At 45.7% G+C, this 57671-nt stretch carries 47 protein-coding genes, 1 tRNA gene, 3 rRNA genes and 1 pseudogene (1 of these 52 only partly in view); 22 read left to right on the top strand and 30 right to left on the bottom strand.

All coding sequences use genetic code 11. The features are described from left to right. The 5 genes from CA267_RS09805 to CA267_RS09785 form a co-directional block, all read left to right on the top strand. Positions 1–791, top strand: the 3' portion of a protein-coding gene (locus CA267_RS09805; protein ID WP_075607653.1) for a hypothetical protein. 271 nt of this gene lie to the left of the window's left edge; the window shows 791 of its 1062 coding nt (coding positions 272–1062); the start codon falls outside the window, past its left edge; it ends in the stop codon at positions 789–791. Positions 792–794: 3 nt separating this feature from the next. Further along, positions 795–1703 (top strand): hypothetical protein, encoded by a 909-nt coding sequence (locus tag CA267_RS09800; protein WP_075607654.1) that lies wholly within the window; start codon positions 795–797, stop codon positions 1701–1703. An 810-nt stretch (positions 1704–2513) separates the two neighbouring features. Then, positions 2514–3098, top strand: coding sequence for a hypothetical protein (locus CA267_RS09795; protein ID WP_097349104.1), 585 nt, complete (start codon positions 2514–2516; stop codon positions 3096–3098). Between the two features lie 14 nt (positions 3099–3112). After that, positions 3113–3259, top strand: a complete 147-nt coding sequence (locus tag CA267_RS09790; protein ID WP_170669046.1) for a hypothetical protein — start codon at positions 3113–3115, stop codon at positions 3257–3259. Beyond that, a complete protein-coding gene (locus CA267_RS09785; RefSeq protein ID WP_075607657.1) occupies positions 3252–3932 on the top strand; it encodes an ankyrin repeat domain-containing protein in 681 nt (226 codons plus the stop codon). The genes CA267_RS09790 and CA267_RS09785 overlap by 8 nt, the downstream gene beginning before the upstream one ends. 695 nt (positions 3933–4627) lie before the next feature. Here the strand turns inward: CA267_RS09785 and CA267_RS09780 are convergent. Next, positions 4628–5617 (bottom strand): site-specific integrase, encoded by a 990-nt coding sequence (locus tag CA267_RS09780; protein WP_075607658.1) that lies wholly within the window; start codon positions 5615–5617, stop codon positions 4628–4630. A 222-nt stretch (positions 5618–5839) separates the two neighbouring features. Continuing rightward, a tRNA-Arg gene (locus tag CA267_RS09775) sits at positions 5840–5916 on the bottom strand. Positions 5917–6461: 545 nt separating this feature from the next. Here CA267_RS09775 and CA267_RS09770 point away from each other — a divergent pair. Next, positions 6462–6869 (top strand): c-type cytochrome, encoded by a 408-nt coding sequence (locus CA267_RS09770; protein ID WP_075607659.1) that lies wholly within the window; start codon positions 6462–6464, stop codon positions 6867–6869. A gap of 106 nt (positions 6870–6975) precedes the next feature. Then, the gene (locus CA267_RS09765; protein ID WP_075607660.1) at positions 6976–9576 is read left to right on the top strand and encodes a sensor domain-containing diguanylate cyclase; all 2601 of its coding nucleotides are present in this window, start codon (positions 6976–6978) and stop codon (positions 9574–9576) included. Between the two features lie 13 nt (positions 9577–9589). On the opposite strand, the gene rep is transcribed toward CA267_RS09765, so the two are convergent. Beyond that, positions 9590–11605 carry a DNA helicase Rep gene (gene rep / locus CA267_RS09760; RefSeq protein ID WP_075607661.1) on the bottom strand — a complete coding sequence of 672 codons (2016 nt, stop codon included), beginning with the start codon at positions 11603–11605 and terminating at the stop codon, positions 9590–9592. 112 nt (positions 11606–11717) lie between these two features. Here rep and ubiK point away from each other — a divergent pair, with 112 nt between their 5' ends. Beyond that, complete coding sequence (gene ubiK, locus CA267_RS09755) at positions 11718–11987, top strand: ubiquinone biosynthesis accessory factor UbiK (protein ID WP_075607662.1); 270 nt, start codon at positions 11718–11720, stop codon at positions 11985–11987. Positions 11988–11993: 6 nt separating this feature from the next. Here ubiK and ubiA read toward each other — a convergent pair whose 3' ends face one another. Both ubiA and CA267_RS09745 read right to left on the bottom strand, forming a co-directional pair. Continuing rightward, entirely contained in the window at positions 11994–12872 is an 879-nt protein-coding gene (ubiA, locus tag CA267_RS09750) for a 4-hydroxybenzoate octaprenyltransferase (protein ID WP_075607663.1), read from the bottom strand. Next, positions 12862–13425, bottom strand: coding sequence for a chorismate--pyruvate lyase family protein (locus CA267_RS09745; protein WP_075607664.1), 564 nt, complete (start codon positions 13423–13425; stop codon positions 12862–12864). The genes ubiA and CA267_RS09745 overlap by 11 nt, the downstream gene beginning before the upstream one ends. A gap of 173 nt (positions 13426–13598) precedes the next feature. On the opposite strand from CA267_RS09745, the gene CA267_RS09740 reads away from it, so the two are divergent. Continuing rightward, entirely contained in the window at positions 13599–14015 is a 417-nt protein-coding gene (locus tag CA267_RS09740; protein ID WP_075607665.1) for a flagellar basal body-associated protein FliL, read from the top strand. Positions 14016–14038: 23 nt separating this feature from the next. Here the strand turns inward: CA267_RS09740 and glpG are convergent, their stop codons facing one another. From glpG to CA267_RS09695, 9 genes are all read right to left on the bottom strand, one after another. Beyond that, positions 14039–14905, bottom strand: coding sequence for a rhomboid family intramembrane serine protease GlpG (gene glpG / locus CA267_RS09735; protein ID WP_075607666.1), 867 nt, complete (start codon positions 14903–14905; stop codon positions 14039–14041). Further along, positions 14902–15219, bottom strand: a complete 318-nt coding sequence (gene glpE, locus CA267_RS09730; RefSeq protein WP_075607667.1) for a thiosulfate sulfurtransferase GlpE — start codon at positions 15217–15219, stop codon at positions 14902–14904. The genes glpG and glpE overlap by 4 nt, the downstream gene beginning before the upstream one ends. After that, complete coding sequence (tdh, locus tag CA267_RS09725; protein ID WP_075607668.1) at positions 15219–16247, bottom strand: L-threonine 3-dehydrogenase; 1029 nt, start codon at positions 16245–16247, stop codon at positions 15219–15221. The genes glpE and tdh overlap by 1 nt, the downstream gene beginning before the upstream one ends. Further along, complete coding sequence (gene kbl / locus CA267_RS09720) at positions 16244–17440, bottom strand: glycine C-acetyltransferase (protein WP_075607669.1); 1197 nt, start codon at positions 17438–17440, stop codon at positions 16244–16246. The genes tdh and kbl overlap by 4 nt, the downstream gene beginning before the upstream one ends. A 288-nt stretch (positions 17441–17728) precedes the next feature. Further along, entirely contained in the window at positions 17729–20197 is a 2469-nt protein-coding gene (locus CA267_RS09715) for a putative bifunctional diguanylate cyclase/phosphodiesterase (RefSeq protein ID WP_232367532.1), read from the bottom strand. Between the two features lie 16 nt (positions 20198–20213). Beyond that, positions 20214–21389, bottom strand: coding sequence for a hypothetical protein (locus CA267_RS09710; protein ID WP_075607670.1), 1176 nt, complete (start codon positions 21387–21389; stop codon positions 20214–20216). Beyond that, positions 21386–21856, bottom strand: a complete 471-nt coding sequence (locus tag CA267_RS09705) for a substrate-binding domain-containing protein (protein ID WP_139316213.1) — start codon at positions 21854–21856, stop codon at positions 21386–21388. The genes CA267_RS09710 and CA267_RS09705 overlap by 4 nt, the downstream gene beginning before the upstream one ends. Before the next feature lie 162 nt (positions 21857–22018). Then, positions 22019–23050, bottom strand: coding sequence for a glycosyltransferase family 9 protein (locus CA267_RS09700; RefSeq protein ID WP_075607672.1), 1032 nt, complete (start codon positions 23048–23050; stop codon positions 22019–22021). Positions 23051–23158: 108 nt separating this feature from the next. Next, positions 23159–24151: a glycosyltransferase family 9 protein gene (locus CA267_RS09695; protein WP_075607673.1), complete on the bottom strand. Its 993-nt coding sequence runs from the start codon at positions 24149–24151 to the stop codon at positions 23159–23161. Positions 24152–24377: 226 nt separating this feature from the next. Between CA267_RS09695 and CA267_RS09690 the strand changes: the two genes are divergently transcribed. Together CA267_RS09690 and coaD are read left to right on the top strand one after the other, a co-directional pair. Then, complete coding sequence (locus CA267_RS09690; RefSeq protein ID WP_075607674.1) at positions 24378–25091, top strand: 3-deoxy-D-manno-octulosonic acid kinase; 714 nt, start codon at positions 24378–24380, stop codon at positions 25089–25091. A gap of 73 nt (positions 25092–25164) precedes the next feature. Further along, entirely contained in the window at positions 25165–25653 is a 489-nt protein-coding gene (gene coaD / locus CA267_RS09685; protein ID WP_075607675.1) for a pantetheine-phosphate adenylyltransferase, read from the top strand. 25 nt (positions 25654–25678) lie between these two features. On the opposite strand, the gene mutM is transcribed toward coaD, so the two are convergent. From mutM to radC, 9 genes are all read right to left on the bottom strand, one after another. Beyond that, entirely contained in the window at positions 25679–26488 is an 810-nt protein-coding gene (gene mutM / locus CA267_RS09680; protein ID WP_075607676.1) for a bifunctional DNA-formamidopyrimidine glycosylase/DNA-(apurinic or apyrimidinic site) lyase, read from the bottom strand. Between the two features lie 3 nt (positions 26489–26491). Next, entirely contained in the window at positions 26492–26965 is a 474-nt protein-coding gene (locus CA267_RS09675; protein WP_075607677.1) for a hypothetical protein, read from the bottom strand. Between the two features lie 353 nt (positions 26966–27318). Then, positions 27319–27474 carry a 50S ribosomal protein L33 gene (rpmG, locus tag CA267_RS09670; protein ID WP_013786148.1) on the bottom strand — a complete coding sequence of 52 codons (156 nt, stop codon included), beginning with the start codon at positions 27472–27474 and terminating at the stop codon, positions 27319–27321. Positions 27475–27485: 11 nt separating this feature from the next. Then, a complete protein-coding gene (rpmB, locus tag CA267_RS09665) occupies positions 27486–27722 on the bottom strand; it encodes a 50S ribosomal protein L28 (RefSeq protein ID WP_075607678.1) in 237 nt (78 codons plus the stop codon). A 406-nt stretch (positions 27723–28128) separates the two neighbouring features. After that, positions 28129–30237, bottom strand: coding sequence for a YjbH domain-containing protein (locus CA267_RS09660; protein WP_075607679.1), 2109 nt, complete (start codon positions 30235–30237; stop codon positions 28129–28131). Beyond that, entirely contained in the window at positions 30234–30968 is a 735-nt protein-coding gene (locus tag CA267_RS09655; protein ID WP_075607680.1) for a capsule biosynthesis GfcC family protein, read from the bottom strand. The genes CA267_RS09660 and CA267_RS09655 overlap by 4 nt, the downstream gene beginning before the upstream one ends. Beyond that, a complete protein-coding gene (locus CA267_RS09650) occupies positions 30965–31666 on the bottom strand; it encodes a YjbF family lipoprotein (RefSeq protein WP_083638235.1) in 702 nt (233 codons plus the stop codon). Before CA267_RS09650 ends, CA267_RS09655 begins: the two co-directional genes overlap by 4 nt. A gap of 106 nt (positions 31667–31772) precedes the next feature. Continuing rightward, positions 31773–32123, bottom strand: coding sequence for a hypothetical protein (locus CA267_RS09645; RefSeq protein WP_075607681.1), 351 nt, complete (start codon positions 32121–32123; stop codon positions 31773–31775). Positions 32124–32283: 160 nt separating this feature from the next. Next, positions 32284–32961, bottom strand: a complete 678-nt coding sequence (gene radC / locus CA267_RS09640; protein ID WP_075609915.1) for a RadC family protein — start codon at positions 32959–32961, stop codon at positions 32284–32286. Between the two features lie 156 nt (positions 32962–33117). On the opposite strand from radC, the gene coaBC reads away from it, so the two are divergent. Beyond that, positions 33118–34320, top strand: coding sequence for a bifunctional phosphopantothenoylcysteine decarboxylase/phosphopantothenate--cysteine ligase CoaBC (gene coaBC / locus CA267_RS09635; protein ID WP_075607682.1), 1203 nt, complete (start codon positions 33118–33120; stop codon positions 34318–34320). Positions 34321–34426: 106 nt separating this feature from the next. Next, positions 34427–35014, top strand: coding sequence for a nucleoid occlusion factor SlmA (slmA, locus tag CA267_RS09630; protein WP_075607683.1), 588 nt, complete (start codon positions 34427–34429; stop codon positions 35012–35014). Positions 35015–35085: 71 nt separating this feature from the next. On the opposite strand, the gene CA267_RS09625 is transcribed toward slmA, so the two are convergent. Beyond that, positions 35086–36723: a M28 family metallopeptidase gene (locus tag CA267_RS09625; RefSeq protein ID WP_075607684.1), complete on the bottom strand. Its 1638-nt coding sequence runs from the start codon at positions 36721–36723 to the stop codon at positions 35086–35088. 477 nt (positions 36724–37200) lie between these two features. Between CA267_RS09625 and CA267_RS09620 the strand changes: the two genes are divergently transcribed. The 7 genes from CA267_RS09620 (at position 37201) to CA267_RS09590 (ending at position 46993) form a co-directional block, all read left to right on the top strand. After that, entirely contained in the window at positions 37201–37527 is a 327-nt protein-coding gene (locus tag CA267_RS09620; RefSeq protein ID WP_075607685.1) for a DUF1820 family protein, read from the top strand. Between the two features lie 37 nt (positions 37528–37564). Beyond that, a complete protein-coding gene (locus CA267_RS09615; protein ID WP_075607686.1) occupies positions 37565–39337 on the top strand; it encodes a DUF885 domain-containing protein in 1773 nt (590 codons plus the stop codon). 276 nt (positions 39338–39613) lie between these two features. Next, positions 39614–40306, top strand: a complete 693-nt coding sequence (imuA, locus tag CA267_RS09610) for a translesion DNA synthesis-associated protein ImuA (RefSeq protein ID WP_075607687.1) — start codon at positions 39614–39616, stop codon at positions 40304–40306. A 7-nt stretch (positions 40307–40313) separates the two neighbouring features. Beyond that, entirely contained in the window at positions 40314–41714 is a 1401-nt protein-coding gene (locus tag CA267_RS09605) for a Y-family DNA polymerase (protein ID WP_075607688.1), read from the top strand. Continuing rightward, positions 41714–44779, top strand: a complete 3066-nt coding sequence (locus CA267_RS09600; protein ID WP_075607689.1) for an error-prone DNA polymerase — start codon at positions 41714–41716, stop codon at positions 44777–44779. The genes CA267_RS09605 and CA267_RS09600 overlap by 1 nt, the downstream gene beginning before the upstream one ends. A 173-nt stretch (positions 44780–44952) precedes the next feature. After that, the gene (locus CA267_RS09595; RefSeq protein WP_075607690.1) at positions 44953–45387 is read left to right on the top strand and encodes a DUF2383 domain-containing protein; all 435 of its coding nucleotides are present in this window, start codon (positions 44953–44955) and stop codon (positions 45385–45387) included. Between the two features lie 793 nt (positions 45388–46180). After that, entirely contained in the window at positions 46181–46993 is an 813-nt protein-coding gene (locus CA267_RS09590; RefSeq protein ID WP_083638237.1) for an EF-hand domain-containing protein, read from the top strand. Positions 46994–47171: 178 nt separating this feature from the next. Here the strand turns inward: CA267_RS09590 and CA267_RS09585 are convergent. From CA267_RS09585 to CA267_RS09575, 3 genes and pseudogenes are all read right to left on the bottom strand, one after another. Beyond that, positions 47172–48193: pseudogene (locus CA267_RS09585) on the bottom strand (ISAs1 family transposase). Positions 48194–48645: 452 nt separating this feature from the next. Then, on the bottom strand, positions 48646–49383 hold the full coding sequence (locus CA267_RS09580; protein ID WP_075607693.1) for a DUF892 family protein: 738 nt from the start codon (positions 49381–49383) through the stop codon (positions 48646–48648). 21 nt (positions 49384–49404) lie between these two features. Continuing rightward, the gene (locus CA267_RS09575; RefSeq protein ID WP_075607694.1) at positions 49405–50577 is read right to left on the bottom strand and encodes a hypothetical protein; all 1173 of its coding nucleotides are present in this window, start codon (positions 50575–50577) and stop codon (positions 49405–49407) included. A gap of 771 nt (positions 50578–51348) precedes the next feature. Here CA267_RS09575 and CA267_RS09570 point away from each other — a divergent pair. After that, positions 51349–51489, top strand: coding sequence for a hypothetical protein (locus CA267_RS09570; protein WP_170669045.1), 141 nt, complete (start codon positions 51349–51351; stop codon positions 51487–51489). A 42-nt stretch (positions 51490–51531) separates the two neighbouring features. Here CA267_RS09570 and rrf read toward each other — a convergent pair. The 3 genes from rrf to CA267_RS09555 form a co-directional block, all read right to left on the bottom strand. After that, positions 51532–51647 (bottom strand): 5S ribosomal RNA (gene rrf / locus CA267_RS09565). Between the two features lie 221 nt (positions 51648–51868). Continuing rightward, a 23S ribosomal RNA gene (locus tag CA267_RS09560) occupies positions 51869–54865 on the bottom strand. Between the two features lie 500 nt (positions 54866–55365). Then, a 16S ribosomal RNA gene (locus CA267_RS09555) occupies positions 55366–56915 on the bottom strand. Together the 16S, 23S and 5S rRNA genes form the textbook arrangement of a ribosomal RNA operon. A gap of 246 nt (positions 56916–57161) precedes the next feature. Here CA267_RS09555 and CA267_RS09550 point away from each other — a divergent pair. Then, complete coding sequence (locus tag CA267_RS09550; protein ID WP_139316214.1) at positions 57162–57392, top strand: hypothetical protein; 231 nt, start codon at positions 57162–57164, stop codon at positions 57390–57392. The last annotated feature ends 279 nt before the right edge of the window (positions 57393–57671 follow it).

Below are 57671 nucleotides of genomic sequence, written 5' to 3'. Positions count from 1 at the left end.
TATCACTTAGCGAAAGCCAGTACTCGAAGCTGGAACGGAAATACACTGCTAAACGGGTGCTTGAAGCTTTTATTGAAAAGCTCAAGATGTACGCACTAGCAATAAAGAAAGCATTCCATTTCGAACCTTTAGGATTCGATATCCATCTTGATGAGGGTAGGTTCGAGAACGAAATGCCAAGTATTGGTGACTGCGCAAGCTCGGATAAGAAAAATACTCAAAGTGAAATCGAAACAAAGAAAGGTTCCTTTATCCGCAATATCCATGCACATGTTCAATTTTTAAATTTTTCCTTTTCTACCAAGAAAATGTATGCGCCTTTGCGTCATCTCTATAAGAAAGGTAAAGATGGCAATGGAAAAACTAACCGACTCAATCCTAATTTTGAAAAAATACAGGATATTGCATTCTCGATTTTTAAGAACTGGGGCTTCAAAAGAGGCCAGACAAGAAACATTTACAACAGAAAACACCTTGAGAAAGAAGCCTTCGTTAAGAGGAAACTTACACAGGCAATCCGCCAGACTAATCACATACAAACCCAAAATGAGGAACTGTCAGTCGGTATCGATGAAAAGCAATCTGAAATAGAAAGATTGGAAAAGACTATTTTGAATCTCAAAAACAGAGCACAGTGGGTTAAGAGTCAGGTTATTGAGCTGAAAATTCTTAAGCGAGAAGTTAGCCAAGCAATCATTACTGAATCAGAAATTGCATTGAAAGATATTGTAAACAAGGTCAGTCGAACAGAAGATAACCTAGGCCAAAGTTTGCAGCGAAGACGGAAATAATTTATGGAAGATAACAATCAAATAAAGTTTGCACTATATCTTGAAGATTGGGACTTTGAGACTGGCAATAAAAAAGTCTTGAAAAAAGATGGTATTGAAGTAACTACTACGGAATACACGAAGGACATGAAAGGTCACATTTTCTGTCCTGAATGTAGTGCGGGATTATTTCGATCTCCGGAGGAGAAAGATTATGATACCAATGGCAGAAAAGCGTTTTACGCCCATAGTCGAAAACACCAATCTACATGTAGTTTGAGAGTTAAAAAAGCACCGGGAAAGCGTTACGACTCTGAAGAAATAGCCCAAAAAGCTATAGAGGATGAGGAGCTGGTAGTGGTAAAAGGTTTTATGAAAGAGAAGCCAAAACCACTTAAAATTGTTAATCCGCAGCAATACCAAGGTGAGCCAGTTGAAGACATCGATGGAGACTTAGCAGAAGTTCCTATCGGTAGGCACAATGGCGAAACTTTTAGCTTACCTTCACGGATCACCACTGTAAGAGGACTTTGTCGAAATTTTAATAAAAACCTGTATAAGTATTTTCATCTGCCTGGTAGAAAAAACGCAGTTCAACTTAAAAACCTTCTGATTGATATAAGAAATGTTAAAGAAACTGATGAAGTTCCAAAGTTCTATTTTGCAAAAGTAAGTCGATCATGGAATTGCGGGCCAACCCCACAAAACATCAGGCAAACAATGTTTGAATACCCTAGAGGCAAGTATGTTGATTTTTGCCTTAAAGCTACTGATGAAATTTCAAGAGACCATGGTATTGATGATGATGCCAGAGGCAGAATTGTAATTATGTTTGGTACAGTTACAAAAAGTGGAATTGGATTGTCGATAGAAGATATTGGCTGGGGAGAGTTTGCGGTTCTTCCAGATAAGTACGCTGACCTACTGTATTAAAGTCACATAACAAAGCTGTCAGGAAAGGGCCTGTAACTCGATTGAAGAAAATCGGTTTTACGCTCAAAATTACCGAGCAGATGAAGTGCAGGGCTATATATCAAAACTGCAATATCATTTAAGGTATAGTGGCTCATTTCTGATCTGACACCTTTATTTGCTGGTTTAGATGCCATCTGACAGGCAGCTTCAGACAAAGTGCAGACGTTCATAGTGTGATTCTCGACTTCTCGTGTATGTAAAAAAGATGCCACTTTGCTTCATTTCAAAGGCAGCCGTGTAGATAAAGTTATTTTCCTCAAAGATAAGCTGGAGCTAATAATCGATACGCCTTTTAGTTTTCTTAACGCCTATTCGACAAATCGAAATACTCATCGAGATCTTTTACTACGATCTGCAATAAAAAGTCGGCATCTCTTTCTAAGCCTGCTTTAACGCTTCAACGACACAGTGCGCCATGGCAAACGGATCTTTCCCTGACAAACCCAGTGAAGCGGACCATCAATCAAGGAATTTGGCTTTAAGGGTGCTGATAGTAGAAATAAATTTATCGTTTAGCATAGCGTTACCCCATTGCAACTAATCATTGGTGCGTTTCGATAGAATAATTGTCGCAACTGGTGGGCATTTGGCGAGAGTTTCGTACTTAATACCCATCACCCAAAATTATTGTAATAAGATAGGGCACCCAGACATGCAATTATTATAAAGACCCCTTTCTATTTTTAGAAAATAACTTGATAAATGCCTGGTGGGTCGGTTATATTTCAGTCCTGCAAAGCCAAAGTGGATTAGAATGGAATGAGTAGTGTGATTGATTTGAATAGTCTCGGCCAACAAGATAGCCGTGTCCGAGAAATTATTTTGTTCCTGTTAGAGAAGAACGGAACAGCGACCTTGGATGAAACACACAGACACCTAAACAGTATCGGTGTTCGGATATCCAAAAAAATGCTTCATAAGCTATTTCAGCTGATGGGTGGCTGTCGGGAAGTTAGATACACGGTGGGCCGGAAAGGTCACAAGACCCGCATTTTGTTTGGTCTTTCTTCTCCGGATGCATCTATATCAGCACTACAAAATGTAGTTACAAACCTGAACGAAGAGAGAGCTAGAAAGATTTACAATCAAATTTTCGATTCGGGTGAGTGGGCATATACAGAAGGTAAAACCTTTCAACAACACGTTTGTGACAGATATGCACAAGACTTGGGTATGCAGGAAAAAGAAGCGGTGACCCTTTTCGAAAAGATAGGTGCAGAGAGCCAGAACCCAGATCCACTTGTAGTTCAAACTGGGCGCGCAAATACCTCTCATCAAGGCACGAAAGTGCAAAGCCTAATCAATGAACTGAAATCGCTCACAAATGCACGAAGCGTTATGCTTGTCTATTAATAGGAGAAAATTTTATGGGAAGCTTTGATTCACTTACTACCGGCACCTGTCAGAACATGTTGTGCTCGGATGACATGTACGAGATTTCTGTTGAAGTTCATACGCCCCATGAAAAATGCAGCTGCGGAAGTGAGTTGGTTCCAGATGATGCAGATGACTAAAGTAGAGGAGGCTCTGGCAAGGGCAATATTGTCCTCAAACAGCGAAGGAACCGATGCCGCCAAGGAAATTCTGAAGTCAGGTATAAGTCCCAAACTTCGACTTGGCGGAGTACCCATGGTTACTTTGGCTGCACATGTTGGGTCAATTAACGCGCTGGTGCTACTTTCAGACTATGGCGCCGATCTAAACGCACGGCCAGACCCAAACAGTGAATTCTTTCTGCACTACGAAGGTATGTTAGACCCTCTGAAATTCGCTTTTGAAGAAGATGAAACTGTGATTGGTCTCTGTGCACTGAATGGTATGTCTTGCGAAGAACTTACATTGCTTCTGGGTAGAGGCATCAACCCAAATATTCTAAGCAATGATGGGGTTCCACCCATTTATTGGCCCATGGCCTATGGCTCAGAAGAATCACTGAAAGCCTTTTGTCGATACAATGCTGACATCAACATGCGAGACAACGAAGGATTGACATCAGTGTTGCTTTTGGTGGAAAACGGCCTTTGGATGCCTTATGGGTTTCGCCGGCACAATTTCGACTATTTGAACCACCTCAGAACCTTTGGAGCTGATTTAACGCTCACTGATAATTTAGGTCGTAACATTTATGAAATCGCAACCCCATATCCCGATTTAGCGGAGTGGATTCTAGCCCATACTGAGGAGTAGTACAGAAAAGAAATCACATCAAAAAAGTACTTACTTCGTTATAATGATCTAAAGTGCCACCCCTGCACTTCAGAAGGCTGCAACTCATGTTGAACAAAATGGGTTTCCCTCCAGCCAGCATCCTATTCGATTGCGTGTATTTAGCCGTACCATAATCAGTGTTGATCATAGGTTAGCAAATTCTATCTTGAGACCCAAGCGACCTGTATAACAGAAATAATAAAGTACTGACTGTTAACTTCAAGACGACTGGTACTGCGATTAAAATCATGGCAGTCGCACCTTCAGATGCTGAGCAGCTATTATTGTAAATCAGTTTGATAAGTAAGGTTGGCACATTCAACGTAATCCGTCTGAAGAGACAGGGGCCTGAATCGCCATTACAAATTGCAATACGTGAACGGCAGCGAGAGGTTGGCGGAGACCATCAGGTTACTAACCTCTCAACTGCCGTTACTGCTCGCTCATCACAGCAATTGGTACCTCATAATGTCAATGGCTGCTTCACGTACACAAGAGACTGTCAGATTTGATATAACTCTACCTGTGAAAGTGTCAGGTTAAGTGGCGACTAATCCACTTAAGGGGATACAAATAATTTTCGAGATAACATAGGCTTTAGTGGGTTAAAGCCTATGTTATCCTAAAAGCAATGGCGTTATCTTCTCACAAATAACGCCAGCTTAAAGCTTAAGCTAACCGGCCAGCTTTTTAGCCAGATTGGCTGGACACAGGTGCGTATACCGCTTAAGGGAAGCGAGATCCTTGTGACCAGTGATTGCAGAAACTTCCATCATGGCAAATCCCTTTTCAAAAAAGCGACTGGTAGCTTCATGACGAAGATCGTGAAAACGTAGATCTTTAATTTTTGCCCTTTCAGTCACTCGCCTGAACGCCTGACCAACTGAGTCTCCCCTTATTTGGAAAATCTTACCAGAGAGGTGACGGGGCTGCGACTTAATGACTTCCATTGCGCGTGGAGATAAAGGAACTGTTCTACTTTCGTTATTTTTGGTGTCCGCCAGAAAAACTGTCGAAGCTGTGAGGTCGACACATTCCCATTCTATTCCGATTATTTCACCACGGCGCATGCCTGTCTCGATAGCGAATTGAATAAGGTCGGAAATAGCTCCACCATATTCTTTTGCTGAATGAAGGAGAATTTGTTCCTCCCCTGGCTTTAACCTTCTGTCTCTGGCTTTGCCTTTGGCAGGCAAACTTACATTGTCTACCGGATTTCCTTTTGGCAGGTACATCTCCCACTCTGTCATGGCATGATTGATAAACCCTTTCAACATGTTAAGTTCCTTTCGTACGGTGTCGTTTTTGACTTTGCTTTTTTCCAGCCTGTATGCCTTATACTCTCTGATGGAACTGACAGTCAGATCGATAAGTTTGTATGAGTTAAAAACTTTTCCAAGCCTTTTAGTCATGTATCCGAGACTTTTCGCAGATTTCTTCTCGGAGAGCTTTTCTTCCCAGTATTTATTAAGTCCATCAGCCACCGGAAGCGCTTCTGCTTCTGAAGTACTCATAAAAATGGACGAATCCATTTTTGCTTCAATATCACGAGCCCATTTAATTGCATCTGCTTTTTTAGCAAAAGTTTTGCTTTGTGTGGGAAAACCTTTTCTCCGGCACTTCGCCTGCCACTTCCCGTTATCACGTTTTGTTATCGTTGCCATACATCCTCCTTGCGATAAGTAGAGCCAACGAGAACCATTCTGTGTGGATTGCTGAAAATGGTCAGAGGAAAAAAAGCCTCATTTTTTGCCCTTGACAAACATAAAAAAAATAAAGTTATTTTCGACGGCGGTTTTTTCATAAGAAACCTCGGAAATGAAAATGCAAAAAAGCACTCATAAGACTGAGTGTCCCAATTTTGTCCCAAGGATGATTGGAGAGGATGGCCCACCCGAGAGGATTCGAACCTCTGACCTATGCCTCCGGAGGGCATCGCTCTATCCAGCTGAGCTACGGGTGGCCTGTATTTAAAGGCTTGTAAAGTTACTGACTACTAACACGACTTGTCATTCCAGACATGTAATTAGCTTAACAACAACAAATTTTTCAGCACCCTTTTTGTTCTGACCTCTCCTTCCGGAGGGCAACGCTCTATCCAGCTGAGCTACGGGTGCGTAAATTGTGAACGTGTTTCTGACCCTTCCCTGGTGGGTCATTCCAGTCGCAACGTCCTGTTGCTTACGTTGCGTGCCTCTCGGCGTGACGTTAAGTCACCCCTCGCCGCTTGCGCGGCCGGTACTCACCCAGCTGAGCTACGGGTGCGTAGAGAATGGCGCTAATGCGGTTACTGTTGTTACGTGAGTAGCGCTTTAGCGGGGCGTAATAATACTTAGGGTAGCACTTACCTTCAACACATTTATCAGAAAATATGTGATCCTGGTGGGGGTGTGGGTATTACACCTACTATTTACGGGTATTTATACGTAAAAAGTTGTCGCGGTTTTATTAACCGTTATAATCTGGCAGCTTAACGATATTTTGAGACATTTTTGCCTGGAGACTGATGTGAAATTGAAAACATGGTTTGGTGTAATCGCTGTTGCCTTGACGGTTTTCGCAGTGCAAGCACAAGAAATGACAGATGACGCCATTAAAGAGCGTATAAAACCAGTAGGTTCTGTGCATGTTGCTGGTGCTAACGCAGACGCACAAGCGGCTGAAGGCGGTGGTGGTACCCGTTCCGGTGAGGACGTATTCGGTTCGGCCTGTGTTGCATGTCATGGTTCGGGTGTTCTTGGTGCGCCTAAGGTACATGTTGCCGCAGATTGGCAGCCTCGGGTTGATAAGGGCTTCGATACTCTAATGAATCATGCTCTTAACGGCTTTAATGCCATGCCGCCTCGCGGAACCTGCGGTAACTGTAGCGATGATGAAATTAAAGCCGCTATTGAGTATATGATAGAAGGAATTTAACTTTTTAATCTCTGGTTTGATTGCTGCAAAAAGTAGCGTTTTTTCGGCAAATCGGTTAGCTTAGGCTAATAATAACTAAACACCTGTTTACAATCTGGCTATAGTAATGTCATCAGACTCTACGCAGTATGAGTTGTCGGAGGAAGAGTTACGCGAACTTATTCCTCAGTTACAACAGCTCACAGATAAATACAAACGTGCCGAGCGAGTGCAAAAGGCGCTGTTTGATATTTCTGAGCTAGCCAGTTCTGTAAGTAATTTAAGTCGGCTGTATTCTGCTATACATGAAATTATCGGTGACTTTATGATTGCCGATAATTTCTTTGTCGCGTTTTATGAACGTGACGTCAATCTTGTGAATTTCGCCTATTTCGTCGATGAATTCGATGAGCAAGCCATCAATCAGGTTCCCGCTGAGCAACTTATGGACGGGATCACCGGTTATATTCTACGCACCGGCCATCATGTATTTTTACCCAAAGAGAAAACCGCTACCTTTGAACAGGAAACCGGCGTACGCGTGGTAGGCTCTATCCCTCATCATTTTTTAGGTGTGCCGCTTAAACGAGGTTCGCAGGTTATTGGCGCTATGGTTGTTCAAACCTATGATGAAGACGTCGATTATTCTAATGAAGATTTAGAAGTTTTATTGTTCGTTTCTCAGCATATTGTGACCACGGTAGACCGGGTGAAAAGCCGTGAGTTAACCGAGCGCACCATTCGTGACCGTACTCGTCAGTTACGAAAAATTAATGATGATTTACAGGAAGAGATTCTAGAGCGCCAGAAAGTTGAATCGCTACAACAGGCGCTGTTCGAAATTTCAGAGTTGGCTGCGAATCTGGAAGGCGATATGAGTGCTTTCTACAGTAGCCTGCATGAGATTCTAGCGCGGCTGATAAGCGCCCCGAACTGCTTTATTGCCACTTTGGATGACTCTCGTGAATATCTTGAATTCCCTTATTTTAGTGATGCCGTACATGCTAATGAAGAGCGGCGTCCTTTAGGTTTAGGATTAACCGAATTTGTTCTGCGCACCGGCCAGGCGGAGCTGATTAACCCGTCTCGCGTGTTGGAACTGGCTGAAGCTGGTGAAATAGATGTTACCGTTGCCCAGGGGATGCTGAATAGCGCCAACTCCTGGCTGGGATCGCCGCTGGTGGTAGATGGCGAAATATCCGGTGTTATTGGGGTACAAACTTACGGTAAGCTGGCCAAATATACTGCTCGGGATTTAGAGCTATTGCGGTTTGTATCTCACCACATTGCCGTTGCCATGGAGCGCAAGCGTAGCACCGAAGCCATTCAACAATATAATTTACAGCTTGAAGAGCGAGTGCAGGAGCGCACGCAGGAACTCGACAAAGCCAATCAGGTGCTTAAGCAACAAATTGAAGAGCGTAAAGAAATAGAGCTGAAACTCATTCACGACGCCCATCACGACACCTTAACCGATTTGCCCAACCGCGCCATGTTCACTAACCGGCTGGAACTGGCCATCGCCAGTAAACAGCGGTATCCAGAAAACCTTTTTGCAGTATTGTTCATCGACCTGGACCGTTTTAAGGTAATTAACGATACCCTGGGCCACCATGCTGGCGATGAATTTCTTATTGAAGTTGCTCGCCGTATTTCCCTTTGCATACGCGGGCACGATTTGATCGCCAGGCTGGGAGGCGATGAGTTTGTTGTGCTGCTGGATCACTTCGAAGATGTTGCGGATGTAGAAGATGTGGCTTCACGAATTATTGATGCGGTATCTGATCCGTTTTTGCTGGAAGAAAAAGAAATGTATTCCGGCGCAAGTATCGGCATTGCGCACTTAGAAACCTATTATCGCAGCGCCGACGAAGTATTGCGAGATGCCGATGCTGCCATGTATCAGGCGAAAACGCTGGGGCGCGGCCGCTTTGTCATGTTTGACAAAAGTATGCGTGAGCGCCTGCTGGAAGAGCTTGAGCTGGAAAATGAGTTTCGTAGAGCGCTGCGCGAAGAAGAATTTGAATGTTATATGCAGCCGGTGCTTAATCTTAAAACCGAGCAAGCGCTTTATCATGAAATGTATGTACGCTGGGAACACCCTGATTTTGGCAAAGTTGGGCGTAAGCAGTTTCGGCAGGTTGCCGAACAAAGCGGCTTAACCCTGGATTTAGATCTGTTTCAGCTAACCAGAGCCTGCCATTTGCTATCAACCTGGCGCACAGTGCCAGAACGACCCAGCAAAATAGCGGTAAATATTTCCATAAACCACCTGCTACAGTCGTCATTGGTAAATAAGATGCTTACCATTATTGATGACAGCGGCGTGTCGCCGGATGAACTGGTATTTGAATTTGACGAAAACGATTTAAATCGGCGCTCGCAATATATTCTTCCGGCCATTAAGAAGTTAAAACGCGCTGGCATTACTTTGGTATTGGATAACTTCGGCAGCGGATTAGCGTCGCTGAGTTATTTGTTTGCTTATCCGTTCGACTTTATCAAGGTTGATCACAGGTTCGTGAAATCTTTGCCGCGCTCCCAGCGAAATCTAAAGTTAATTCAGTCGGTGATGCTGATTTCAGAACATCTGAAGTTTAAAGTCATTGCCGAAGGCGTAGACGCCAAGGCACAACTTGCAGCGTTAACGGAAATCGACTGCACCTATGGTCAAGGTAAAGTGTTAAGCGAATCCCGCCCGCTTTCTGTTAAGAAGCTCGCTGGTTAATCAAATCCCAAAATCAACTTTTGCCCAGCATTTCACGAAGATTGGCAATACTTGCCTGACCTTTTTTCTGTCGCTCTTCGGGAGATTCTTTTTTCTTCTGCGATTCCCATTCAATATCATCTGACGGAAGTTCATATAGAAACCGGCTGGGTTCGGGCTGAAGAATTTCCCCGTACTGGCGCCGTTCTTTAGCCAAACTGAAGATAAGTTCTCGCTGTGCTCGCGTAATTCCCACATAAGCCAGCCGCCGCTCTTCTTCCACATTATCTTCATCTACGCTGCTTTGATGCGGCAATAATCCTTCTTCCATGCCTACCAAAAACACGATGGGAAACTCCAGTCCTTTGGAAGCGTGCAGCGTCATAAGCTGAACCTGATCAGCATCTTCATCTTCCTGACCGCGTTCCATCATGTCGCGAAGAATAAGGCGATTGACGACTTCCTGTAGCGTCATCGGCGGGTCCAACTCGTTACCTTCCAGCATATCGGTAACCCAGCCAAATAACGTGCTGACATTGGCCATGCCCATTTCTGCCGCTTTTGGGCTGGCGCTGTGTTCGTATAACCACTCCTCATAGCCCATTGATTTAATCATGGTGCGAAGTGCTATTTTGGTGTCGCCGCGCACAGCGTTATCGGCAAGTTCCACTATCCAGCGGCCAAAACCCGCCACCTTTTGGTAAGCACTTTCTGGCAGTACACTGCCCAAACCAGGATGCGTGGCGGCAGCAAAAAGGGAGACGTTGAGGCTATTTGAAAAGTTGCCTAGTTTTTCAAGCGTCGCGCGGCCAATGCCTCTGTTGGGCGTATTTACCACACGCAAGAACGCATTGTCATCGTCCTGATTAACCAACAGGCGAAGGTAAGCCATAATGTCTTTTACTTCGCTGCGGCCAAAGAACGACATACCGCCGCTAATTTTGTAAGGAATTCGGTTACTCATCAGCAATTTTTCAAATAACCGGCTCTGATGATTGCCACGGTATAAAATTGCGTAATCTTTAAAGTTGGTGCGGTTCATAAATTTATGCGCAAGTAATTCCGCCACAACCCGCTCGGCTTCATGTTCTTCGTTCTTCGCCACAATTACCCGCAACGGCTCGCCATAGGACAGTTCGGAGTACAAGGTTTTATCAAATAAGTGGGGATTATTCTGTATGAGAATATTCGCGCAGTGCAGAATACGCCCGGAAGACCGGTAGTTTTGCTGAAGCTTAACCACTTTTAAGCGCGGGAAATCCTGTTGCAGCAAATGCAGGTTTTGTGGTCTGGCTCCGCGCCAGGAATATATCGATTGATCGTCATCCCCTACCACAGTAAAACGTGCGCGCTCCCCTACCAGTAATTTTACCAGTTCATATTGAGAAGTATTGGTATCCTGATATTCATCCACCAGCAGATAACGAAGCTTGTTCTGCCATTTATCACGCACCGCCTGGCTGTTTTTTAATAATAATGTTGGCAACAGGATGAGATCGTCAAAATCCAGCGCGTTGTAGGCACGCAGATGATTTTGATACTGCTGATACACCTCTGCAAATTCTTTTTCACCACCGCTGAAGACTTGCTTTAATAATGTGTCGGGCAGCAGTAAATCGTTCTTCCAGTTTGATATACAGCTTTGTAGCAAAGACAGCTGATCTTTATCGCCATCTAAGGTTTCAGAGGTTAAATCGTTAAGCAGTGCCATTGAGTCTTTATCATCAAACAACGAAAACCCGGGCTTTAGGCCAAGGTCTTTTACGTGAGATTTAATAATATTCAGACCAAGCGTGTGGAATGTGGAAACTTTTAGTCCACGAGCCTCTTTTTTACCTAAGGTTTGCGCCACCCGCTCTTTCATTTCTCTGGCGGCTTTATTGGTAAAGGTCACTGCAGCAATTTGTCGTGCGGGCATGCCACATTCACGAACCAGATACGCAATTTTATTTGTAATAACCCGCGTTTTGCCGCTACCTGCACCAGCCAGTACCAGACATGGTCCGGAAACAAAGGTGACTGCCGATTGTTGTGCATCATTTAATTTCATGAATTTGGGTACCGGGTTAGCAGAAGGTTACAAACGAATTGCGGTTTTCGTTGCATGTCGAGGCTATCTCTTTAGAATGAGAAAATACCGTAGCGCATTATAAGGGAAAACCATGCTTGATCCGAAGAAACTCGAAGAATTAGCGAAACAAATTGCAGCCTCCGTTCCTCCTGGCGTGCGTTCGATGGCAGAAGGTGCGGAAGGCAGAATTAAGCAGGTGCTGCAGGTTCAGCTTGCTAAACTTGATTTAGTCACCCGCGAAGAATTTGACGTGCAAAGCCAGGTACTAATTCGCACTCGCGAAAAGCTTGATGCCATGGAAGCGCGCCTGGCTGAGCTTGAAGAGCAAGCAAAAGCCACCAAAACCACACCGCCGTTGTAGGGCGAACTACGCAGCAGACATCACGGTGTCTGCGAGAAGTCCTATGGTAAATGTCAGACCTACGTAGTGGTTGTCTAAAAAGGCTTTAAAACAGGCTTGGCGCTCGCGATGGCGTACGCGGTACTGCTGCTGAACGAATAATCCGGCACAGACAACAAGCGCAATATACACCGGCCAGTCTGAATGAATGATAATGGCAATTGCGCCTAATAACGCTAACGTCAGCAACTGTAATATGCCAACAATAAGTCTGTCCATGCGCCCAAACAAAATGGCGCTGGATTTGATGCCGATTACTACGTCGTCGTCTCTGTCTACCATTGCGTAAAAAGTATCGTAGGCTACCGTCCAGGTGACGTTGGCGATAAATAATAGCCATCCCCAATAAGGCACATAGCCTAGTGTGGCAGCAAATGCCATGGGAATCGCCCAGCCAAATGCCGCGCCTAATACAGCTTGAGGCATATAAGTATAACGCTTCATAAAAGGATAGCAGGCGGCTAACAGCAACGCGCCTGCCGATAGAAAAATGGTTTGCCAGTTAAGCAGTAAAACCAGCAAAAAGGAGAGACCAACAAGTAAGGCAAAAAGTTGTAAGGCTTCTTTTTCGCTCACTTGGCCGGATACCAGCGGGCGGCTCTCGGTTCGCTTAACCGCACCGTCAACTCGTCGATCTGCATAATCGTTAATTACACAGCCAGCTGAACGCATTAGTACTACACCCGCCACAAATATCAGCGTAATGCCTATATCTGGCACACCACCAGCAGCAATTATCAGCGCCCACACCGTCGGCCATAATAACAGGTAAATCCCGATAGGCTTATCCAGCCTCATCAGCTGGATATACCCTTGCATATTGGAGAACGATAACCTATTTTCCATGACGAAAGCCTGCCTGATATGCTGGGGCATCAGCTAAAAACAATTCTGCGACCATCATTGATATTCCCTCTAACCGGAAGCAAGAGCGCCTTCCCCATAGCGGCTGCGAGCTAGCAAATAAAGGCAGGCGAGGTAGCGTGTCGGCAGCAAAGTGACAAACCTCGAATTCGCTGCGGGTAAATCGTGCATCATTAAATAGTCGGCTACCGAGCGGCGAGGATCCCAGATTGGCTAATTCGCCACTTATAAGGGAATTGGGAATGACAGAGCGGGCAAACACCCACGGTTTGTCATCGCCACACAACACAACTTCTCTGACTTGCCAACCGCGTTCATCAGCAACCTCTAAACGCTTAGATTCGCTTTTATGTAATGCCACTGTGCCCTGGCCTAATTTAACTAACGAAAAGCGTCTGCACATGGACTGCAGCCGTTCTGTTAAGGAGCCGGTATCGAGCAACCAGTTTCTTAAATAAGGATCATGAATTTCAGCTTCTGATGCTGGCGTCCAGTTGACATCTAAACCAACCGGAAACTCATACGGTAATTCCAACGGTGAATGCGCCCCAATTATTTTAGGGATTATCTTAACATTGCTGACATCATCTCGCCCACCTTCAAAGCTGACAAATTCAGTTGAAGCGTTAAGAAGTAGTGTTTAATAGGAAGTCTTTGCTACACTGTGCAACGTCACCTTTTACCGGCTAACTTCATTTACAGGCAATCATGAAAACGCGTTTTCTTCGACTGGCTTCGGCTTGTGCACTTGTTATCACTTTAGTGTCCTCTTCTCCTGCGTTCGCTCAGGCGAAGGATAATTACGCTTACATTGGCGTTGAACCGGAAATTGTGACCAACTATATTGGCGCTTCAGCCCGCAAGCTTGGCTATATACGTGTGACCATTGAGCTGATGATTAACAATGTCGATCAGTTAGAAATTGCAGAACACCACATGCCACTGCTTCGTGCTACTGCCATTGAAATTTTAGGTGCACAGACTGGAGATAAAGTAAAATCTTTAACCGGAAGAGAAGAAATTCGCAGAGCTATTCTTACAGCTCTGCAAACCTTAATGAAAGAAGAAACCGGTTCGGAAGTAGTAAAAGACGTTATTTTTACTAAATACCTTTACCAAAGTTAACTCAGCTAAACTATCAGCATCAGCTAGGTTGATTGCGCGCGTCCACGCCGGTCTGATCCCACAGAAAGAATACCTGCTAGCGCGCAGCCGCTGATCAAACCTACTGTATGGGCGGTGTTCGCCATATTTACCCACAACAGATCGGCATAACCGATGACCAGCCACACCAGCATAAAGCCGATGATTGATTTGGGGAGCGCCAGCCCCCAGCCAGGTTTTAACCAGCCAATCCACCAGATAAACCCAAGCAGCGCATAAACCACACCGGATAATCCACCAAACGCTGGCCCGGAGACTACGACTTGCGCCACATTTGAAACAATGGCGGAAATCAGTAACACCAGCAGTAACATAGATAGCCCTAGCTTTTGCTCTATCTGGCTGCCCAACATGCTCCACCAAAGCATATTAAAAATAAAATGCAGTGCACTAAAGTGAATGAAAGCAGGCCCTAATAAGCGCCACCATTCGTGGGAATTCATTAGCACCGGAAGCGGCTGCATCATTAATACCCGCGCCAAGGGTTCAAATAACCCGAGTAGCGATAACGCAAAGATAGCGGTGCAGGTGAATAACACTAATGCCGTCAGAGGCGCTAATTTACCCCAGCGCATAAGACCTGCGAAGCTATAACCACTCCCGCGGGTTAAAATAACTGATTCGCCATTTTGCCATGCGGCTTGCTGATATTTTGGGTGATTTGGCTGGCGAATAAAATCGTCGCAAACAACACGAGCCGCGTCTATATCGCTCTGCTCCTGTAGCAACACCACGTACTCGCCGCTGCTTACCGGCGACTGAACCTGGGCGGGCATTCCCCGGCTGGTTAAATAATTCGCCAATAGATGTGCGTAAGATTCATTACGTATTGAAATCAGTGGAGTTGTCACGTGTTTTCAGTCACCACAGGTTGCGCCAGTTTCCAGGCTTCAAAGCCACCATCCATGCTATAAACCTCCTCAAACCCCTGCTGAGAAATCAAACTTGCTGCCTGCTGACTGCTGATGCCGTGGTAGCACACTACCACCACCGGCATATCTTTAGGCGTTTGCTCAAGAAAGGCCGCAAAATTATCATTCGACAGATGCAGTGCATCAGGCATATGGCCGTTGGCAAAAGATTGCCTATCCCGAATATCTACAATTTTCATGGAAGCTTGCTTGGCTGCAACATCAGGTACAGCAATATGTTGAAAATCTGTCATTATTCCTGCCAGTTAAGGATAACTTTGCCTGACTCGCCGGAACCCATAGTATCGAAACCTTTTTGAAAGTCATCGACAGCAAAACGATGGGTAATAATTGGCGACAGGTCCAAACCACTTTGTAGCAGACTCGCCATTTTGTACCAGGTTTCAAACATTTCCCGGCCGTAAATACCTTTAATGGTCAGCCCTTTGAAAATAACCTTGTTCCAATCAATGGCAACATCTGATGGTGGAATGCCCAGCATAGCAATCTTTCCACCATTATTCATCTTATCGAGCATATCGCGGAATGCAACGGGAACACCGGACATTTCCAGCCCCACATCAAAACCTTCGGTCATCCCCAGTTCTTTCATTACGCTTTCAAGCTTAGTGTCATTCACATTGACAGCCCGGGTGGCGCCCATTTTCTCTGCAAGCGCCAGACGATAGGGGTTGATATCGGTAATGACTACGTGACGGGCACCTACATGGCGGGCAACGGCAGCGGCCATGATACCAATGGGCCCGGCTCCGGTGATCAGTACATCTTCGCCCACCAGATCAAAAGAAAGGGCAGTATGAACAGCGTTACCAAATGGGTCGAAAATTGAGGCTAAATCGTCGCTGATGTTATCGGGAATTTTAAAGGCGTTAAACGCCGGAATCACCAGATATTCAGCAAATGCGCCCTGGCGATTTACACCCACGCCTGAAGTATTACGACAAAGATGGCGCCGGCCAGCACGACAATTGCGGCAATGTCCGCAGGTAATATGGCCTTCGCCAGACACACGATCGCCAACGGCAAAACCGCGCACTTCTTCGCCCATACCCACCACTTCACCGACGTATTCGTGCCCTACCACCATGGGAACAGGAATGGTGTTCTGCGACCATTCGTCCCAGTTGTAGATATGCATATCCGTACCGCAGATAGCTGTTTTGCGAATTTTAATCAGCAAGTCGTTGTGACCGACTTCAGGCAGCGGGCTGTCATGCATCCAAATGCCCGGCTTGTTATGTAATTTTGCTAACGACTTCATTCAATAATTCCTAATTCACGCCCCACTTCAATAAACGCATCTACGGCTTTATCAACGTGTTCAAGAGTATGTCCTGCTGACATTTGTGTGCGGATACGAGCTTGTCCTTTGGGCACAACAGGGTAAGAGAAACCGACAACATAAATACCTTTTTCCAGCATTTTGTCAGCCATTTTGCTGGCAAGACGAGCGTCGCCCAGCATAACCGGAATGATGGCATGGTCTTTCCCGGCCAATGTGAAGCCTGCTTCTTCCATACGCTGACGGAAATGGGCAGAGTTTTTCCATAGCTGTTCCCGCAACGCGTGCCCCTCTGCCATCATGTCGAACACTTTTAATGATGCAGAAACAATAGGTGGCGCAACAGAATTGGAAAACAAATATGGGCGTGAACGCTGACGTAACCACTCTACAATTTCTTTTTTACCCGCCGTGTAGCCGCCAGACGCACCACCTAACGCCTTGCCTAAGGTACCGGTTAAAATATCTACCCGCCCCATCACATCGCAATATTCATGACTTCCGCGGCCATTTTCGCCCAAAAAGCCAGTGGCGTGGCAGTCATCCACCATCACCAATGCATCATGTTTATCGGCTAAATCGCAGATGCCCTTAAGATTGGCGATAACGCCATCCATGGAAAATACGCCGTCAGTGGCGATAACCTTAAACCGTGCGCCATCGGCGGTTGCCTGTTTAAGCTGGTCTTCCAGCGATTCCATGTCGTTGTTGGCGTAGCGATAGCGCTTGGCTTTGGATAAGCGCACGCCGTCAATGATGCTGGCATGATTAAGCGCATCGGAGATAATTGCATCTTCAGGCCCAAGCAGCGTTTCAAACAAGCCGCCATTGGCATCAAAACATGATGGATACAAAATGGTATCTTCCGTTCCCAGAAACTCACTGATTTTGTTTTCCAGCTCTTTATGGATGTCCTGGGTTCCACAGATAAACCGTACTGAAGCCATACCGAATCCGTGGCTATCGAGCCCGTTTTTGGCAGCTTCAACGAGATCCGGATGATTAGCCAGGCCAAGATAATTATTCGCGCAGAAGTTGATCACGTGCTCACCGTTCCCCACGGCTATATCAGCCTGCTGTTGGGTGGTGATCACACGCTCGCTTTTGTACAAACCTTCTTCTTTAACGCCTGCTATTTGCTGCTGCAAATGTGCAATAAATGTCTCAGACATGGCTTTCTCCGTAATTTCAAAACGTGCATTTTAAATGATTGGGGTGGCTTGGGTACACCATTTCCTCGCTCTAATGTCTGCAAGCGAATAACAGGGTGTAAATAAACACAAACAGTTGCAAGGAACTGTAGACCTTTGGTGGCCGCGTTTTGTTCAAAGCAACCTATTCTGGTCGCCGCGTACGTAACCGCTACATATCGTAGTTGGGCTAGGTGAGCAGCCCTTAAAGCCTCTGAGCGGTAAAACACCAGTAACCGGCCACACCAACGAGCATAAAGATCAGCCTCGCTAATCAACGTTAACTGACGCACTGTTTATTGGCGGCAGTGTATTCCATACCTGATCGGTTAGCTTTTCGTTCAGTACCGACCATAAGTCTTTTTCAGGAATCGGCGGGCTGATGAGATAGCCCTGGCCTTGATGGCAGTCGAAGTGGCACAGTAGTTCATATTGCTCCTGCGTCTCCAGACCTTCCGCTATAACAGTTAGCCCCATATTTTTAACCATTGATATGGTAGAAAAGACTATGCTGCGATCATCTGGGCTATCCAGCATGCCGGCAATAAAAGAACGGTCGATTTTTATTAAATCAGCCGGTAAGGCTTTTAAGTAACTGAGTGATGAATAACCTGTACCGAAATCGTCGATGGCAATAAGGCATCCCATTTCGCGAATGGCTTTTAACACTTCTGTGGTTCTTGCCATGTCTTGCACCAGCGCGGTTTCGGTTAGCTCCAGTTCAATCAGCTGCGGCGGTATGTTGTTTTTCTTTAATTGCTGATCCAGATAATTGGGTAAAGATGAATCAACAAATTGAGAAGCCGACACATTAATTGCCATTTTTATATTAAGGTAGCCATCGGCACGCAGCTCGTTCAGCAAGCGCATAGCCCGGAAAATCACCCAATAATCCAGCTCCAGCATAAACGGCGTGTTTTCCAGCAGCGGAATAAACTCGGCAGGTGAAATAAAACCTTTAGTGGGGTGATACCAACGTATCAGCGCTTCAAAGCCGACAAGCTTACGGGTTTTTAGATCAAGCTGTGGCTGCAGTGCAAGGCTGAAATGATCTTCTCTTAAGGCAATGCGCGCTTCGCTTTCCAACTCTACTTTGCGCATCACTTTTAAGTTCATGGTGGAGTCGAAGATACGGTAAGCAGCGCCCTGCTGAGCTTTGGCTTCATACATAGCGATGTCGGCGCTACGTAAAAGCTCAACCGCTGTTGATTCTGCGTATTGGGTTATGGCAATCCCAATACTTACCGAAATATAAAAATGTAACTCACCAATTTCGATAGGCGTTGTGAAGGCCTGTATCAGCTTTTCGGCGACAACTTCTACTTCTTCGCGCGACTCAATGTGCGATAGCAAAACCACAAATTCATCGCCGCCAAAACGTGAGGCAATATCTGTTTCGCGAATAGGTCTCACTATACGCTCTGCCGCTGCTTTAAGCAGCTTATCCCCCACTTCGTGACCATGGCTGTCGTTTACCTTTTTAAAGTCATCCAGATCTAAAAACATCAAGGCGACAGTTTTGGGTTCACGGGCACTGGCAGCAATTTGTTTATCGATTTGGAAGTTCAGCATGTTTCGATTCGGTAAGCCTGTCAGGCTGTCAAACATCGCCATATTTTCAAGCTGGGCGGTGGTTAATGCCATTTTGCTGTCGATATCTTCAAGCTGAATAGCCAGGTTTGTCGCGGTTTGCTCCAATACATCGAGTTCATCAGTAAGATGGCCGCGCTTGTGGAGCAGAGTATGCTGGCTGCGGGCTTTAAAATCGTCGTACCTGCGCTCAGCTAATAAAGGTAATCGCCTGCTTAACCGTAGCAGCTTTTGTCGGTACTGGTTTAGCAGAAGGTACATTAGCAACGCAAATAGAGCGAAAAGACCTATGGCGCTTCCTATCACATTTTGCTGATAGGAATTAGCCGCCGCGACATCCGCTGTAATGTCATGAACAAAAAGAATGTAGGTATTCTGCTGAATAGCGTGCTCTAACGGCAACAAGCTGACTAATAAAGATTGACGTTGCATTTTAAGTCGAATGCCTTTCTTTATCAGCGTATTCACATCTGTGGTTGCTGGCAGCGCAAGAAGAATATTATTAATGTAACTGGTGTTGGCGGGAGAAAGCTGACTCACAATTTCCATCGTTGCGGCACCATTAGAATCTTCTGCTGATCGTCGCACCACAGCCAATCTCTTGGCGTTGGTAGATTGCGACAATAACGCAAAAAGCTCCTGCAGGCTGCTGGACAATACGATAACAGCCGTATGCTGGTTCGCAGTCATAACGGGTACGCTTAAATAGTGCCGACACGCTTGTTCACACGCCACCACATCCCGTGGACGTAACTGCTGTTGCGTTAGTGGAATCAGGCGCGCCACGTAACCCGGTAATTGTGACTCCTCGCCGGAAATTAATGTGCCTTGGGGGTTGAACAACCACATACGGTCAATTTGTAAGCTAAGGTTTAACGGCTCCTTTGCTTTTTCCATGGCCGCTACCAATGCGTTTTCCTGACTTGTTTCGTCAGCCCCGAATTGCGCAAAGGTTTCTACCCACAGTAGCATTCGGTTGGTCAGTAGCCCTTGCAGCAATTCGTAACGCCGCAGGTTTCGTAATTGCGTATCGTTATGCTGCCGGTCAATATTAGCGGTGGATTGGGAGATAAGGATGACACTGATGGCTATGGTAACGGTGAGCATCATCGCCAGAAGCATTAACATTACCTTCGTGGTGAAGGACATTTTTACCTGCATCGATTTAAAACCAATACATCAGTTGCAACGCCCACATGCGCCAGTCTTCTTTGGTGGTCGCCTGCGTGCGCGGGTTTAGCAGTCCGGTCACGCGACCTGCGCCATCCACCCAGTGATGCTCGGCTTGCAGCCGCCAGTTCGGCGCGATGTCCCATCGTAAGCCTACAGCGTACGTATCTTCATACCCAAAATAGGCTGGAATAGCACCGCCACTTTCTAACATTAACTGCGTACCGTCTGGATCATCTTTGTCCAGTACATAGGTATCGTAGCTCAGCAACCCACTGAACTTGTCATTGAAAAGATAGCGCCACTGCACGTAGCCACCCTGCCCGGTTCTTTCATTGTAGTAATTTAGACCATAACCGCCGGTATCTTGCTGGTGCTCCCGTATCACTTCAGCGCTTAACTCCCAGGATTCACTGAAATAAATCATTGATAACATGGCGCGGGTAATATCAACCTCTCCATCTACCAAATTATCTACCGGTGCTGCATGGTAGGTGAAAGCGGATTGTAACCAGCTTGCTCCGAAGCGCCAGTTCATAGATTGCGGCTGCCAATACGCACTAAATTGGTGAACAAAGTCCTGATTAGCCTCGCCCATGGCAGTACCGCCAAGAAAAGAGCGGGTTTGCGCCTGATTCAGGGGCGTTTTGCCGTAGCTCCAGTTAACTTCCCAATTCCCATTGGTAGTGGCGCGAGTTAGCTGAACCAGCACACCGTCACTGCCCAGGGCGATATCACGAAAGCCATCGAAATATACCGACTGTGGCAAAATTGCGGTGGCTCTTGTTTGCGGCACATCACGCGTGGCCGAATACAGCCAATGCCGATTTTTAAAACGACCTACATGCACATGGGTTTGCCATTTCTCGATCTGAGGTAACCGCCAGTCCAGAAACAGGTAATCTAGCCGCAGTCCTTGTTCAAAACGATTACCGCCATCCAAATATTCAACCTGCCCCACCAGCGATAATGATGCTCCGAACCGGTAGCGTCCGTTAAGCCCTAGCTCCGTTAGCGAAGTGGAAATGTCATTATTATCGGTAATAAAGTTACTGTTAACCGACTGCGTTAACCCCTGAGAAATATAGCCGTGCCAACTGAAAGGATCAGCGCGGCTTGACTGACACGCGAACGCAGCAAATAGAACAATAGAAAATGTTACCAGCTTCATTCAATTTCCACCTTGTTCTCTGGTTGGGGGCCGGGAGTATCATCAAGAGCGTAGCCAATTGCCCCAGGAGTGCTAAGTACCGCTTCAATCAATTCGCTCTGCGAATTTAATTTTGTAGGAGGATCGCCCTGACCTGAAAAAGTAATCTGGTTCCACAGACGCTCTATTTGATATGGAAACATTTTTAGCTGCTCTCGGCAAAAAGCTTGATGCACAGGAGAGTTGGCATCCAGTACAAAAACAGAAATTTTCGAACCGTCAGACCAGTATTGTTGCCGGGCCGTAAAAATTTGACGCACTTCAGTGGCGGTAAGTTTAGAAACTTTCACCGTTTGGTTTACTATCACTACAATATCAGCCGCTTTGGCGGCTGCCGGGAGTAAGGTCAGCAATAAAACCGCGAAGATGAAATAGCTAAACGGCCACACCCTGTTGGCGCACATTGGATAGATGTCCTTTGTAATCAAAGGGGATTTCTCCCTGACAGATGCAATCCTACAAACTCCTTTAATTACGTAAGTGTAGATAACCCACACATATTTGCAGCTTAATCGCCACTTATACTAATCCAGCTGGATGTGTGATCGGCTCAGAGATAGAGGAATCCACCTAACTAAGGCAAGATAGTATTACATTAATACATTATCGACCTGCGTGAGAACGTCCTCAAGAGAAATTCTTGCCATTAATGACTCTCCTTTCGCTCGCGTTCCCCAGGGCAAGTCTTGCCAGGCCTTACCAGTTTGTTCTTTTATACATTCGTCGTATACCGATACTACGTTCTTCAGATTAAGATAGGGTCCGGTGCGGCGAGGATTAGAGTGGGCGTAAAGGCCGATTACGGGTGTGCCTACGGTCGTTGCCATATGAGCAGGCCCGGTGTCGGGTGCAATTACTGCTGACGCGTATTTCAGCAATCCAAGCAATTGATGTAAGGAGGTATTTCCTACATAGTTTCGGGTGATGCTACTGGTATGTTGCTCTATTGCTGCAGCGGTTTGGCGATCCAATTCAGCTGGCCCGCCACACAGCACCACGGCTTTCCCTTTGGTTACCAGATAATCCACCGCGCCTGCGTACCGTTCTGGCAGCCAGTTTCGCTCCCGCTTACTGGCCGCAGGGCTGATCACTACATAATCCCCCAGCTCGTCGGCTTCTTGTCTGGCCCAGTTATCGGCGTCTTTGTCTATGGGAATGTCCCAGCGCACATTATTTACCGGTGGTACACCCAGAGCATCGGCAAAATCCATAAAGCCTTCCAGAACATGAGCGTGCCGATGGGGTTGCACCCGCTGATTGCTAAATAACCAGTGCAATTCTTTACTTCGAGCCCAGTCAAACCCAATACGGCGTTTGGCTTTAATGACACGGGAAGCCATATTGGCGCGTAATGCCACCTGCATCATCAATAGGGCGTCGAAAACGGTATCGGCCAGCGCCGCTTTTAAATCCTGAACAGCTTTTTTACCCTGCTTTTTATCAAAAATAACAAAACGGATACCGGGCATATTTTTAACCAGCTGGTATTCAGTTTTTCCGATAACCCAGGTTAGCTCAACATCCGGCCAGTGGTGTTGCATTCGATTGACCATAGCAACGGCATGGCAAACATCACCAATTGCAGAGAGCCGCATTAAACAGATTTTTTTTTGCAAGGACATATTCAACAGTTACTTGGGGGCCGGTATTGTTTCTTCGCCAAATTTATCACAGTTGTGGCTCCGGCGATAATAATCGCGGTTTAAAGGCAAATTCATGCAGTGGCTTGCTTATTTCTGCATCAGTGCATTGAGCTGCCTTTTTAAAGCAGCGGTAACATTTTCAGGATCAATTTCACTCATCTGATCCTGATCCCGAACGGAGTTACCCGGTGAGAGCACAGCTTCTCCGAAAGCAGTTTTAGGTACCACCCGTGACCAGGCACTGGTGCCGACAGCGACCAACACTACAGCGGGTGTATTAACTGCAGCGGCAATGTGCAGCGGCGAAGAATCTATGGTCAGTAATAAGTCCAGCGCAGCGATAGTGTCGACAAAGCGATGAATATCGGTTTCTCCAGCGAGATTGGTCGATTCTGCACCTATCTCAGTCAACGCTACCTGAAAATTAGCATTATCTTCACGTTCCTGTTGATCGCCCAACAACACAAAATGCAGTTGGTAAGCTTCAATTAATGGTTTAACGGCTTCAATTGCTAAGGAATGAGGGTAATGCCTTACACCTTTATTCTTTCCCCCTAAATAGATGCCGACATAGAAGGTACTAAGAGAGGTAGAAAATGTAAGAGCGTCCCCTCGCGCTGTTATTTGAGTGGAATAAAGAAGTCGCTTCTCGTTCCCGTGAGCCGCGTTTACAAGGTGTGCGAAGTGATTTATGTAGTGCCGGGCACTATTCATTTTTTCTTTATGGTGCAGTAAGAAGCTACGGCCTTCTTTCTTATAACCCACAACCTGCTTTACTCCAGCTAATTTGAAAGCCAGTGCGTCGAGAAATGTATTACGAAACAAGATACCTAAATCAAAACGTTCTTTTCTGAGCATGTTGACAAGCGGAAAAAAGCCTTTGGCTCTTTGGCTGGAGCGCGGATCGCGCAGCACGCGATAGCGACTTTCTCGGCCGAACAGTTCAGCTGTCGCACTATTTACACATAATAAAGTGATAGAAGCCTGAGAGTGCAATTCCTGGAGTAACTGCAGTGACGGTGTACTCATAACTGCGTCTCCCAGATAATTGGGCAGCATCACCACGATGTTTTTGTACATCTCCGCGCATTCCTTTCATGTGGTTTAATCATTTATTATTGGCATGAAAACAATGACTTGTTTTGCCTTGAATGTCTTACTTAAGCTAATAGTAATATATCTTTGAATCGGATTAACGGCTACTCTTTAATTATCATAATCGGCGGGAAATACCCATTGTTTTACTTAAAGCTGAAAAAAAAAATTCGTTCGTTACAATGCGCAATTTACAGTTAGAAAATGGCGTATGATGATAAAACAGCAAATCTTAAGTAGCGGCCACTATGTAGTGTTTAATGATGCTCTTATTTCGGCGCCGGCTGGGCAGCATTTCAAACCTGAATACTGGGCGCAGCGTCAGCAGATATTAGGGCACGCAAAAGGACGCGGGACCACTCTTTTTATTCAACATGACGATGCTCAATGGGTGTTGCGTCATTATCGCCGCGGCGGGTTAATCGGCAAGCTGGTTAAAGATCATTACCTTTATACCGGACTGGAAAATACTCGCGCGTTTATGGAGTTTCGTTTATTGCAGACGATGCGCGATAAAGGTTTACGGGTTCCAACGCCTGTGGCGGCGCAAGTTGTTAAAGATAAATTACGTTATCGTGCCGATCTTATTACGGTAATGATTCCCGGCAGTGAAGATCTGCATAGTATTTTATGTAAGCGTGAAATAACCGACGCTCAGTGGCAGAAGGTTGGATGCGCTATTGCGCAGTTACATGGTGCTCAGGTTTATCATCACGATCTCAATATCCGTAATATCATGCTGGATCAGGCCTGCCAGGTGTGGATAATCGATTTTGACCGCTGCTATCAGCGTTCAGGAAGTGGCTGGAAAAAGGAAAACCTTGCGCGACTGCATCGATCGTTGGAAAAAGAAGCCACTAGAAATAATCCCTTTTATTACTCCGCGATAGCCTGGCAAAACATAATGAAGGGTTACCAGGCATAGGCAACTCGTTGCATCTCACCTGATTTGTGGGTACTGTGCGGGGTATTAACTTAATGCTTTGAACCCACACGTTATGCACACACGCGCTATATACCCGGGAACCTTTGATCCTATTACCAATGGTCACGCCGATCTCATTGAGCGTGCTTCGCAGATGTTTTCCCATGTTATTGTGGGTATTGCTGCCAATCCGAGTAAAAAGCCGTTGTTTACGCTGGAAGAGCGGGTGGAAATGATAACGGCAGTCACCGCTGATCTGGCAAACGTAGAAGTTCAGGGCTTTACCGGGCTATTGGCTGACTTCGCAGATATTCAGAATGCCACGATTCTGATACGCGGCCTGAGAGCTGTCTCTGATTTTGAATACGAATTTCAGCTCGCTAATATGAATCGCCGATTAAACCCGAAATTGGAAAGTGTTTTTTTAACGCCATCTGAAGAGAACTCATTCATTTCTTCTACGCTGGTGAAAGAAGTAGCGTTACATCGCGGTAGAGTAGGTGAATTCTGCCATCCAGTGGTGGAAGCTGCGTTATATGAGCGCTTAAAACGTAACTCATAACCTCCGCTCATTGACCGCACTACTCTCATCGCTGGCATACCGAACAGAAAAAAGTATTGCGTTGGCCTATCACCATGCTTTTTATTGGCGTTTCACAGCGTTCGCAGGGCAACCCTGTACGGCCGTATACACGCAGATGTTGCTTAAAGTAGCCGGGGTTGCCGTCTGTCTGGGCAAAGTCCTTGAGCGTAGTTCCGCCCTGTTCAATAGCCTTGGTAAGCACTGCTTTGATGTCGAGCGCTAAGTGTTTATACCGTTCGCGGCTAATGTTACCGGCTGATCTTTTCGGATGAATTCCCGCCATAAAAAGTGCTTCATTGGCGTAGATATTACCCACACCCACTACAGTATCATTATCCATGATGAAACTTTTTACCGGCGTCTTTCTTCCTCTGGAAAGCATGTGCAAACGTTCGCCATCAAATTCGTCTGTAAGCGGCTCGGGGCCGAGATTAGTCAACTGCTTCAGGGTTGTTCCCAGCGGTTGCCATAGGCAAGCTCCGAAGCGTCTGGGATCGTTATATCGCAGACATTTTCCGCTGCCTAATACAATATCAATATGATCATGTTTTACAGTGGGTGTCGCAGCATCCACTATGCGTAATTTGCCCGACATACCCAGGTGCAACACAATATTAGCGATGCCAATGTCAATCAGCAGATATTTCGCTCTTCGTACTACTGCCTTAATAGGAAGCCCTTCTGCCTGAGACAGCTCAAGTGGTACCGGCCAGCGCAAGCGGCTATCCCTTACAATTACGCGGGTAATCGTTTCATTTACCAGCCAGGGAGTAATGCCGAGGCGACTCACTTCTACTTCGGGTAATTCAGGCATAATTTACTCATACGTTGCCAATTCCGGGTTCCAAGGTAGCATGGTGTAAAGCAGAGAAGATGGCTTTAAGGTGAACCACTGATCATCATGTTTAACCAGAACTTTTTCATCAGTTGGGTAAAACGCAAACACATTGCCATTAGCATTACCCGCTAACCAAACTACTACCACATAAGGTGAAGTTGCCGTTTCAACTGCGGTGGGTACCAGTATGGCTTTTTGCCAGGCAAGGAGTTGATCCTCAGGTGAAACAGGTAAAGAAGGAAGCGTAGCTGTCTGTCGCCATTGCTGACCGACACGTTCCAGCCGATTATCGCCCTGCTCAATTTTTAACACATAATCATCCTGCATCAGCAACGGTCTTACAGCTGGCTCTTTCGCTGCAGGCAAGAAAGCATCAATATTAAATAACGCTATCATGAGTAACATGGCAAAAATTACCACGTTGTTCATCGCTCGCTGAGACAGTCGTGCCATCCTTTATCCTCGTTCCTGAAAGGGAAGTAGTGATTTTAGTGTCAGTGGTATTTTCTTCGCGAAGTAGCTTATTCTTTATCTGGTTTAGCAACCAGATAATAAAATGGGCTGCACATCGTGGTTGCTTTTGCTAGGGCATATCCAGCTACAACGTACATGATTTATGCACATTTCCTCATCACTCAGTGTAATGTTTTATAGAATGAAGCTATACCTTTGAATCGCTTAAATAGCGAAGAAAATCCGCATTTACCCGACACTACTTATCCTAAGTTTAGGTTAAGTCAGCCGTAACCAGAAAAGCAAAAAACCCGGCGCAGGCCGGGTTTTCGTGGAGACAAAAGCAAGTTTTATTACTTGATTTTGGCCTCTTTGAACATAACGTGCTTGCGTACTACAGGATCAAATTTTTTGATCTCCATTTTACCAGGCATGTTACGCTTGTTTTTATCAGTAGTGTAGAAGAAACCTGTACCTGCTGAAGAAACTAATTTAATTTTATCACGCATTGTCGATTTCCTTAGATTTTCACACCACTGGCACGGATGTCAGATAATACTGCATCAATACCTTTTTTGTCGATAATACGCATGCCTTTAGCAGACAAACGTAATTTAACGAAACGGCTTTCGCTCTCTACCCAGAAACGGTGAGATTGAAGGTTTGGCAAAAAGCGACGACGGGTCGCGTTTCTTGCGTGCGAACGGTTATTACCAACCGCAGGACGCTTACCTGTTACTTGACATACTCTTGACATTGTATTTGTCTCCGGAACAACGATAACTGTCGCGCCAAACGATCCCACCAATCACTGGGTCAGTTGACGTATTACTATAAATAAGAGGGCGCATTTTATACAGCAAATGCCGCCCAAATTCAATAAAAAAAGGGGAAAAGGTTGACGATCCGCGTCATTTTAACCATTTACGCTGATTTTTCAGCCAATTAGCTTTTACCTGCTGGCATTCTAAGAATGTAGAGAATACCACCCTTAACGCGCCAATCCCTCTTAAATTACGCCGAGATCCGACATTTTTCTGAGGGATCTCTAACTTTGTGCCTCGCCGAAAAAAAGCGACTTTGAGAGCGCGGTGCGTAGTTTACCTTATCTTTAGGCCAGAAAACACTCGATTTCGCTAGCAAAACCGTTTGCGTCTTACGTACTAGTCGAAAAACGGCGATCGCGCTTCCGTATAATCGATCATTCTCATCGGTCGATTCAACATTTGGCCGCCATCACGGGCGATCGGGATCCACGGGAACCGCCCCCGCCCTTTCGCGTGTTTGACTACAAACAGATCCAAGGGTACGGAAATATAGAAACCTTTGGTGAAGCTTCCTTCGCCGTATTCTTCAGAAGATACATCGGTAATGGCGGCGTAGGCGCCGACTACGATCCCCGAATCAAAGCGTTTGGCGAAATCAATATTCACCCCTTTATCTTTCGCCAGAAACTGACCGGCACTAACGGTTAACAAGGTATCGGGCAAAAACTCGGGCCGCCAGTATACGCTGGCATGACCCGTTAATACTTTGTAATCAAAGAAATCGAAATCGTTTTCGTAGGAGCGCTGCTGTACATAGTTAAGATCAACACCAAAGGCAAGTCGGCTATCCACAGGACGGTAAATCACTTCAGTACCTACGCCGCCGTACATTGTTTCCAGATAACCTGCATAAGCCTGGGCGTACACATTGTCTGAAAGCTTGTCCACCCACTGTGCGTACACGGTATCCATTATTATGTTGCTGCGAGTGACATATTCACGAACATAGGTACGCACACGGGGAAGCGTAGAGTCTTCTTTATCTACCTTAAAATTAAATTTATCGAAGTTGTCGATTACGGTGGCGCGAATGCTTCCATAAAAACCCACGTTTTTATTTAAGGTATAGCCCCCGCTAAATATCAAGCCGCCCTGGTACAAATAAAAATCCTCCGGGCTACCAAAGGTTTGCGTCCAGAAAAAGTCGGTAGAGAACCCAAACCCACGGGGAGAATTGGGCTCATAGTTTGCCAGCACCTCTGAATTGGGAGTTTCCCGATGGTATGTACTGGTAATATCGGATTCTAAACCTTCATACCGTGCCGCCGACAAAAACTTGTCGGCGTCTATAACGGTATCTACCATAGGAATACGACCGGTATTCTCTACCACATGATAGGTTTTGATGGTTTCAGGTACTTCTGAAGCGATAACCCGGCCGATAGATTCAGACGCCATATCGGTATCCCGAAAAGCAATTTGCTGGCCATAGAAAGTCGCAGCCTCATCATCAATATGCGCATCGGAAAGTACAAAGCCAGATTCAGTAGCCAAATCGCGATATAGCCGCTGATGGTTGATATCAGCGACAGTTTGCGGCCGTTCTACATTAATAAGAGAACGAGGTGGCTCTTCTATTTTAGTCTGCCTAAAGGTGTGCATATTAAACTTGTATGTCACACCAAAGCCCAAAGTATTCCCGCGCTGATAATTCAGGCTGAAATCGAAGTTATCCCATTTATACACCGCCCCCACATTCCAGCGGGTGTCCTGCTCTAATTTACCGGCGCGATCTCTTGAATAATCATTACCTTCAAATTCCAGCTTCAGGCGCAATGGCTCCCAAGGCGTCTGATATTCAATCCCGCCAAATATTGACGTGGTACCTTTGAAAAACTGTTGGTAATCGACTTTTCCTCCCCGACCAGAATATCCCGCGGGTCGGGAACAATAACTGTCTTTTAACTTACAGAACGGATTAGTAATGTCGTTAGCAGTACCAAGATAGCCCCAACCCAAGCCGAAATGGAAATCAAACGGGCCATAGGCTTTGCTGGCAGTGATATGTTCGCTTTCAAAAAAGCCAGTTCCACCGAAATCTCGAAAACCTAACGAGACTTCAGGTAAATAAAAGCTTTCTTCCAGCAAACGGAATTTTACGTCCAGCCCTTTATCTTTAAGGGTTTGATCGCCACTAAAACTTTCGACATCGCTGTACAACTTGCTTCTGACATCGGTATAACGTGCAGTAGCTTCCATCCACGGAAACAACTGTAAACTTACCGACCAAAACCGATACTCTTCATTGTCGGTATAATTAATATCGAAATCGCCTTCTGGGCGCATGCGTGAAGTTGGAGTTTGAATAAGCCCTGTACCGCCCTGAACCATTTGTGAAGGCGCGACGGAGACTTTGATAGCTTCATCCGCGTAACTGGATAATGATGTCAGGCATGCCAGCACAGTGACAGCAAGGCGCCATGGCCCGAGGAATACTAACTTCATGGTAATACCCTATGAACGGCTAACTGGGCGATTTGTCGATTGAGTTCGTCCACTTCCGGACTGAGAATGTAGGTAAATAAAGGCACAAATATTTGGCTGCCGGGCATAAGCGCCTGATAATTTCTGTTCCAATAAGCTACCCCTACTTTGTCAACGTTTCCTTTAGGATCAACGGCATAAATATAGTCAGGCTCAGCATTATCCCGTAAAGAAATTCCCTTAACATAATGAAAGGGCGAGCTCATTGGCTGAAATTCATATTCGCCAGGCAGAGTCACTAATCCGCTTACATGAACGACTGAAGGTCGAGTAGTTAATTTAACGATATATTGACCATCCGTAATCAACGGATTTTGAGCAATATTCAGTCGGGCAGCATCATAGTGAATGGGAGTAAGAATACGTTTTGCAAGTTGCCAATTTTCGATTTGCTGACGCAAAGCTCGCAAAGCAACAGCGTCTTCGTCCTGAGGTTGCAAATCTAATGCTAAGTCGTCAATTGCGGCAATGACTTTAAACCGCATTTTCTCTACGGCCGGATCATTCAGTTTATAGATGGCACTTGCTGGCCAATACCAGTTATTTCCCAACGCTACGGGAGCGAGTGCTTGAGATAAACGCACCGGTTTAAGATAGCGGTATTGTTGGTTATTGATCGTAAGTAATACGTCAGCCCAGGCACATGTTGTCGTAAGCAAAGCTGCCAAAGCAGCCACAACAATGCGTTTCATTGTGGTATTCCTTCTCTGGCGTCAATTAATCGAGTAGCGCGGCTCAAATAGGTCATATTGTATGTGTCGCCATCAGGCGAGAACTTCTGCTCTGACCGCAGTAACTCCTGAGACTCTTTATCGAACCAGTAACGGTTTTGCCAGGACAACCCCGTCTGAATAAACGGTGGCTGGGATGGGAATGACACGGTTTCTTCAATCACTAACGTGTCGAATGTTTGGCTTAAAATTGAAAGAGTTTCAGACCCCTTCAGGCGCCAAGCGGAGGAAATAGGTAAGCCATAACCCAGACCTTCAATGTCAATCGCGCGCGACCAATTAAACTTTAAAGGGAACGGTTGTAGTAAAGGGTTCTGCTCTAAATTGCCAGTAAAGATAAGATTTTCGGCTAATCCTTCGGTTCTGATTAGCACTCCATGATCGGCAATAAATAAAATATTATCGGCAGAAACCCATTTGTGGTGACCATTCTCAATATAAGCGAGTGCCATAATGGCAGAATCTCGATCGCCACTTTTTACCGCCATCAAGTCTGCGCGGCTGGCTCTTATTTGTTCTACTGTTAATGATGATTCAGAAGAAGAGAATGCTGCTTTAAGCGTGTCATAGTACGCCCTGTTAGTGCTGGAACATCCAGCCATAAAGCAAAATATGATAACAACGCCGGCTATATTACGGCTGTAAGTAGATAAAATCATAGGGTGAGAAACTGGCTCAGTTAGTGTGTCGCGACACTAATTTTTCTTGCAGAAACAAAAAAGCCGCTCCGTTTACCGGGGGCGGCTTTTTCTCAGAAAACGATTCTTACACAGAAGGTGCGTAAGTAACAGTAACTGGAACGGTAATAGTAGCAGTACCTGTGCCAGAAACAGTTACGGTATCAGTAACAGTAGTTCCTACACACACGCCATTTACCAGTGGATCAGTGCCTTCACAGCCAGGGTTAGGACCCTCGGCGTCGATATCTGCAGAACCACGGTTATTACTCACGATTGCTGCAGCAATTCCTACAGCTACAACACCAGCTGCGATAGTACTAGTGGCAACACCGCCAACTGTTGATGAGGTGGCGTCTTCTCCTCCAGCTTGATCCTGTGCAGTCGCGCTAAACGCTAACGTTGCACCAATAAATAATGAAACTAATGACTTTTTCATGTTGGTCCTTAATATTTCCACCGACCTGCTATCCTAAAGTATTTTTGTTTCTCTGACTATAGTTTAGGCATCGTTTGGTCGCAAATTAACGATATAACACCAGTGAAAAATTATAAACCGATGTTTGTTTTCTCGTCGACAGTATAGCCGCACATTTTTCCTACAGCAATCCTCTTTGTGCCATGGATACCGTTTTTGTGTCACCAACGATAAAGTGATCCAGTACCGAAACATCTATCAAGGCCATCGCCGATACGACATCACGGGTAAGAGAAATATCTGCCTGACTGGGTTCTGGTACGCCTGAAGGATGATTATGGACCAGAATTATTGCTGCGGCGTTGTCTGCCAACACCTGTTTGACCAATTCTCTTGGATAAACAGCAGCGCTGTTAATTGTGCCGGTAAACATAATGCGAAAGACAATCAACTGGTGCTGGCTGTCTAACAGCAGCATTCCAAAATGCTCCTTCTCCTGGTTTTTCAGATGCGCCTGAATATACCGGGTAACATCATTGACATGGTGAAATGCGGACTGTCGTCGCAGAGGTTCTTCTAACACTCTGCGGGTGACTTCTAACGCCGATTGCAACTGTGCATATTTCACTTCCCCTATGCCGTGGACGGCACAAAATTCCTGTTTACTGGCCTTAGCGATACCGCCCAGAGATCCAAACCGTTGTAATAGTTCTCGAGCCACAGTCATTACGCACCGGCCCACCATGCCGCTCCCCAATAATACCGCCAGTAGCTCAGCATCAGAAAGCCCGGCAGGCCCAAAGTGAAGCAGTTTCTCACGCGGCCGTTCCAGCAAGGGCCAGGATTTTACATTTTCCATCAGCATTTTATCAAAAAATTTGTTCCCTTATTTTGCCTACTGCTGCAAGACTCACAACTGACCTTGAGATGAGTTTTCGTCAGGGGTAATACGCTACCTATATAGTAGTAGCCATGGTAGGCTTGGATTTATCTAACCCGTCCTTTTTTATCTATTATGCATCTTGCTAACCAACATGTACTTTTAGGCGTGACTGGCGGCATTGCTGCTTACAAAACGCCAGATTTAGTTCGTAAATTAACAGCTGCCGGCGCTATTGTGCGAGTAGTGCTAACAGATTCCGCCAAAGAGTTTGTCAGTCCTTTATCGTTACAGGCGGTATCAGGTAATCCCGTTCATCATTCTTTACTGGATGCTGACGCAGAAGCGGCTATGGGTCATATTGAATTAGCCAAGTGGGCAGACATTCTGTTAATTGCTCCAGCTACTGCCAATTGTATAGCTAAACTGGCTAACGGGTTGGCCGACGATCTTTTATCGACACTGTTTCTTGCCACTACTGCAAAATTGTATATCGCGCCCGCCATGAACCAGCAGATGTGGAAAGCACCTGCCACTCAACGCAATCTGCAACGTTTACATGAAATGGATATTACACTGCTTGGGCCTGCCAGTGGAGAGCAGGCTTGTGGAGATATTGGCCCGGGACGGATGCTTGAGCCGGAAGCGATTGTCGCTGCCCTTTCAGTTATTCAGGATGATACCTTTCAACAGAAAAGCATACTGATCACCGCCGGCCCCACCAGAGAGGCATTGGATCCCGTACGCTACCTCTCCAATCACAGCTCCGGTAAGATGGGTTACGCTATCGCTCAGGCCGCGGCTTCCATGGGCGCGAAGGTAATTTTAATCAGTGGCCCAACGGCCTTATCTTGCCCCTCTGGCGTGCAACGAATTGATGTTGAAAGCGCCGCAGATATGCATAAAGCGGTCATGAAAGCCGTCTCAGACTGTGATATTTTCATTGCTACGGCTGCTGTAGCCGACTATCGTGCGAAACACATTGCTGACAATAAGCTCAAAAAGAGCGATGATGAGTTAACACTTACTTTTGTTAAGAACCCTGATATCCTTAAAGATGTCGCAGCAATGACTCCAGCGCCCTTCTCTGTAGGGTTTGCCGCAGAAAGTCAGAATATAGCCGAATACGCGCAAGGAAAACTGATAAGTAAAAAACTGGATATGATCGCTGCGAACGATATTACCGCGGCCGGTCTCGGTTTCAATAGTGATCGCAATGCCTTACATGTGTTCTGGAAAAATGGCGACATTAAATTAGCGCCAGATAGTAAGTTTCATTTAGCCAAAGCGCTGTTAGCTCTTGTGGCACAACATTGTAAAAATAAGACGCCAAGCTGACACTTTTATAGTCGGAGCCTTGGCAGTTAAAAATAATTAGCGGCCAAAGGCCAACTTGACACGGAACGCGGGCTTAATTGTCCGATAGCTTAGGAACACTTGCGTTATGCCAGCTGTAAAAAAACCCAATCGCCGAGCGCAAATTCTGCAAGCCCTTGCAGGAATGTTGGAAACCAATCCGGGCCAACGGATAACCACAGCCAAGTTGGCAGAGAAAGTTGGGGTATCTGAAGCGGCTTTGTATCGTCACTTTCCTAGTAAGGCCAGAATGTTTGAAGGCCTGATAGAATTTATTGAAGACACATTGTTTTCGCGCATTAATAAAATTGTAAATGAAGAAAAGGATTCAGCCGCTCGTTGCCAACTGATTATTCACTTACTTTTGGGATTTGCCGAAAAAAACCCGGGGATCACCAGAATTCTCAATGGCGACGCATTGCTGGGCGAACAGGAGAGGCTACGTGCACGTATTGCGAAACTGTTTGAGCGGTTAGAAACGCAGTTAAAACAAGTGCTACGAGAACGTAAGCTTCGAGAAGGCAAGTCTTTAGCAGCAGACGAAGGCGTTATTGCCAACATGCTTATCTGCTATATTGATGGTCGAATTAATATGTTTATTCGTAGTGGCTTCACCCGCAAACCTACGGAACATTTTAACGAGCATTGGCAGTGCTATAAGCAAACTTTTCTTTAAATCCTCCTATTTATGAGCAACAAAGGCGCATTCAAGCGCCTTTGTTATATTTCTTCTATTTTGAGTAGCAATTATTTTGCGAAAGTATTGCCGAAGAAGTCGCCCTTATTCCATTTGGGTTTTTCTTCCTGATTCGCAAGCGTTAGTCCGATTTCAGCGTTTACAGCGGTAAAGGTTTTTGCTGCATCCCAGTCGAAAGGCTGGTTCGTGTTATCACTTGGTTTGTGATAATTGGTTGCCAAAAACTGACCAAACATTTTGCTCCCATCCACATCAGGATCTTTGGATGTAAGGCCAGGAACCATAAATACAGACGGAATTCCCTGTTTTACAAAGGCGTAGTGATCAGAGCGAGTGAATAACGCCTGCTCTGGCCAAGGATCAGGGCTCAAACTGATGCCAGCATTCCCCGCCGCCTCTTCTACCGAGGCTTTCATATCACTGTGATTCGCCCCAAAAGCAATAACATCAGCAAACTGGTAAGTAAGAATGGGCATATCCAGGTTAACATCTGCCACCATCGACGTTACTGGAACCGTAGGGTTATTGGCAAAATAATCAGCGCCCAGCAGCCCTTTTTCCTCACCGGTAACAGAAACAAACAGAATTGAGCGTTTAGGCTTCTGCTTCATTTCGCTGAACAGCCGCGCGGTTTCTAACATGACGGAGGTGCCCGATGCATTATCCATGGCACCATTGTTAATGTTGTCTTTCTTTACTGTTTTGGCAAAACCAATGTGATCAGAGTGAGCGGAAAACACCACGTATTCATTTTTAAGTTCAGGATCTGAACCCTCAATTACACCGACTACATTGGGGCTGGAAATTTGCGAATGCTCGCTCTTTTTCCCCATCGATACTTCGCCTGGCAAATCAAATCCTTTAGGCGACTTATCTTCTTCCAACTGTGCATATATTTCATCGAGAGTAACCGGTGCATTAGCAAAAAGCTTTTCTGCGGCTGGTTTGCTAAGAAACGCTGAACCTTTCAGTTGAGGGAAAGTGTTCGCTGGCGTACCATCCTCATGAAGCCATGCCATGCCAGGCGTATGTATATAGTTAAGGCGAGTCTGATACGGCCGGACTTCTTCAGTGGTGGGCGTGGTGATAGAAATCATTCCTATCGCCCCGTTGTCTACTGCATATTGGGCTTTCTGATGACCTGACGCAAAATGGGCGCCTTCTTCACTAGGAAACGATTTAGGCTTGCCGGAAAGCACCACCACTATTTTGCCTTCAACGTCCAACCCTTCGTAATCGTTATGCTGGAGTTCTTCGGCGATGATCCCGTACCCCGCAAACACCATTTTTCCGCTGACTGCAGCTTCTGTTTCTAACAGACTCGGCCCTGTCAGATACTCCTTTGGATAAGACAACGACTGCTCACCGTCTTCTCCGGTAAACGTAAAAGTGGGAGATTTTTGCACCAGGTCGGCTTTACGAAAATCGATAGGCTGCATGAAACCCTCGGTTCCAGCAGGTTTAAGACCGTATTTAGCAAATTCGGTAGCGATATAAAGTGCCGCGATGTTGTGCCCTCTGGAGCCGGTGTCTCTGCCTTCGAGTAAATCATCAGCTAAAAAATAGAGATGAGACTTAATGCGGTTGGTGTCAGGATTGAAATTAGCTTGGTCTGCCGAGCTGTTCTGACTGTGCGCCACAGCGCTGAGTGCAGCAAAGAAGCCGCCTATAACGAGTTTTTTTATCATAATCTTCGATACTGTGTTTAACTTCAAACGAGCATGTTATACCAGCTGATATATTTCGCAAACGCCAGTTTGTACTGTTTGGCGCAATACCTTAAAAGTTGGGTAACTTACGTTACTTATTTTTGTAGTGTGGAGTTACTTCCAGAACTAGATCGTGAATATTTTTTAAACAATAAGTGAAAGTTTCTTAGCCGAACTTATGGAGCATGGATGCTCCAGCAGAGTCATCAGGGATGATTTTACCGCGTTTCAGATAAGAAACTTTTACATATTTTCACAGCTGATGGTTTTTCGCTCACTTATGCGGTTGCCCTGGGTTACTTCTACCGGCGTTTCAAAAAATTCTAATACGCTTTATATTCATTACTGACAATGGCCCCACTGCAAAATTAATCTCAGATATGATAATTTAAGCCGTGATTTTTACACTATTACCCCCATATTTCAGCCAACATCAGTAACAGGCAATCAAATTCCATGAGCAGTAAAGAACCGTTATATCGCATTCAATTTGTCAGTAATGGCGAACGCTATGATCTTTATGTGAGAGAAGTCAGCCAGGGTGGGTTGTTTGGATTTGTAGAGATTGGAGATTTTGTCTGGGATACCCACACCAGTCTTGTGCTAGATCCTACTCATGAAAAGCTGAAAACTGAATTTGCCAATGTTACCCGCACTTATGTCCCCATGCATAATGTGTTACGTATAGATGAAGTGAAAAAACAAGGTACTGCCAAAATCAGTCAGTTATCTGATAAAGTAACTGCATTCCCTAGCCCAATTTATACACCCAAGAAAGAGTAGCTGCTCCGGCTTACCGGAAGAGGTTACCGGAGAGCCCATGTTTAACACAGTATTTTCCCGTTCTATTATTACGCTTTGGTTATGGTTCGGCTTAAGCGGCCTGACCCTGGCCCAGCCTTCTGCCAGCCAGCAATTTAACCAGTTGTTAGATGATATCTGGCAGTATGAACTCAGTATTTCTCCCCTGATGGCCAGTCGTGAAGGTGTAGCGGGCTATGATGATAAGCTGGCAGATATTTCGCCGCAAGCACTCGCCGAGCAGCATAATGTTTGGCAGGAATACGCCGCTAAGCTCAGCGCTATACCGGTTGATGCGCTGTCAGAGGAAGAGCGGATTTCACTGTTCATGCAGCAGTACCGACTCAATAACATTATCGACGAATATAAGTTTAACGCCCATTATTTGCCGATAACGTCAGAATATGGTTTTCACAGCAGCCTTGGCAATCTTCCCCGAACCATTCGATTCCGCACCAAAGAGGACTATCAGCATTATCTTGCGCGCTTGGCTGGCGTAGATGAAATCATTGCGCAGAATATCGAATACATGAAAAAAGGATTGGCAGAGAATTACACGCAACCTAAAGCTGTGCTGAAAGGATTTGAAGACTCTGTTAAACCCTATTTGGTGAAAGATGCCAAGGAAAGTACCTTTTATACCCCTTTTACCAGCTTTCCTGAACAAATAGATAAGCCAACTCGCCGCGCTTTAACACAACAAGCGAGTGACATCATTCAGAACCAGGTTGTGCCGGCTTATCAGCAGTTCTATGATTTTCTGGTTGATGATTATATTCCTAATGCACGGGATGACATTGCGGCCAAAAACTGGCCCAGTGGCGAAGCTTACTATCAGAATCGTATCAAGCATTACACCACCACAGACATGACGGCCAAAGAGATACACGAGCTAGGATTATCGGAAGTAAAACGCATCCGCAGCGAAATGCAGTCGGTGGTGGACGAACTGGGTTTTGACGGCACCATTGATGAGTTTATTCATTTCCTGCGCACCGATCCGCAATTTTATGCCACCAGCGCTGAAGACTTACTAAAAGAAGCGTCATTTATTGCTAAGAAAATAGACGGTAAGCTCCCTCAGCTTTTCGAGCTGCTGCCTCGCATACCTTATGGTGTAGCGCCAGTGCCAGAAAGCATTGCGCCTAAATATACTACCGGCCGATACGTTTCGCCTTCTCGTGATGATCAGCCAGGCTACTATTGGGTGAATACCTATGCGCTGGATAAACGCCCTCTATACGCATTAACTGCGCTGACGCTCCATGAAGCGGTGCCAGGGCACCATATCCAAATTTCTCTAGCCGCGGAAATGACTGACCTGCCGAAAGTGAGACAAAACACTTATATTTCGGCTTTTGGCGAGGGCTGGGGGTTGTACTCAGAGTATCTGGGGAAAGAGGTGGGTATGTATGAAGATCCTTACGATGAGTTTGGCCGCTTAAGTTATGAAATGTGGCGCGCCTGTAGGCTGGTAGTGGATACAGGAATGCATATGTTTGGATGGTCCAGAGAAAAAGCGCTCAATTATATGATGACCAATACGGCGCTTTCAGAGCATAACGTAACGACGGAAATTGATCGTTATATTTCCTGGCCAGCACAGGCTTTGTCTTACAAAATTGGCGAAATTAAGATTAAGGCCCTGCGAAAAAAAGCTGAAGAAGCCCTGGGCAGTGATTTTGACGTAAGAAAATTCCACCGCGCTGTGTTGGCCCACGGTTCTATTCCTCTATTTATTCTTGAGCAAAATATTAATAACTTTATTGATGAGCAGTTAGCAGGAAAATAACTCTGCTGATAAAAGAACAGCCCAGCGATGTGAGAGTAGCTTGGGTAAAAAATACCACAGAAGGATTTATGGCAGCCTGTAATCAGCTGACTTTGCATGCTTTGAACTCCGTTAAGGTCGAGCCCAAAGTTTCAGAAGGTTAATAACAGGCGCGATAAAATATTATTCGAGCAAATTCAAATAGCTGCTCAAAGGCCTTCTTCCTGGAAGGCCTTTTTTCTTGATTCGACAAATTAGTTACCTATAATACTGTATATGTATACAGGTAAATTAATTATGTCTACGCCTTTAACCAACATCGAAAAACATCCTCTTATCTGGCGCGCCAGTCAGCCTCAACAAGGCGCGCACCGTTTACCCACTGGTCATAGCCAGCTGGATCAGGCACTGATGGGCGGCCTTCCCGTTAAAGGATTAATACGTATAAGAAGTCAGCTCGGTATCGGCGAAGTGTCGGTATTAACTTCTGTAATCAAGGGCATAGCACCACATAAGTTGCTGATGTGGATAAACCCGCCCGGCAATCTTCATGCGTCCTGGCTCCAACAGCAGAACATTGCTGCTCAGCAGGTATATGTTGTACAGCCTGATAATGACATTGATGCGCTATGGGCCTGTGAACAGAGTCTGAAAAGTGAAGCTTGCTATATCGTATTGATTTGGCAAAGCAGGATGGGAAATAAGGCCGCCCGCCGTCTTCAGCTTGCTGCCGCGCAACATAATACTTTATGTATCTATTTCGAATCGGATGCGGTGACCCGCCAGCCTTTACCTTTAGCACTCGACATTGAGCTTCAAACTCAACGACATGGTCTCACAGCGAACATAGTAAAAAATCAGGGCAGCTGGCCTAAAGAGGGGATCCCGGTGGAGTTAACCCATACTCCCTCTAATAAGGAAATTATACTGGCGATGCAAGAAAACCCGGCAGAAATAGTAGATATTTCCAGCTTAGTTAAGGCCGGATAATCACCTTATGTTGTGGCTATACTTGCATTTTTCCCAGTTAACTCTGGATACCCAGACGGCGTTCCCTCTCCCGGAAAATGCATCTCCTGCCTCTCCATTAGTGGTGTATCAAGCTTCAGATAACTGTATACGCCAACGCTGCCAGTTAGCAAAATCAACAGGTATTGAAGTGGGTATGGGCATGGCTCAGGCGGCAGCATTAAGTGCGCGTTTAACCGTCATAGATTATCAGGCAGACACGGAAGCTAAAAGATTAAGTGTCATTGCTCATCGGCTTTATCAAATCGCCGCTGATATTGTTATTTATAACCCTGATTGTCTTGCTATGCGTGTGGATACCCTTATCCGGTATTATGGCGGTGCTGAAAATTTCTGGCTCACTCTGCGCAATGAATTAACCGAGCTGCAAGTGAATTATCACTATGCTTGTGGTTGGAGTATTGAGTCAGCCAGAGTATTAGCGTTTAACAGATGCAATCAATTCTGTACTGATCCCAGAATTCTCCGGCAGCTTTTGCAGGCCTGCCCTATGCACTGTAGTGAATTAACTCCTAAACAACGCCATTCGCTCAATCGAGTGGGCATAAAAACTCTTGCGCACATTTTGGCTTTGCCTGCTACCGAACTGGGAAAGCGTTTTGATAATCAACTTATCAGGTATCTTTGCGCGTTACGGGGCGAGGTGACGCCTCAAGTCAGTTATTTTCACCCCAGCGAAACATTTAGTAGCACTATTGAACCCGCTTACGAAATTAATAAAACTCAACAGCTGCTGCCCTGGGTCAATTCCCTGCTAAATGAATTAATGGTGTTCCTTCGTCTACGTAATAAGGTGAGCCTTAACCTAGAGTTGACTTTGCGTTTCCGCGAGCATCCTTCCCTTACCCTTTCCATAGGCTCCGCCTGCGCTATTTATAAAGCAGAGGAATGGCAAACCCTCTGCGCACTTCATATTGAACAGCTCCGTTTACCTGCCCCGGTCACGGGATTTCAGTTAGTGGCTGAAAATTTAGAAGCCATAAGCGAACAAACCAATGATTTCTTCAGCGATAGAAACCATTATTTTTCGCACAAGCAGTTAATAGGGCGTTTACAGGCGCGCTTAGGTGATGCGGCGGTATGGCAGCCCTTTGGGGGCAACGATCACCGAGTGGAATTTACCACCTGTCGTCACCCTACGACGACTACAATCCCCTCTTTCAGCTTGCCCACCTTTTGCTTGCCGCAGCCGATCCCTCTTATCCAAGCCAGCCACGTAATATATGGGCCGGTAAGGCTACAAACCGGTTGGTGGGACGCAAAACCGGTTAAGCGGGATTATTTTGTCAGCCAAACCGATTCTGGCCAATACCTTCATATTTTCAAGAATAGTCGCGGCCAATGGTTCATTCATGGTTGGTACAGTTAATGAAATATGCAGAACTGGTCTGTCAGACTAATTTCAGTTTTTTAAAGGGCGCTTCAGATCCCGAAGAATTGGTGACCACGGCTTCATTTTTAGGTTACGAAGCTCTGGCTATCACTGATGAATGTTCTGTGGCTGGTATTGTGCGTGCCTACAGTGAGATTAAGCACAATAACTTGCCGCTAAAACTGATTGTAGGCAGCCGCTTCTGTTTAGATGAAACCCTGGAGATAGTTTTACTTTGCCCCGATCAACCAGCTTACACAGAGCTCTGTAGAGTAATTACCAATGCTCGTCGGCGGTCACCCAAAGGTGAATATTCCTTAACCGAATGGGATTTGAAGACACTTCGGCACTGCTTGATAATTTGGCTACCAAATACGTCGGATGAATATAATGATCAGTGGGGAAAGTGGCTATATCAACATCATTGTGCGCGTTGTTGGATAGGTGCACAGCGCTTACTGGATGACAATGACACTACTCGTTTTAAGCAGTACAGAAAGCTACATCAAACTTACCAGTTTCCCATTACAGCTTGCACCGGCGCTCTTTTTCATCATGGCGATCGTTTACCTCTACAGCATGTGCTTCAGGCTATTTCAGCAGGCACAACGGTAGATAAGCTCGGTGCTGGGGGCCTTAGCAATGCCGAGCGATGCCTGCGTCCTCTGTCCAAGCTTAAGAAGCTATATCCTGCTACCTGGCTGGAAGAAAGCGCCCACCTGGCCGCGTTGTGTCATTTTTCAATGTCTTCTCTTGAATATAAATATCCGGCGGAAGTTGTACCTCCCAACCATACGGCCTCATCCTATCTAAGAGAATGTGTTGAACAAGGCATTGTTAAACGTTTTGGGGATGAGTTTACCCCTGAACTTCGAGCGACCATTGAAAAAGAGCTCAAGTTAATCTTTGAACAAAAATACGAATATTTCTTTTTGACCATTTATGACATTGTTCAATTTGCTCAACGACAATCTATACTCTATCAGGGCCGGGGTTCTGCTGCTAACTCTGTTGTTTGTTATTGTCTGGAAATCACAGCTGCCGATCCCAGGCAGATAAGTTTACTTTTTGAACGTTTTATTTCCAAAGAACGCGATGAATGCCCCGATATTGATGTGGATTTTGAACATGAACGACGTGAAGAAATTATTCAATATATCTACCAGAAGTATGGTAGAAAGCGCACTGCCCTTGCAGCTACAGTAATTACCTTTCGTTTTAGAAGCGCGTTCAGAGAAGTGGGAAAAGCGTTGGGATTTCCTGAATCTCAACTAAGTTTTATTCTTAAAAATATCAATCGGCGAGATAAAACTCTGCCCTGGCAGAGCCAACTTGTGCAATGCGGTTTGCCTGAAGATAATCCTAAAGTGCGGCAGTTAGTCAACCTGGTAGAAGAAATTATTGGTTTTCCTCGCCATCTTTCACAGCATGTGGGGGGCTTTGTTATTTCTTCTGGCCCGCTGTACGAGTTGGTACCGGTAGAAAACGCTGCCATGCCGGAACGCACCGTTATCCAATGGGATAAAGATGATCTTGAAACGTTAAGCCTCCTAAAAGTAGATGTACTGGCGCTGGGCATGTTAACCGCTATCCGCAAAACTTTTCAGTTAGTCACCGAGCAACCGCTTTCTATTCCCTTCATTACCCGGCAGAAAGATGACCCCGACGTTTTCGATATGATATGTAAAGCCGATACCGTAGGGGTTTTTCAAATCGAATCTCGCGCACAAATGACAATGCTGCCCCGCCTAAAGCCACATAAATACTATGATCTTGTGGTGCAGATAGCCATTGTGAGGCCGGGGCCCATACAAGGGGAGATGGTACATCCTTATTTAAAGCGACGAAACGGACAGGAAACGCCTCACTATCCTTCAAAAGAAGTTAAAGACGTACTTCAACGTACCTACGGCGTCCCCATTTTTCAGGAACAGGTTATTCAGCTTGCCATGGTGGCCGCAGGTTTTTCAGGAGGTGAAGCCGACCAGTTGCGAAGAGCGATGGCAAACTGGAAGAAAAAGGGCCAGCTCAATAAGTTTAAAGACAAGCTTATCAATGGCATGCTCGCTCGGGGTTATACGCCAGAGTATGCAGAAACCCTGTATGAGCAGATTCGGGGCTTCAGCGGGTATGGTTTTCCTGAATCACATTCTGCATCTTTTGCAGTGTTGGCCTATGTTTCCTGCTGGCTAAAGTACTATTTTAAAGTGGAATTTTATGTAGGTTTACTTAATAGCTGGCCGATGGGATTTTACACGCCAAGTCAGTTAATTCAGGATGCCCGCCAACACAATATTGCCGTGTTACCCGTGTGCGTGAATTCTTCGGATGTCGATCATACTATGTGTGTTCATAATGGGAAGAAATCAATAAGATTGGGATTTCGTCAAATTAAGGGACTGCCTGTAGCTGCAGCAGAAGCTTTGGTGCAGGCAAGGCCTGTAGGAGGCTTTATACATATCGACGATATCAAAAAGCTTAATTTACATAATTCTAGTATTGAAGCGCTGGCCAGTGCAGATGCCTTAGCAGCAATTAGCGGTAACCGTTTTCAAGCCCGGTGGCAGATTATGGATACGCAACCGACTTTACCATTATTTGCCAGTTCACAAGAGCAAGACTTATTGCCTCTTTCCCCTACCAAATTTGATAATCTTGTCGAAGACTATAATTCTACCAGTTTATCTTTGACGCAGCATCCCATCAGCTTGATTGCTGAACAACAGGATCTTTCTCGCTTTACTTTTGCGAATGCTCTGGCTGAGAAGTCTAATAAATCAGTAGTACATGTAATAGGGTGTGTTACCGGACGCCAAGCTCCCGGTACTGCTACAGGGGTGACATTTTTCACACTTGAAGATCATACGGGGAATATCAGTGTAGTAGTGTGGCAGGCCACCGCCAGACACCAGCAGCAGCCTTATCTTAAAGCCAATATTCTTCAAGTTGATGGCATTCTGGAACGCTCACCAGAAGGTGTGATGCATGTTATCGCGGGTAAACTGACTGATCGTTCTGATTGGATAGAACCTTTAAAAATTTCATCAAGAGACTTTCAGTAGTTTAGATTATCAATTAACAATAACCCCTTACCAATCATCCTAAAAGTTACAACTTCGTCGCATTGTTGATCTACTTAACGCTTTCCAAATTATTAATTATGACAATGGAGAGTTTGCCTCTCTATTCATTAACTCATACTTTATCATTAACCAATGAATTTAAAGGAACAATTATGGATAAAGCAGCTAAGACTCTTAAAGAACTTTGTCAGCTGGATTACGATGCTATTGAAGCATACGAGGAAGCAATAAAAAGGTTAGACAACAACGATATAGCAAGCACCCTCACTAAATTTAAAGGTGATCATGAAGCTCATATACGGCATTTAAACAGACTACTTAGCAGCCGCGGTGAAAAGAGCGTAGATGGTCCCGACATGAAGCGCTTTTTAACTGAAGGTAAAGTAATTATTGCCGACTTAATGGGTGATAAGGCAATTTTAGCGGCGATGATTGCAAACGAAAAAATTACCGAAAAATCTTATAAAGAGGCGCGAGACGTTGATGAATTAACGATGGAGGAGCGGACGCAGCTTACCCAACACTATGAAGATGAAAAACGTCACAAAGAATGGATTGAGAGCGCGAGAGAAAGTTTAAAAGATTAAAAAAGCCTGTAGCTGGCGTTTCGATGTCAGCTACATTAGTTCCTGCCATAATTTTCTATAGTTCGCAAAAGCGTTAGAGATAGGGCAAGAGCATGAATGAATAAAATTCAGCAGTCTCAAGGAATAAGCAAAATTTTTCGTCCGAAACGCCGTCCCCCCCCTGATGGCTCTGCTGGAATATCCATGCTCCAGAAGTTCGGCTAAGAAATCTTCTTTTATCGCTTCAAAATCATTCGCAATATCCCTGGCGTAAGAGCAGCTGAAATAAATTCCCAGATTTTTAGCAAGTTATTTCTAACCGCAATTAGTTCAGAATAAAACAGAATTATATTTATTCTGGAAACGACGGACAATAATAATAAAGTCCACCACTAACCTATAAGATAATTCTTGCTGCAGCTAAAATCCATTTTCATAAAGTACAAGCCTACAATATAATCAAGACTGTTATTATGATAGAAGCCTGTTAGCCACGGCAACTGCTACTTTCTACCATACAAACCCCTTAGCTCACTTATTAATCTACTCTTTGGCTCTCCTATTAAGCAAAAGCTGCAGTAACAATCAGGCATTAAAAACATGCTTAGAGCCCACCGCAGCAGCCGCTAGCTATAATAGGTATTATTTTCAATTTATCGTAAATATATGACAAGGCTTATTACAGATTAAAATAGGCCACACAAAATTAAATAATGAATATTAGGGAGTTACAGAGATGGCACACATTCTGAATTAACTATTACGAATTCATACTTCCGAAGTGGTGTTAAGGAAGTTAAGCCTAAAGGAGTTTATGATGAAAAAACTTACATTATTAGCTTTAATTAGTAGTGCATTGTCAGCAAGTGCTTTCGCAGGAAATGGCATGGATAAATTAAATTCATTTTCCAGCCTGGACAGTAACAGTAACGGCTATATTTCTCATGATGAAGCTGGCAACAATAAAATATCCGATCATTTTGCTGATATTGATTCCAATAGTGACAGTAAATTAAGTTCAGATGAATTTAATAGCTATTTAAAAAATAGTTCAAAAGCCTTTACCGACGAAACAAAAACCGCAAAGAATAAGGGTAAAAATGAGATGCTGCAGCGTTACGACACTGCGCAGAACGACTTTGGAATGGATGATACACGAAACGAGGCGTCCCTTACCGGTTCTGCTGCAGCTGAACAACAGCGTACCTCAACAAGCGCTGCTGGGACAGCGATGGCGCAGAACCGGCAATCGGGAGAACAGGTAATTACTTCAACGGGTAATTCCGGCAATGCTATGACGCAAAGGGAGGCTGGCGATGAGACAGGAATGACCTCTAATGATTCCGCCACAGTTATGAGAGAAAGCCGAAATTCTGACCGTAATACTGACTATTCATCTAATCGAAATGGAAATCGTGCCCAAAATGATCAGGTCCAGGAGAAAAGCGAAATAGTAGCAAGTAATGAATTTAAGATGATGGATAAGAATAGAGACGGTAAAGTTTCTAAACAAGAAGCGTCGGACAATGGCGTCAACGATACATTTGAAGACATGGATCAAAATGGAGACCAGAAAATTTCTCGCGTAGAATATACCGAATACCGGGAAAATGAAGATTACGAGTAAATATTTTTAGCTGGTAGTTAAAAAGCCTTCAATTGAAGGCTTTTTTTGCTCTATTATTTGACGATTTCTTTATCCTCATTTACTTAAAGCAGAACTAAAGTAAAGGGCGGAATTCCACTTTGATCAATAACTAGCCAAACAGTAGTTCCGAACGGAAATCACCATTCCATGCAGCCCCTCAGCGCTTCGCCGTCATGCTGTCTTTTTTGCCTTTGTGTTGTCGAATAATATTGAAACAAACCCGGTTAAACAGTGCCATATGTGCTGCTCCATCCTGATCTGTCACTCGCATTTCATCTTCCCGAAACACAACGTCCAGAACCCAGTGCAGTCGGTTTTCTATATGCCAATGGTCACGAATGGCTCTCGCAGCAAGTGCAGGATTGACGTCTATCGAACTGACGTAGAAATGCGAGGTGTAGGGCGTACTGCCTCCTGTCCTTCTTCCTCTTGCCACTTCAATCACGGTTTTCACGTGAGGCCATTTTTCACGTAATTTATCGGGTAAGGTAATAGGCAACTGCATGACAATGCGGCTTTCCTCACGCCAATGTCCTTCGTTACGTTGCTCCTTTTCTTCATCGCCCGTCAGGTTGTCGTAATGCGCTTCAAAATGAGTCTTCACAGCACGATGTCAATTGCCTTGGTTCGCCTTCACCTGAACAATGAAATCACCTTTATTTTGGCTAATATGCTCAAGCGTCTGAGTTTGACAGTGCAGTGCGTCCAACGTCACAACGCTGCCTTCCAGTGCCAGCATATCAACAATCTTACGCGCTAAATGACCTTCCTTTCCCTTACTGTCAGATGACTGTTGGTACAACGCCAGTCCATTATCAACGTCATAAGCGCTAACAATATTCAGCGCGCTGTGAACACTGTCATTCCAGCTACTGCGTAGCACTTTGCCGTCAATCGCTATATGGGGCTTTTCTGCGGCTTCGCGACGGCTGTTAATCCAGTCAATCAGCGCTTTTATCAGGGCTTCAGTATCCAGGGCTTTAATAATATTAGCGATGCAATGGCGGCGGGGAATGCCATTGTCAAACCGATGATGTTTCCTTAGCCAGTCAAGCTGCAGCCATCGGCACCGCTGAGTATGGCGCTAAGCGTGAGAAACACCACATCAATCAGGTTGTGTTTAACGCTGATGTCGGTTCTGGGATCTTCAATTTGTTCTAAATGACTGATTATGCTCATGGAACGGCCAAAAATTATGTAATGGCAGATCTGATCATGGCATCTGCATTTAGTTCAATTTAAAGTGGGATCCCGCCCTGACTAAAGTACTCTCTTTATTACCCGGAAGATACAGATCGGGCATAGCAACACCTATACAAACATTACCCGATTCCCAGTAAAATCGTTATTTTATTCATCCGCCTTCATGTGTGATCCGCCATCGGGCGCGACCTTTTCTCCCGCAAAGTGAGCACCCAGCGAGGTGAATCAGTATTAGTTCTGAGCGTTGTCGAATTCGTTACCATCCAGATAACGTTAAACACGGGGAGCTTGTTCTTATTCACAGAACAATTAAAGAACTATATTTCGGAGAGGAGGAAAATAAAAGAAACAAGCGGTTGGCCGGTGACCGGCAAGGTACTACATATGCCGGCTGTTTAGCTTGCTGACAATGAATTTTAACGTATACGTTAGTCTTGCATGCGAATACTCTTTTCATACCATTGACGCACATGCTTTACATGATCGTCTTCTTGCGCTAATGCATGTTCAAACTTTTTGGCCATATCGCCCATGCCCATATCTTTAGCCAGTTTGACTAATAAATCCCACGCAGCATTGTCGGTTAGTTCAAGCGCTAAAATAGCTTGTAGGCTCTGACTTACTGAAGTACGCGGGTCCACAATCACCTTCATGATACCGGACGAGGCTACCGCCGAGGCATCAGCATCCGGTGTTTGTGCAGTAGGATCGCATCCAAGCTTCTCCAGACAGTGCTTTAACATTTCGAAGTGTTCCTGCTCTTCGTTTCGAAATTCCTCCAATTTCTCTAGAGGCACTTCAATTTCAGTTAAGCCTTTTTCGGCAGCGTGTCGGCACTTGATGATTAGCTGCTCATACATGCGAACTCCTGCTCGCTCGTAAGCCAATCGCTCACCTAATTTGTTCACGAATACCTGCGGATGGTGGCCAGTCACCATTTTTAGCGTCGACTTAGCCATGCCTTTAAATGTTGCTGGCATAGGAACAGAGCCCAAGGGCTCCGCGTTCTCTAAATAAAATTTTGAAAAAGATTTTAAGTCGGCACCATCGTTCGTTCCCCGAAGGTCGCCAACACTGCCGTTTGCACCTTCAATCATTTTCTTGCTGTCTTCAGGTGAGGTATCGATGCCGGTCTTATTGGCACCTAGTTTTGTAGTCTGTTCCATTATTCAATCCTCTGCTAAGCCTTAGTTGGATTTTTGGGCTTTATTAGCCAGCTCGGTACCTGGATGCCAACGGTAGTTCGCGGCCACAGATTCCGAAGGCGAACCGGTTGAGTTAAGCTGATCCCGATACTGTTGCGACGCCATGCCTTCCTGCTCCTTAGGCACATACTCAGGGCCTTTTGCTCTAAGATCTACTTCTTGGCTCAGTACTTTACGCACGAATTCGCGCTGGCTCTGGTAAGCAATGGGATCGGGCATTGCTTTGGGTAGAATTTCAGCCGGATCACGTCTTTCATATTTTTTAAAGAGTTCTGTCACTATGTTTAAGTGCCCGAGCTCGTAATCCAAAAATCTTTCCCAAATTGCTTTAATCCGTGGATTAGTTTCGGATTCTACACAGCTGTAATAGTTGTACACTTCGTTTGCTTCATACAGCAGCCATTTCTCTAACCAAGTTTCATCAGGGTCGATGATAGAACCGTATTGCGTTACATGCTGCTCCTCTACTGACGCAATTTCTGCGTATAGCGCTCGTGCCACAGGGTCGCTAAAGGTAGGGCCAATGTTCATATAGTAATCGCGGGTTTGATATTCACCCGAAAAGACGGTTAAGGCATTTAATTTAGAAATCGGTGACGCAGCTTTGTGGTCATAGTGATCGCGAACATCGTCTTCAGGTGCGCGATGATGAAATATTGTAGAGCGCCCAGGCATCACATCAGTGTAGCTTTGCAATAGGTTATTGGCGTCTTTTCCTTCAACTCTGTCCATCAGTGCGGAATAGCGGTACATGTGGTCAAAATCTTCCAGCAGACCAAAACGGTAGGTTTGTGCAAGATAGCTGTCGGGTTCTTGCTGGGCTATTGCTGCAGTTACTTCAATTGCGACTTGTTCGTAACCAATGGTCGTTTCCAGTGGTGAGTGATCCGAGCCAAGAAGCCAGTTGATCATTGTTTGCTGATGGTGCTCTACCCGTCGAATTTGCGCTAACGGAAGACGGAGCGCGCCGTTGAACTGGCCGCACATGTGCTGGAAACGATTAACTTGCTGCTCGATTCCATTCATTAAAATAACTCTTACACGGGTGTACGCGTCATCGTCTAATTTACTTAAGGGCTTCGGCGTTAACTCCTGCCATGTAAACTTTTGCCGCTCTAGGGGAGTCCCCTTACTATCAAATAGCTTTACAGACATCGAATTTATTCCTTTTGGGTCAGAGAGGAGTAGTTATATACGCAAAATTTATTCCCTAGTAAAAGTAAGGTTAAGTCACTGAGACATCAGCAAATAAGCTTCAGGCGACGTTGTGGAATTTTTTTAATGGCCAAATTACTCCCATCTATTTGTATTATTTACCGCGAGTTGCAATCAACGGAATTCTTTTCAAGGAAGTCAGTTACTGGCAATTCTATTGTGCCTCAAAGTGATTGTCCTGTGCTGAGTGTAGCGTCAGAATGAAGCTCGTATAGGCCAGCATAATGCCGCGACGTATTTATGGGCAAGAAGAGGCTTACGACCGCGGGCCTTGCGGCAACAGCAATTTGAATACGCCCATTTATTTGGTGCAGTCTGTCCCGCAACTGGTGAAACGGAAGCATTATTCACTCCCTACGTAAGCAAAGATATTATGCGCCAACATCTGGAGCTGATATCAAAAAATAAAACCAGGCCTACATGCAATCGTTAGGAAGGGTGCGCTATGGCACACCAATGATATTGCTAAAGAATTCAGCATTTGATGGTAATGAAAATTCATCCCTATTCACCAGAACTCAGCAACTATAGAGCAAGTATGGCGTTGGCTTCGTCAGCATCATTTAGCGAAACTGATGCTTTAAGGATACGATGACATTATTGATGTATGCAGCAAGGCCTGGAATGACTTTATCAGCGACAGCGCTCATGTGATAAAGATGTGTACGAGAAGCTGGGCTCATGTAAGCAGTTGTTGGTTTGGTTGATATAATGAAAATGTGCTCAAGAAGCCGAGAGGTAGTGGGCAAAAATTTAACGCGGATTGGTATTAGTGTGGCTGTTGCGCAAGCAGGACACACAGTACGTCCGGTCATTGGCGATGGCACGCCTGCCGAGAACTTATCAACATAAAAAAAGGGCTACCCTTGCGGATAGCCCTTTCTTCGAATGGGAGCCTGGCGATGTGCTACTCTCACATGGGGAGACCCCACACTACCATCGCCGCTAACGTGTTTCACTTCTGAGTTCGAAATGGATTCAGGTGGTGCCACGTCGCTATTGTCGCCAGGCAAAAACTCGTTGCAATAAGACGTTGTCTTATTGCGTAAGGAAGATTTCACTACTCTTTCAAGTATGAGCATCACCCTTACATAAATTCTTAATTGGTCTTAACAATGCTGGAAAGCATAATATTAGTGTCTAAGTCAGAGTCTTCGCTACTCTTTTGACTTGATTAGGTTTGTCATTCACACACAACACCGGTCTTCTCTCGAAGCCATTTAGGCGTTGTATGGTTAAGCCTCTCGGGCAATTAGTACAGGTTAGCTTAATGCCTTACAACACTTCCACATCCTGCCTATCAACGTCATAGTCTATAACAACCCTTCCAGACCTTAAAGGTCAGGGATGACTCATCTTGGGGCTCGCTTCCCGCTTAGATGCTTTCAGCGGTTATCGATTCCGAACGTAGCTACCGGGCAATGCCATTGGCATGACAACCCGAACACCAGCGGTTCGTCCACTCCGGTCCTCTCGTACTAGGAGCAGCTCCCCTCAATCATCCAACGCCCACACCAGATAGGGACCGAACTGTCTCACGACGTTCTAAACCCAGCTCGCGTACCACTTTAAATGGCGAACAGCCATACCCTTGGGACCGACTTCAGCCCCAGGATGTGATGAGCCGACATCGAGGTGCCAAACACCGCCGTCGATATGAACTCTTGGGCGGTATCAGCCTGTTATCCCCGGAGTACCTTTTATCCGTTGAGCGATGGCCCTTCCATACAGAACCACCGGATCACTATGACCTACTTTCGTACCTGCTCGACGTGTCTGTCTCGCAGTTAAGCTAGCTTATGCCATTGCACTAACCTCACGATGTCCGACCGTGATTAGCTAACCTTCGTGCTCCTCCGTTACGATTTGGGAGGAGACCGCCCCAGTCAAACTACCCACCAGACACTGTCCATAATCCCGATTAGGGACCTATGTTAGAACATCAAACATACAAGGGTGGTATTTCAAGGATGGCTCCACATCATCTGGCGACAATGCTTCAAAGCCTCCCACCTATCCTACACATGTAGGTTCAATGTTCAGTGCCAAGCTATAGTAAAGGTTCACGGGGTCTTTCCGTCTAGGTGCGGGTACACAGCATCTTCACTGCGATTTCAATTTCACTGAGTCTCGGGTGGAGACAGCGTGGCCATGGTTACACCATTCGTGCAGGTCGGAACTTACCCGACAAGGAATTTCGCTACCTTAGGACCGTTATAGTTACGGCCGCCGTTTACCGGGGCTTCGATCAAGAGCTTCTCCGAAGATAACCCCATCAATTAACCTTCCGGCACCGGGCAGGTGTCACACCGTATACGTCATCTTTCGATTTTGCACAGTGCTGTGTTTTTAATAAACAGTCCCAGCCACCTGGTCACTGCGGCCTCCATGCGCTTAAGGAGCAAGTCCTGTCACACACAGAGGCGTACCTTCTCCCGAAGTTACGGTACAATTTTGCCGAGTTCCTTCACCCGAGTTCTCTCAAGCGCCTTAGTATTCTCTACCTGACCACCTGTGTCGGTTTGGGGTACGGTTCGCATAATCATAAGCTTAGAGACTTTTCCTGGAAGCAGGGCATCAACAACTTCACCACCGTAGTGGCTCGTCTCGTGTCTCGACCTTAAGTGTCCGGATTTACCTAAACACTCAGCCTACGCACTTTCACCTGGACTACCAACGCCAGGCTTGCCTAGCCTTCTCCGTCCTCCCATCACTGATTATACAAGTACGGAAATATTAATCCGTTTCCCATCGACTACGCATTTCTGCCTCGCCTTAGGGGCCGACTTACCCTGCCCTGATTAGCATGGGACAGGAAACCTTGGTCTTCCGGCGTGGGGGTTTTTCACCCCCATTATCGTTACTCATGTCAGCATTCGCACTTGTGATATGTCCACCCAACTTCTCAATTGAGCTTCAACCACTTACACAACGCTCCCCTACCACTTGAACCTAAGTTCAAATCCGCAGCTTCGGTATATTGCTTAGCCCCGTTACATCTTCCGCGCAGGCCGACTCGACTAGTGAGCTATTACGCTTTCTTTAAAGGGTGGCTGCTTCTAAGCCAACCTCCTAGCTGTCTTAGCCTTCCCACATCGTTTCCCACTTAGCAATATTTTGGGACCTTAGCTGGCGGTCTGGGTTGTTTCCCTCTTCACGACGGACGTTAGCACCCGCCGTGTGTCTCCCGGATAGCACTCATCGGTATTCGGAGTTTGCAAAGGGTTGGTAAGTCGGGATGACCCCCTAGCCTTAACAGTGCTCTACCCCCAATGGTGTTCGTCCGAGGCTCTACCTAAATAGATTTCGGGGAGAACCAGCTATCTCCCGGTTTGATTGGCCTTTCACCCCCAGCCACAAGTCATCCCCTAACTTTTCAACGTTAGTGGGTTCGGTCCTCCAGTTGATGTTACTCAACCTTCAACCTGCCCATGGCTAGATCACCGGGTTTCGGGTCTATACCTAGCAACTCAACGCGCAGTTAACACTCGCTTTCGCTACGGCTCCGTTATTCACTTAACCTTGCTACTAAATATAAGTCGCTGACCCATTATACAAAAGGTACGCAGTCACCCCATCACTAAGTACCCTGCTGCTTGATTGGCGCGGTTGACCATTGGCTGCTTGCGCAGGCCAATGTTACTCGCTGTCAAACAACAAGCTCTTGGTGAAGCCTCTCACTAAAGGCACTTAGTGATGGGGCTCCCACTGCTTGTACGTATACGGTTTCAGGTTCTATTTCACTCCCCTCACAGGGGTTCTTTTCGCCTTTCCCTCACGGTACTGGTTCACTATCGGTCAGTTAGGAGTATTTAGCCTTGGAGGATGGTCCCCCCATATTCAGTCAGGATAACACGTGTCCCGACCTACTCGTTTTCACTATAATGGCATTGTCATGTACGGGACTATCACCCAGTATCGTGGCACTTTCCAGAGCCTTCCACTAACACCAATATAACTTAAGGGCTACTCCCCGTTCGCTCGCCGCTACTAAGGGAATCTCGGTTGATTTCTTTTCCTATAGGTACTTAGATGTTTCAGTTCCCTACGTTCGCCTCATTAACCTATGTATTCAGTTAATGATACACATAAATGTGTGGGTTTCCCCATTCGGACATCTGTGGCTCAAATGCTTTTTGTCAGCTCACCACAGCTTTTCGCAGACTTACACGTCCTTCATCGCCTCTAACTGCCAAGGCATCCACCGTATACGCTTTGTCACTTAACCATACAACCCTAAATGGCCTGCTGCTTTGCTTCCTAACCTGCGCGCCTTTTCCTCACTCAATTAGTCACATACTATATGTATGCTCCTGCCTTCGTTCGTCAAGCTCGCTTGCCTAGAAACCAAATCGTTGCCCATTTCCTCTTATCAACCAGGTTGATACCAGAAAATGTTCTTTTACTGTTACCACTTTTGAACAGCGAATGTTCGTGAAAGGGTGGCAACAGCGGCCTTGACCCGCCTTTTTATCCGGGCTCAGGTGAAAATTGAATCTCTGTTGTATGCATGACAAGTCTAATCATTTGTCAGATAGAGTAGCTACTGTGAGAGAACATCATGCGTCTTACGACGCCTAATATTCAATCAGTTACTCTTTCTTAGATTGATTACTAATATCAGCTTTCCAAATTGTTAAAGAACAAGATTTTGTTCTTGCGATCGAAATCGCAATAACAAAACAATCTGTGTAGGCACTGCATCAAAAATGTCGCGTCGACTTTTGGTAAGGAGGTGATCCAACCCCAGGTTCCCCTAGGGTTACCTTGTTACGACTTCACCCCAGTCATGAAACACAAAGTGGTAATCGTCCTCCCTCATCGTGAAACGACGAAGGTTAGACTAACTACTTCTTTTGCATCCCACTCCCATGGTGTGACGGGCGGTGTGTACAAGGCCCGGGAACGTATTCACCGCAACATTCTGATTTGCGATTACTAGCGATTCCGACTTCATGGAGTCGAGTTGCAGACTCCAATCCGGACTACGACAAGCTTTAAGGGGTCCGCTCCACATCACTGTCTCGCTTCCCTCTGTACTTGCCATTGTAGCACGTGTGTAGCCCTACACGTAAGGGCCATGATGACTTGACGTCGTCCCCACCTTCCTCCGGTTTGTCACCGGCAGTCTCCTTAGAGTGCCCAACCAAATGCTGGCAACTAAGGACAAGGGTTGCGCTCGTTGCGGGACTTAACCCAACATCTCACGACACGAGCTGACGACAGCCATGCAGCACCTGTGTCTGAGTTCCCGAAGGCACCAATCCATCTCTGGAAAGTTCTCAGCATGTCAAGTGTAGGTAAGGTTCTTCGCGTTGCATCGAATTAAACCACATGCTCCACCGCTTGTGCGGGCCCCCGTCAATTCATTTGAGTTTTAACCTTGCGGCCGTACTCCCCAGGCGGTCTACTTATCGCGTTAGCTTCGCTACTTACAAATTAAATTCACAAACAGCTAGTAGACAGCGTTTACGGTGTGGACTACCAGGGTATCTAATCCTGTTCGCTACCCACACTTTCGCACATGAGCGTCAGTCTTTGGCCAGGGAGTCGCCTTCGCCACTGATGTTCCTCCAGATATCTACGCATTTCACCGCTACACCTGGAATTCCACTCCCCTCTCCAAGACTCTAGTCTGCCAGTTCTAAATGACCGTCCCAGGTTGAGCCCGGGGCTTTCACATCTAGCTTAACAAACCGCCTGCGTGCGCTTTACGCCCAGTAATTCCGATTAACGCTCGCACCCTCCGTATTACCGCGGCTGCTGGCACGGAGTTAGCCGGTGCTTCTTCTGTTGCTAACGTCAATGCTGATGGGTATTAACCATCAACCCTTCCTCACAACTGAAAGTGCTTTACAACCCGAAGGCCTTCTTCACACACGCGGCATGGCTGCATCAGGGTTGCCCCCATTGTGCAATATTCCCCACTGCTGCCTCCCGTAGGAGTCTGGGCCGTGTCTCAGTCCCAGTGTGGCTGATCTTCCTCTCAGAACAGCTAGAGATCGTCGCCTAGGTGAGCTCTTACCTCACCTACTAGCTAATCTCACTTGGGCCTCTCTTTTGGTAAGAGCGCAAGCGCCCCCTTTGGTCCGTAGACATTATGCGGTATTAGCAGTCGTTTCCAACTGTTATCCCCCTCCAAAAGGCAAGTTCCCAAGCATTACTCACCCGTCCGCCACTCGTCAGCGATGTGCAAGCACATCCTGCTACCGTTCGACTTGCATGTGTTAGGCCTGCCGCCAGCGTTCAATCTGAGCCATGATCAAACTCTTCAATTAAATATATCGAAATATGAATTGTCGTTGTGACACTCTTAACGAGTGCCCACACAGATTGTCTTGTTATAAATTGTTAAAGAGCGTGCAAATTACTGCGTAATTTGCGGCACCTAAGCCATTGCTTGTCGGTGCGGCTTGATTGTTTCCTCTCAAGCGGGAGGCGCATTCTACGCGATTCGTTTTTCGTGTCAACACTTTTTGAAATTTTTTATTTCAGAGCGTGTCACTCAAAACGGCTTCAGTGATGTGTCTTACAACCCCCTGAAGCGAGGCGCGCATTCTACGCTTTTCGTTTCTGGCGTCAACCTTTTTTTGAAATTTCTTTCATCGCCGGTTGAAGCTGAAACCCGCATCAGCACTGGCTTTACCAGCCATCAGGGCCGTCGTTGTTTTGACTTTCCTGCCGAAGCGGATGCGCATTCTACAGACATAAACTTTAGAGTCAACGGCTTTTATAACAAAATGACAGAATTATGAATCAACTGTTTAGATAACAACCATTCAGATTAATTTTCGGGCTAAAAGCACTAATATTAGGATAAGGCATCGGCATTTTCCGCCAGTAAAACGTTATGAGACTCTGATAGATTTGTAAAAATTGCTGATGTACCTCTTGCATCTATATCGTGGGTAGCAGTTGCAGAAGCAAATAATGAAGACGAAATGCAGGAAAAGCTTATTGCCTACCACAATGAAACTGAACCGCTAATCAAGAAGATGTGCAGTAGCTCCTAGTTATGACGTCTTACTTTTATC

It is taken from the genome of Alteromonas pelagimontana (assembly GCF_002499975.2).
GTDB lineage: Bacteria > Pseudomonadota > Gammaproteobacteria > Enterobacterales > Alteromonadaceae > Alteromonas > Alteromonas pelagimontana.
The sequence above is the reverse complement of the archived record's forward strand: the minus strand, read 5'-3'. Positions and strand labels throughout refer to the sequence as shown.

Coding starts and splice junctions, on each gene's coding strand:
- CA267_RS09800 (WP_075607654.1), top strand. CDS start 795: ATGGAAGATAACAATCAAATAAAGTTTGCACTATATCTTGAAGATTGG.
- CA267_RS09790 (WP_170669046.1), top strand. CDS start 3,113: ATGGGAAGCTTTGATTCACTTACTACCGGCACCTGTCAGAACATGTTG.
- CA267_RS09785 (WP_075607657.1), top strand. CDS start 3,252: ATGACTAAAGTAGAGGAGGCTCTGGCAAGGGCAATATTGTCCTCAAAC.
- CA267_RS09780 (WP_075607658.1), bottom strand. CDS start 5,617: ATGGCAACGATAACAAAACGTGATAACGGGAAGTGGCAGGCGAAGTGC.
- CA267_RS09765 (WP_075607660.1), top strand. CDS start 6,976: ATGTCATCAGACTCTACGCAGTATGAGTTGTCGGAGGAAGAGTTACGC.
- rep (WP_075607661.1), bottom strand. CDS start 11,605: ATGAAATTAAATGATGCACAACAATCGGCAGTCACCTTTGTTTCCGGA.
- ubiK (WP_075607662.1), top strand. CDS start 11,718: ATGCTTGATCCGAAGAAACTCGAAGAATTAGCGAAACAAATTGCAGCC.
- ubiA (WP_075607663.1), bottom strand. CDS start 12,872: ATGGAAAATAGGTTATCGTTCTCCAATATGCAAGGGTATATCCAGCTG.
- CA267_RS09740 (WP_075607665.1), top strand. CDS start 13,599: ATGAAAACGCGTTTTCTTCGACTGGCTTCGGCTTGTGCACTTGTTATC.
- glpE (WP_075607667.1), bottom strand. CDS start 15,219: ATGACAGATTTTCAACATATTGCTGTACCTGATGTTGCAGCCAAGCAA.
- tdh (WP_075607668.1), bottom strand. CDS start 16,247: ATGAAGTCGTTAGCAAAATTACATAACAAGCCGGGCATTTGGATGCAT.
- kbl (WP_075607669.1), bottom strand. CDS start 17,440: ATGTCTGAGACATTTATTGCACATTTGCAGCAGCAAATAGCAGGCGTT.
- CA267_RS09715 (WP_232367532.1), bottom strand. CDS start 20,197: ATGTCCTTCACCACGAAGGTAATGTTAATGCTTCTGGCGATGATGCTC.
- CA267_RS09710 (WP_075607670.1), bottom strand. CDS start 21,389: ATGAAGCTGGTAACATTTTCTATTGTTCTATTTGCTGCGTTCGCGTGT.
- CA267_RS09700 (WP_075607672.1), bottom strand. CDS start 23,050: ATGTCCTTGCAAAAAAAAATCTGTTTAATGCGGCTCTCTGCAATTGGT.
- CA267_RS09695 (WP_075607673.1), bottom strand. CDS start 24,151: ATGTACAAAAACATCGTGGTGATGCTGCCCAATTATCTGGGAGACGCA.
- CA267_RS09690 (WP_075607674.1), top strand. CDS start 24,378: ATGATGATAAAACAGCAAATCTTAAGTAGCGGCCACTATGTAGTGTTT.
- coaD (WP_075607675.1), top strand. CDS start 25,165: ATGCACACACGCGCTATATACCCGGGAACCTTTGATCCTATTACCAAT.
- mutM (WP_075607676.1), bottom strand. CDS start 26,488: ATGCCTGAATTACCCGAAGTAGAAGTGAGTCGCCTCGGCATTACTCCC.
- CA267_RS09675 (WP_075607677.1), bottom strand. CDS start 26,965: ATGGCACGACTGTCTCAGCGAGCGATGAACAACGTGGTAATTTTTGCC.
- rpmG (WP_013786148.1), bottom strand. CDS start 27,474: ATGCGTGATAAAATTAAATTAGTTTCTTCAGCAGGTACAGGTTTCTTC.
- rpmB (WP_075607678.1), bottom strand. CDS start 27,722: ATGTCAAGAGTATGTCAAGTAACAGGTAAGCGTCCTGCGGTTGGTAAT.
- CA267_RS09660 (WP_075607679.1), bottom strand. CDS start 30,237: ATGAAGTTAGTATTCCTCGGGCCATGGCGCCTTGCTGTCACTGTGCTG.
- CA267_RS09655 (WP_075607680.1), bottom strand. CDS start 30,968: ATGAAACGCATTGTTGTGGCTGCTTTGGCAGCTTTGCTTACGACAACA.
- CA267_RS09650 (WP_083638235.1), bottom strand. CDS start 31,666: ATGATTTTATCTACTTACAGCCGTAATATAGCCGGCGTTGTTATCATA.
- CA267_RS09645 (WP_075607681.1), bottom strand. CDS start 32,123: ATGAAAAAGTCATTAGTTTCATTATTTATTGGTGCAACGTTAGCGTTT.
- radC (WP_075609915.1), bottom strand. CDS start 32,961: ATGGAAAATGTAAAATCCTGGCCCTTGCTGGAACGGCCGCGTGAGAAA.
- coaBC (WP_075607682.1), top strand. CDS start 33,118: ATGCATCTTGCTAACCAACATGTACTTTTAGGCGTGACTGGCGGCATT.
- slmA (WP_075607683.1), top strand. CDS start 34,427: ATGCCAGCTGTAAAAAAACCCAATCGCCGAGCGCAAATTCTGCAAGCC.
- CA267_RS09625 (WP_075607684.1), bottom strand. CDS start 36,723: ATGATAAAAAAACTCGTTATAGGCGGCTTCTTTGCTGCACTCAGCGCT.
- CA267_RS09620 (WP_075607685.1), top strand. CDS start 37,201: ATGAGCAGTAAAGAACCGTTATATCGCATTCAATTTGTCAGTAATGGC.
- CA267_RS09615 (WP_075607686.1), top strand. CDS start 37,565: ATGTTTAACACAGTATTTTCCCGTTCTATTATTACGCTTTGGTTATGG.
- imuA (WP_075607687.1), top strand. CDS start 39,614: ATGTCTACGCCTTTAACCAACATCGAAAAACATCCTCTTATCTGGCGC.
- CA267_RS09605 (WP_075607688.1), top strand. CDS start 40,314: ATGTTGTGGCTATACTTGCATTTTTCCCAGTTAACTCTGGATACCCAG.
- CA267_RS09600 (WP_075607689.1), top strand. CDS start 41,714: ATGAAATATGCAGAACTGGTCTGTCAGACTAATTTCAGTTTTTTAAAG.
- CA267_RS09595 (WP_075607690.1), top strand. CDS start 44,953: ATGGATAAAGCAGCTAAGACTCTTAAAGAACTTTGTCAGCTGGATTAC.
- CA267_RS09590 (WP_083638237.1), top strand. CDS start 46,181: ATGATGAAAAAACTTACATTATTAGCTTTAATTAGTAGTGCATTGTCA.
- CA267_RS09580 (WP_075607693.1), bottom strand. CDS start 49,383: ATGGAACAGACTACAAAACTAGGTGCCAATAAGACCGGCATCGATACC.
- CA267_RS09575 (WP_075607694.1), bottom strand. CDS start 50,577: ATGTCTGTAAAGCTATTTGATAGTAAGGGGACTCCCCTAGAGCGGCAA.
- CA267_RS09570 (WP_170669045.1), top strand. CDS start 51,349: ATGAAAATGTGCTCAAGAAGCCGAGAGGTAGTGGGCAAAAATTTAACG.